The organism is Allomuricauda sp. d1, from assembly GCF_039592695.1.
Taxonomy (GTDB): Bacteria; Bacteroidota; Bacteroidia; order Flavobacteriales; family Flavobacteriaceae; genus Flagellimonas_A.
Genome location: NZ_JBBUTK010000001.1, coordinates 57,672 through 113,928, shown reverse-complemented (window position 1 = coordinate 113,928; position 56,257 = coordinate 57,672). Strand labels below are relative to the sequence as shown.

General features: G+C 42.9%; 64 protein-coding genes (2 of these 64 only partly in view). 14 read left to right on the top strand and 50 right to left on the bottom strand.

What is annotated here, in order from left to right; genetic code table 11:
* Both AAAH86_RS00545 and AAAH86_RS00540 read left to right on the top strand, forming a co-directional pair.
* Positions 1–44, top strand: the 3' portion of a protein-coding gene (locus tag AAAH86_RS00545; RefSeq protein WP_343485538.1) for a LytTR family DNA-binding domain-containing protein. Its footprint begins 688 nt before the window's first position; 44 of the gene's 732 nt are visible here — the last part of the coding sequence; its start codon lies off the left edge, out of view; it ends in the stop codon at positions 42–44.
* 91 nt (positions 45–135) lie between these two features.
* The gene (locus tag AAAH86_RS00540; protein ID WP_343485537.1) at positions 136–1,938 is read left to right on the top strand and encodes a serine hydrolase domain-containing protein; all 1,803 of its coding nucleotides are present in this window, start codon (positions 136–138) and stop codon (positions 1,936–1,938) included.
* A gap of 29 nt (positions 1,939–1,967) precedes the next feature.
* Here AAAH86_RS00540 and AAAH86_RS00535 read toward each other — a convergent pair whose 3' ends face one another.
* From AAAH86_RS00535 to rpsL, 35 genes are all read right to left on the bottom strand, one after another.
* Complete coding sequence (locus tag AAAH86_RS00535) at positions 1,968–2,405, bottom strand: hypothetical protein (RefSeq protein ID WP_343485536.1); 438 nt, start codon at positions 2,403–2,405, stop codon at positions 1,968–1,970.
* A 30-nt stretch (positions 2,406–2,435) separates the two neighbouring features.
* Positions 2,436–3,728, bottom strand: a complete 1,293-nt coding sequence (gene eno, locus AAAH86_RS00530) for a phosphopyruvate hydratase (RefSeq protein WP_343485535.1) — start codon at positions 3,726–3,728, stop codon at positions 2,436–2,438.
* Positions 3,729–3,842: 114 nt separating this feature from the next.
* Complete coding sequence (gene carA, locus AAAH86_RS00525; protein WP_343485534.1) at positions 3,843–4,955, bottom strand: glutamine-hydrolyzing carbamoyl-phosphate synthase small subunit; 1,113 nt, start codon at positions 4,953–4,955, stop codon at positions 3,843–3,845.
* Between the two features lie 87 nt (positions 4,956–5,042).
* A complete protein-coding gene (rplQ, locus tag AAAH86_RS00520; protein ID WP_343485533.1) occupies positions 5,043–5,549 on the bottom strand; it encodes a 50S ribosomal protein L17 in 507 nt (168 codons plus the stop codon).
* 67 nt (positions 5,550–5,616) lie between these two features.
* Entirely contained in the window at positions 5,617–6,609 is a 993-nt protein-coding gene (locus AAAH86_RS00515) for a DNA-directed RNA polymerase subunit alpha (RefSeq protein ID WP_343485532.1), read from the bottom strand.
* An 18-nt stretch (positions 6,610–6,627) separates the two neighbouring features.
* On the bottom strand, positions 6,628–7,233 hold the full coding sequence (gene rpsD, locus AAAH86_RS00510; RefSeq protein ID WP_343485531.1) for a 30S ribosomal protein S4: 606 nt from the start codon (positions 7,231–7,233) through the stop codon (positions 6,628–6,630).
* 116 nt (positions 7,234–7,349) lie between these two features.
* A complete protein-coding gene (rpsK, locus tag AAAH86_RS00505) occupies positions 7,350–7,751 on the bottom strand; it encodes a 30S ribosomal protein S11 (protein WP_343485530.1) in 402 nt (133 codons plus the stop codon).
* 13 nt (positions 7,752–7,764) lie between these two features.
* Complete coding sequence (rpsM, locus tag AAAH86_RS00500; protein WP_343485529.1) at positions 7,765–8,139, bottom strand: 30S ribosomal protein S13; 375 nt, start codon at positions 8,137–8,139, stop codon at positions 7,765–7,767.
* Between the two features lie 2 nt (positions 8,140–8,141).
* Positions 8,142–8,258, bottom strand: coding sequence for a type B 50S ribosomal protein L36 (gene ykgO / locus AAAH86_RS00495; protein ID WP_013621733.1), 117 nt, complete (start codon positions 8,256–8,258; stop codon positions 8,142–8,144).
* Between the two features lie 151 nt (positions 8,259–8,409).
* Positions 8,410–8,625 carry a translation initiation factor IF-1 gene (gene infA, locus AAAH86_RS00490; protein WP_045801177.1) on the bottom strand — a complete coding sequence of 72 codons (216 nt, stop codon included), beginning with the start codon at positions 8,623–8,625 and terminating at the stop codon, positions 8,410–8,412.
* A gap of 92 nt (positions 8,626–8,717) precedes the next feature.
* Positions 8,718–10,061 carry a preprotein translocase subunit SecY gene (gene secY / locus AAAH86_RS00485; protein ID WP_343485528.1) on the bottom strand — a complete coding sequence of 448 codons (1,344 nt, stop codon included), beginning with the start codon at positions 10,059–10,061 and terminating at the stop codon, positions 8,718–8,720.
* Positions 10,062–10,071: 10 nt separating this feature from the next.
* Positions 10,072–10,524, bottom strand: coding sequence for a 50S ribosomal protein L15 (gene rplO / locus AAAH86_RS00480; protein WP_343485527.1), 453 nt, complete (start codon positions 10,522–10,524; stop codon positions 10,072–10,074).
* A gap of 13 nt (positions 10,525–10,537) precedes the next feature.
* Positions 10,538–10,717 carry a 50S ribosomal protein L30 gene (gene rpmD / locus AAAH86_RS00475; RefSeq protein WP_343485526.1) on the bottom strand — a complete coding sequence of 60 codons (180 nt, stop codon included), beginning with the start codon at positions 10,715–10,717 and terminating at the stop codon, positions 10,538–10,540.
* Positions 10,718–10,721: 4 nt separating this feature from the next.
* Entirely contained in the window at positions 10,722–11,246 is a 525-nt protein-coding gene (rpsE, locus tag AAAH86_RS00470; protein ID WP_343485525.1) for a 30S ribosomal protein S5, read from the bottom strand.
* Between the two features lie 6 nt (positions 11,247–11,252).
* Positions 11,253–11,606, bottom strand: a complete 354-nt coding sequence (gene rplR, locus AAAH86_RS00465) for a 50S ribosomal protein L18 (protein ID WP_343485524.1) — start codon at positions 11,604–11,606, stop codon at positions 11,253–11,255.
* A gap of 10 nt (positions 11,607–11,616) precedes the next feature.
* A complete protein-coding gene (gene rplF, locus AAAH86_RS00460) occupies positions 11,617–12,159 on the bottom strand; it encodes a 50S ribosomal protein L6 (protein WP_343485523.1) in 543 nt (180 codons plus the stop codon).
* A 17-nt stretch (positions 12,160–12,176) separates the two neighbouring features.
* The gene (gene rpsH / locus AAAH86_RS00455) at positions 12,177–12,575 is read right to left on the bottom strand and encodes a 30S ribosomal protein S8 (RefSeq protein WP_343485522.1); all 399 of its coding nucleotides are present in this window, start codon (positions 12,573–12,575) and stop codon (positions 12,177–12,179) included.
* A 21-nt stretch (positions 12,576–12,596) separates the two neighbouring features.
* Positions 12,597–12,866, bottom strand: a complete 270-nt coding sequence (gene rpsN, locus AAAH86_RS00450) for a 30S ribosomal protein S14 (protein WP_105000071.1) — start codon at positions 12,864–12,866, stop codon at positions 12,597–12,599.
* A 1-nt stretch (position 12,867) separates the two neighbouring features.
* A complete protein-coding gene (gene rplE / locus AAAH86_RS00445; protein ID WP_343485521.1) occupies positions 12,868–13,419 on the bottom strand; it encodes a 50S ribosomal protein L5 in 552 nt (183 codons plus the stop codon).
* A 2-nt stretch (positions 13,420–13,421) separates the two neighbouring features.
* On the bottom strand, positions 13,422–13,736 hold the full coding sequence (gene rplX / locus AAAH86_RS00440) for a 50S ribosomal protein L24 (protein ID WP_343486806.1): 315 nt from the start codon (positions 13,734–13,736) through the stop codon (positions 13,422–13,424).
* Between the two features lie 10 nt (positions 13,737–13,746).
* Positions 13,747–14,115, bottom strand: a complete 369-nt coding sequence (rplN, locus tag AAAH86_RS00435; RefSeq protein WP_343485520.1) for a 50S ribosomal protein L14 — start codon at positions 14,113–14,115, stop codon at positions 13,747–13,749.
* A 2-nt stretch (positions 14,116–14,117) separates the two neighbouring features.
* Positions 14,118–14,384: a 30S ribosomal protein S17 gene (gene rpsQ / locus AAAH86_RS00430; RefSeq protein ID WP_343485519.1), complete on the bottom strand. Its 267-nt coding sequence runs from the start codon at positions 14,382–14,384 to the stop codon at positions 14,118–14,120.
* 13 nt (positions 14,385–14,397) lie between these two features.
* The gene (gene rpmC, locus AAAH86_RS00425; protein ID WP_343485518.1) at positions 14,398–14,589 is read right to left on the bottom strand and encodes a 50S ribosomal protein L29; all 192 of its coding nucleotides are present in this window, start codon (positions 14,587–14,589) and stop codon (positions 14,398–14,400) included.
* An 11-nt stretch (positions 14,590–14,600) separates the two neighbouring features.
* Entirely contained in the window at positions 14,601–15,020 is a 420-nt protein-coding gene (gene rplP, locus AAAH86_RS00420; RefSeq protein ID WP_343485517.1) for a 50S ribosomal protein L16, read from the bottom strand.
* Positions 15,021–15,039: 19 nt separating this feature from the next.
* Positions 15,040–15,756, bottom strand: coding sequence for a 30S ribosomal protein S3 (gene rpsC, locus AAAH86_RS00415; protein ID WP_343485516.1), 717 nt, complete (start codon positions 15,754–15,756; stop codon positions 15,040–15,042).
* Positions 15,757–15,764: 8 nt separating this feature from the next.
* The gene (rplV, locus tag AAAH86_RS00410) at positions 15,765–16,172 is read right to left on the bottom strand and encodes a 50S ribosomal protein L22 (RefSeq protein WP_343485515.1); all 408 of its coding nucleotides are present in this window, start codon (positions 16,170–16,172) and stop codon (positions 15,765–15,767) included.
* 6 nt (positions 16,173–16,178) lie between these two features.
* Positions 16,179–16,457 (bottom strand): 30S ribosomal protein S19, encoded by a 279-nt coding sequence (gene rpsS / locus AAAH86_RS00405; RefSeq protein ID WP_339143656.1) that lies wholly within the window; start codon positions 16,455–16,457, stop codon positions 16,179–16,181.
* 6 nt (positions 16,458–16,463) lie between these two features.
* Positions 16,464–17,288 carry a 50S ribosomal protein L2 gene (gene rplB, locus AAAH86_RS00400; RefSeq protein ID WP_343485514.1) on the bottom strand — a complete coding sequence of 275 codons (825 nt, stop codon included), beginning with the start codon at positions 17,286–17,288 and terminating at the stop codon, positions 16,464–16,466.
* 9 nt (positions 17,289–17,297) lie between these two features.
* Positions 17,298–17,588 (bottom strand): 50S ribosomal protein L23, encoded by a 291-nt coding sequence (rplW, locus tag AAAH86_RS00395; RefSeq protein WP_343485513.1) that lies wholly within the window; start codon positions 17,586–17,588, stop codon positions 17,298–17,300.
* Between the two features lie 7 nt (positions 17,589–17,595).
* The gene (gene rplD, locus AAAH86_RS00390) at positions 17,596–18,225 is read right to left on the bottom strand and encodes a 50S ribosomal protein L4 (protein WP_343485512.1); all 630 of its coding nucleotides are present in this window, start codon (positions 18,223–18,225) and stop codon (positions 17,596–17,598) included.
* A 4-nt stretch (positions 18,226–18,229) separates the two neighbouring features.
* The gene (rplC, locus tag AAAH86_RS00385; RefSeq protein WP_343485511.1) at positions 18,230–18,847 is read right to left on the bottom strand and encodes a 50S ribosomal protein L3; all 618 of its coding nucleotides are present in this window, start codon (positions 18,845–18,847) and stop codon (positions 18,230–18,232) included.
* Positions 18,848–19,056: 209 nt separating this feature from the next.
* The gene (rpsJ, locus tag AAAH86_RS00380) at positions 19,057–19,362 is read right to left on the bottom strand and encodes a 30S ribosomal protein S10 (protein ID WP_007094989.1); all 306 of its coding nucleotides are present in this window, start codon (positions 19,360–19,362) and stop codon (positions 19,057–19,059) included.
* A 10-nt stretch (positions 19,363–19,372) separates the two neighbouring features.
* On the bottom strand, positions 19,373–21,502 hold the full coding sequence (gene fusA, locus AAAH86_RS00375; RefSeq protein WP_343485510.1) for an elongation factor G: 2,130 nt from the start codon (positions 21,500–21,502) through the stop codon (positions 19,373–19,375).
* A 7-nt stretch (positions 21,503–21,509) separates the two neighbouring features.
* On the bottom strand, positions 21,510–21,986 hold the full coding sequence (rpsG, locus tag AAAH86_RS00370; RefSeq protein ID WP_343485509.1) for a 30S ribosomal protein S7: 477 nt from the start codon (positions 21,984–21,986) through the stop codon (positions 21,510–21,512).
* A gap of 12 nt (positions 21,987–21,998) precedes the next feature.
* The gene (gene rpsL, locus AAAH86_RS00365; RefSeq protein ID WP_045801201.1) at positions 21,999–22,373 is read right to left on the bottom strand and encodes a 30S ribosomal protein S12; all 375 of its coding nucleotides are present in this window, start codon (positions 22,371–22,373) and stop codon (positions 21,999–22,001) included.
* A 514-nt stretch (positions 22,374–22,887) separates the two neighbouring features.
* On the opposite strand from rpsL, the gene AAAH86_RS00360 reads away from it, so the two are divergent.
* From AAAH86_RS00360 to AAAH86_RS00350, 3 genes are read left to right on the top strand one after another with little or no spacing between them, the layout of a single operon-like run.
* On the top strand, positions 22,888–26,160 hold the full coding sequence (locus AAAH86_RS00360) for a SusC/RagA family TonB-linked outer membrane protein (RefSeq protein ID WP_343485508.1): 3,273 nt from the start codon (positions 22,888–22,890) through the stop codon (positions 26,158–26,160).
* A gap of 11 nt (positions 26,161–26,171) precedes the next feature.
* Complete coding sequence (locus tag AAAH86_RS00355; protein ID WP_343485507.1) at positions 26,172–27,881, top strand: SusD/RagB family nutrient-binding outer membrane lipoprotein; 1,710 nt, start codon at positions 26,172–26,174, stop codon at positions 27,879–27,881.
* A 14-nt stretch (positions 27,882–27,895) separates the two neighbouring features.
* A complete protein-coding gene (locus tag AAAH86_RS00350) occupies positions 27,896–28,930 on the top strand; it encodes a hypothetical protein (protein WP_343485506.1) in 1,035 nt (344 codons plus the stop codon).
* A gap of 68 nt (positions 28,931–28,998) precedes the next feature.
* Here the strand turns inward: AAAH86_RS00350 and AAAH86_RS00345 are convergent, their stop codons facing one another.
* Entirely contained in the window at positions 28,999–29,760 is a 762-nt protein-coding gene (locus AAAH86_RS00345) for a hypothetical protein (protein WP_343485505.1), read from the bottom strand.
* A 170-nt stretch (positions 29,761–29,930) separates the two neighbouring features.
* Here AAAH86_RS00345 and rlmB point away from each other — a divergent pair, with 170 nt between their 5' ends.
* On the top strand, positions 29,931–30,674 hold the full coding sequence (gene rlmB / locus AAAH86_RS00340) for a 23S rRNA (guanosine(2251)-2'-O)-methyltransferase RlmB (protein WP_343485504.1): 744 nt from the start codon (positions 29,931–29,933) through the stop codon (positions 30,672–30,674).
* Here rlmB and AAAH86_RS00335 read toward each other — a convergent pair.
* Positions 30,662–31,390 (bottom strand): rhomboid family intramembrane serine protease, encoded by a 729-nt coding sequence (locus AAAH86_RS00335; protein WP_343485503.1) that lies wholly within the window; start codon positions 31,388–31,390, stop codon positions 30,662–30,664. The genes rlmB and AAAH86_RS00335 overlap by 13 nt on opposite strands.
* Before the next feature lie 100 nt (positions 31,391–31,490).
* Between AAAH86_RS00335 and AAAH86_RS00330 the strand changes: the two genes are divergently transcribed.
* Positions 31,491–32,768, top strand: coding sequence for a replication-associated recombination protein A (locus AAAH86_RS00330; RefSeq protein WP_343485502.1), 1,278 nt, complete (start codon positions 31,491–31,493; stop codon positions 32,766–32,768).
* Here the strand turns inward: AAAH86_RS00330 and AAAH86_RS00325 are convergent.
* From AAAH86_RS00325 to radC, 6 genes are all read right to left on the bottom strand, one after another.
* Positions 32,765–33,610, bottom strand: a complete 846-nt coding sequence (locus AAAH86_RS00325) for a hypothetical protein (protein WP_343485501.1) — start codon at positions 33,608–33,610, stop codon at positions 32,765–32,767. The two genes, AAAH86_RS00330 and AAAH86_RS00325, sit on opposite strands and share 4 nt — an antisense overlap.
* A gap of 13 nt (positions 33,611–33,623) precedes the next feature.
* The gene (locus AAAH86_RS00320; RefSeq protein WP_343485500.1) at positions 33,624–35,099 is read right to left on the bottom strand and encodes a DUF5723 family protein; all 1,476 of its coding nucleotides are present in this window, start codon (positions 35,097–35,099) and stop codon (positions 33,624–33,626) included.
* Entirely contained in the window at positions 35,096–35,635 is a 540-nt protein-coding gene (locus AAAH86_RS00315; protein ID WP_343485499.1) for a hypothetical protein, read from the bottom strand. Before AAAH86_RS00315 ends, AAAH86_RS00320 begins: the two co-directional genes overlap by 4 nt.
* Before the next feature lie 53 nt (positions 35,636–35,688).
* Entirely contained in the window at positions 35,689–36,378 is a 690-nt protein-coding gene (locus AAAH86_RS00310; RefSeq protein ID WP_343485498.1) for a YjjG family noncanonical pyrimidine nucleotidase, read from the bottom strand.
* Positions 36,371–37,666: a polysaccharide deacetylase family protein gene (locus tag AAAH86_RS00305; RefSeq protein ID WP_343485497.1), complete on the bottom strand. Its 1,296-nt coding sequence runs from the start codon at positions 37,664–37,666 to the stop codon at positions 36,371–36,373. Before AAAH86_RS00305 ends, AAAH86_RS00310 begins: the two co-directional genes overlap by 8 nt.
* A gap of 76 nt (positions 37,667–37,742) precedes the next feature.
* The gene (gene radC / locus AAAH86_RS00300) at positions 37,743–38,441 is read right to left on the bottom strand and encodes a DNA repair protein RadC (protein ID WP_343485496.1); all 699 of its coding nucleotides are present in this window, start codon (positions 38,439–38,441) and stop codon (positions 37,743–37,745) included.
* Positions 38,442–38,636: 195 nt separating this feature from the next.
* Here radC and AAAH86_RS00295 point away from each other — a divergent pair, with 195 nt between their 5' ends.
* The 4 genes from AAAH86_RS00295 to AAAH86_RS00280 all read left to right on the top strand — a co-directional run bounded on the left by AAAH86_RS00295 (position 38,637) and on the right by AAAH86_RS00280 (position 40,417).
* Positions 38,637–39,080 carry a DUF1569 domain-containing protein gene (locus AAAH86_RS00295; RefSeq protein ID WP_343485495.1) on the top strand — a complete coding sequence of 148 codons (444 nt, stop codon included), beginning with the start codon at positions 38,637–38,639 and terminating at the stop codon, positions 39,078–39,080.
* 69 nt (positions 39,081–39,149) lie between these two features.
* Complete coding sequence (locus tag AAAH86_RS00290) at positions 39,150–39,359, top strand: hypothetical protein (protein WP_343485494.1); 210 nt, start codon at positions 39,150–39,152, stop codon at positions 39,357–39,359.
* A 44-nt stretch (positions 39,360–39,403) separates the two neighbouring features.
* Positions 39,404–39,505 carry a hypothetical protein gene (locus tag AAAH86_RS00285; RefSeq protein ID WP_343486805.1) on the top strand — a complete coding sequence of 34 codons (102 nt, stop codon included), beginning with the start codon at positions 39,404–39,406 and terminating at the stop codon, positions 39,503–39,505.
* A gap of 84 nt (positions 39,506–39,589) precedes the next feature.
* Positions 39,590–40,417 (top strand): methyltransferase domain-containing protein, encoded by an 828-nt coding sequence (locus AAAH86_RS00280; RefSeq protein ID WP_343485493.1) that lies wholly within the window; start codon positions 39,590–39,592, stop codon positions 40,415–40,417.
* A 32-nt stretch (positions 40,418–40,449) separates the two neighbouring features.
* On the opposite strand, the gene AAAH86_RS00275 is transcribed toward AAAH86_RS00280, so the two are convergent.
* Entirely contained in the window at positions 40,450–41,805 is a 1,356-nt protein-coding gene (locus AAAH86_RS00275) for a Mur ligase family protein (protein ID WP_343485492.1), read from the bottom strand.
* A gap of 310 nt (positions 41,806–42,115) precedes the next feature.
* On the opposite strand from AAAH86_RS00275, the gene AAAH86_RS00270 reads away from it, so the two are divergent.
* The 3 genes from AAAH86_RS00270 to AAAH86_RS00260 all read left to right on the top strand — a co-directional run bounded on the left by AAAH86_RS00270 (position 42,116) and on the right by AAAH86_RS00260 (position 49,537).
* Positions 42,116–42,427 carry a cupin domain-containing protein gene (locus tag AAAH86_RS00270; RefSeq protein ID WP_343485491.1) on the top strand — a complete coding sequence of 104 codons (312 nt, stop codon included), beginning with the start codon at positions 42,116–42,118 and terminating at the stop codon, positions 42,425–42,427.
* A gap of 67 nt (positions 42,428–42,494) precedes the next feature.
* Positions 42,495–43,280 (top strand): SDR family oxidoreductase, encoded by a 786-nt coding sequence (locus tag AAAH86_RS00265; RefSeq protein WP_343485490.1) that lies wholly within the window; start codon positions 42,495–42,497, stop codon positions 43,278–43,280.
* A 155-nt stretch (positions 43,281–43,435) separates the two neighbouring features.
* Complete coding sequence (locus AAAH86_RS00260) at positions 43,436–49,537, top strand: MG2 domain-containing protein (RefSeq protein WP_343485489.1); 6,102 nt, start codon at positions 43,436–43,438, stop codon at positions 49,535–49,537.
* Positions 49,538–49,665: 128 nt separating this feature from the next.
* Here the strand turns inward: AAAH86_RS00260 and AAAH86_RS00255 are convergent, their stop codons facing one another.
* The 6 genes from AAAH86_RS00255 to obgE form a co-directional block, all read right to left on the bottom strand.
* Entirely contained in the window at positions 49,666–50,391 is a 726-nt protein-coding gene (locus tag AAAH86_RS00255; protein ID WP_343485488.1) for a LytTR family DNA-binding domain-containing protein, read from the bottom strand.
* Positions 50,388–51,308 carry a histidine kinase gene (locus AAAH86_RS00250; protein ID WP_343485487.1) on the bottom strand — a complete coding sequence of 307 codons (921 nt, stop codon included), beginning with the start codon at positions 51,306–51,308 and terminating at the stop codon, positions 50,388–50,390. The genes AAAH86_RS00255 and AAAH86_RS00250 overlap by 4 nt, the downstream gene beginning before the upstream one ends.
* A 156-nt stretch (positions 51,309–51,464) precedes the next feature.
* Positions 51,465–51,758: a hypothetical protein gene (locus tag AAAH86_RS00245; protein WP_343485486.1), complete on the bottom strand. Its 294-nt coding sequence runs from the start codon at positions 51,756–51,758 to the stop codon at positions 51,465–51,467.
* A 520-nt stretch (positions 51,759–52,278) separates the two neighbouring features.
* Entirely contained in the window at positions 52,279–54,585 is a 2,307-nt protein-coding gene (locus AAAH86_RS00240) for a S9 family peptidase (RefSeq protein ID WP_343485485.1), read from the bottom strand.
* A gap of 138 nt (positions 54,586–54,723) precedes the next feature.
* On the bottom strand, positions 54,724–55,251 hold the full coding sequence (locus AAAH86_RS00235; protein ID WP_343485484.1) for a DUF4136 domain-containing protein: 528 nt from the start codon (positions 55,249–55,251) through the stop codon (positions 54,724–54,726).
* A 129-nt stretch (positions 55,252–55,380) separates the two neighbouring features.
* Positions 55,381–56,257, bottom strand: the 3' portion of a protein-coding gene (gene obgE / locus AAAH86_RS00230) for a GTPase ObgE (protein ID WP_343485483.1). Its footprint extends 125 nt past the window's final position; only the last 877 of its 1,002 coding nucleotides appear in the window; the start codon falls outside the window, past its right edge; its stop codon occupies positions 55,381–55,383.

Below are 56,257 nucleotides of genomic sequence, written 5' to 3'. Positions count from 1 at the left end.
TAAGCCGAAGCTATTTGGAAAACATTAGGAAGCTAATCGTTTAAAGCTTTCAACAAATTCATCAAAAATCAATCAAAAAACGAACGATTATGGGCGATGTAATATGAAAAATGTTACAAAAAACCTGAAAGACAAATGACAAGATTCTTCATCATTGTTATAATAATTACATCACCATTGTCCGTTGTTGCGCAGACCAATGCTGTGATTGATTATCAACTATTAAAGGCGACAGACGAAGAAAGTTTATCCGGTGCTGTTTGGGCGATTGTAAATAACGATACAATACAAACAGGAGCAGTTGGGTTAAAGAATGTCAGTTCTAAAGCGCTTTTGAAAAAAGAAGACAAAGTGCTAGTAGGCTCTATTACAAAAACCCTTATTGCTACGGGTGTTCTTAGGCTAATAAGTCAAGAGAAACTTGATTTGAATTCTCCAATAAATCAATACATACCTGATATAAATATTGACAATCCCTGGGAAGATTCCAGTCCAATTACAATTCTACACCTGTTAAATCACACTTCAGGAATTGAGGATTCCAGATTTTGGCAAGTGTTCAGTACAAAGGCAAAACCAAACACGCCATTAGAATATTTATTTACTCGAAATCCATCTGTTCTTAAAGTGCGGACAAAACCCGGTACTCGTTTTTCGTACTCAAATATGGGGTATTCGCTATTAGGACTTGTAATAGAAAAAGTTACTGGCCAACCGTATGAATCCTATTTAGATGAGCACCTTCTTAAACCATTGGGGATGGTACATAGTACCTTTCAGTTTGTTAGTCAAGAAGGTTTATATAAAGACGAAAGTCTAGCGATGGGGCATTTTGATAATCAAAATACCCAAGCAAACCTACCTATGTTTTTACGTCCAGCAGGTCAATTCGTGACAACAGCGAATGATATGGCTATACTGGCTAAGTTTTTAATGAGCGATGGTGTAATTAGCGGCAACGTTTTTATTGACGAGACTTTGTTAAGACAAATTGGAAAACCCGATTCCACAGAAGCCAACAAAAATGGATTGACGACAGGATATCAATATGGACTTAGTTATCGGGATAGATATGGAGTGGTGGGCTATTTTCATCGTGGTAATACTATTGGTTACAGAGCCACATTTTACCTATTTCCAGAAGAGAAAAAAGCCTTTTTTATATCCTTTAATATGGATAGTGAAAATGCGGATTATGAAAAGTTCAACAGACTCTTTATTGAGCATTTGAAGGTTAATAAACCTCCAAAAAGAGCAGTATTGAATGAACTGCCCCAAAATATCGATGAGTATGAGGGCTATTACAAAATCAACCCGATTCAATTTTCAAAGTTTGGATACCTAGATTTACTCTTCAATTATATCCAAGTACAAATGGAATCAGATAGAGTAAAGGTTAAATCCTTACAAAATGAAACTTTTAGCCTACTGCCAATTACAGGGAATTTATTCAAAAAAGAAGATAGAATTAATCCCTCGCACGTTCTGTACAAAAATGATGAAAACGCTATAATCAGCGATGGACTATTGACCTATGAAAAAGTGAGTCCAATTTATTTGGGATTACTCTGGCTTAGTCTTGTTTTGGGGCTGTTAGGTATATTTTTGATTATCGCTAGGGGTATTTACAAGCTTTTTAAAAAGCAGTTATTCAGTTCAAATCAAGCAATAAAATTCCCATTCCTTTCGATTGTCGCACTCATTATTCCAATTCCGTTTTTACTGTTACAGCCCTTTCTCAAATTAGGTGAGCTAACTTTAGCGAACATTTTACTGGCAGTTTTTACAGGACTTTTGCCGTTAAGTATGGCTGTTGGTCTTATAAAGTCTTTTAGGATCAGAACCTCACAAATCGACCGAATTAGTATCCTTGCGACTTTTCAATGGCTAGCTGTATTGATAGTCCGGGGATTGATTCCATTTAGAATATGGTCTTAAACAGAAGTTTTAAAATTCAGTTTTTTGGCCTAGTAAAAATTAAAAAACCACTCAATAACGTTCCCCATTACAAAACTCAACAAAGCACCCCAAAGGGATATCTTCCCTAAATTAAACGAGTTGGAAAAGGCTATATAAAAGGAGATGATGGCGCACAATCCAAAAATAATCATTCCATAAATCGGAACATTACTTGTCAGGAGACCGCTGATATGAAAGAGTATATCAAGTATTGCCGTAAAACCAAATAGTGCTAAATAGAAATTGGCTTTTTTATTTCCTCGAAACAGATAATACGATGAAATAGCCAGCTCCACAGCTATGGCCAACGCACCTAACTGTCCATAATACGATTGCTTAAAATAACCTTCTATGTTTTTTGGAAGGTTCAGGTTCAGATAAAATATGACACCAAGAGCCAAAGCTATTAGTAAGAAGGAAATGGCTATGGTTTTTCGAGGGTTCATCGGGCGTTTTTCGCCTTTGACTAAAAAAGACTATTTTATTTTAAACGCCCGCTCCTGAGGATAATAAGCCACATCACCCAATTCTTCCTCGATACGGAGCAGTTGGTTGTACTTCGCCATACGGTCACTTCGTGAAGCGGAACCCGTTTTTATCTGGCCCGTGTTCAGCGCGACGGCCAAATCGGCAATGGTATTGTCTTCGGTCTCGCCCGAGCGATGTGACATCACAGAAGTATAGCCTGCATTCTTGGCCATGTTCACAGCGGCGATGGTCTCGGTCAACGTACCGATTTGGTTCACTTTGATAAGGATGGAATTGGCAATCCCGTTTTCAATTCCACGGGAAAGTCGTTCCACATTGGTCACAAACAAATCGTCACCGACCAATTGTACCTTATCCCCTACTTTTTCGGTCAAAAGCTTCCAGCCATCCCAATCGTTTTCATCCATGCCATCTTCAATGGAGATAATGGGATATTTAGAACAAAGGTCAGCCAAATATGCTGCCTGTTCTTCAGAGGTTCTCACTTGTCCCTTATCGCCCTCAAATTTAGTGTAGTCGTATTTTCCATCCACATAGAATTCCGCGGAAGCGCAATCCAAAGCAATCATCACATCGTCTCCCAATTTATAGCCTGCCTTTTCGACCGCCTTTGCAATGGTATCCAAGGCATCTTCGGTACCGCCTTCCAAATTGGGTGCAAATCCGCCTTCATCACCGACTGCTGTGCTCAAGCCCCTGTCGTGCAGTACTTTCTTCAAATTGTGGAATATCTCAGTACCCATCTGCATGGCGTGGCTGAAATCCTTGGCCTTCACGGGCATCACCATAAACTCTTGAAAGGCAATCGGAGCATCTGAATGTGAACCGCCGTTGATAATATTCATCATGGGAACGGGTAGCGTGTTTGCACTGACCCCGCCCACATAGCGATACAATGGCATGTTCAGTTCATTGGCGGCTGCTTTTGCCACTGCCAAGGAAACCCCTAGAATGGCATTCGCCCCCAGTTTCGATTTGTTCGGAGTACCATCCAAAGCAATCATGGCCTCATCAATAGCATTTTGCTCAAAAACGGAAGCTCCCTCAAGTGCCTCGGCAATAGTGGTGTTTACATTTTCAACAGCCTTTGCCACTCCCTTGCCCATAAAGGTGTCGCCCCCATCACGAAGTTCAACCGCTTCATGCTCACCCGTAGATGCTCCAGAAGGTACGGCAGCCCTACCGAGCACTCCATTTTCAGTGATGACATCGACTTCTACAGTGGGATTTCCCCGTGAATCCAGCACCTGTCTTGCATGTATGTTCAATATGAAACTCATGTATTCTTTTTTTGGTTGTACATCAAGTTGCTAAAGATACAAAAGCACCTGCTTTTACATTGAGATATCTCATGTGAAATAACCCAAATTTAAACTACAACGTTATCGCTGCAGTCAGTTTTGGCTGGCTTTGATGGCCTCAAAGAATTGGTCGAAAAGATATTCGGCATCATGCGGCCCGGGGCTTGCTTCAGGATGGTACTGAACGGAGAATACGTTCTTGTACTTCATTTTGATACCAGCCACCGTTTGGTCATTCAGATGGGTGTGGGTAATCTCTAAATCTGGATGCTTTTCAGTCTCTTCACGATTGATGGCAAAACCATGGTTTTGTGAAGTGATTTCACCCTTGCCGGTCATCAAATTCAAGATTGGATGGTTGATGCCCCTGTGCCCGTGGTGCATTTTATAGGTGGAAACGCCATTGGCCAAGGCCAATACCTGATGGCCCAAACAGATACCGAACAAAGGTTTGTTGGTCTTTAGAATCTCTTTGGTGGTGTTGATGGCATCGGTCAAAGGTTCGGGATCACCGGGACCGTTTGAAATAAAGAACCCATCTGGATTGAAATCTTGCATATCTTTCAAAGTGGCGTTGTAGGGATACACTTTGACATAAGCCCCTCTCTTGGCAAGATTTCTAAGGATATTTTTTTTGATGCCAATATCCAATGCTGAAATTTTATAGGCTGCTTTTTCGTCCCCATAGAAATAGGGTTCTTTGGTTGAAACTTTCGAGGCCAATTCCAATCCCTCCATACTGGGCACTTTTTTGAGCTCTTCTTTCAGCTTCTCAATGTTATCAACTTCAGTTGAGATTAGAGCGTTCATTGCACCATTGTCTCTGATATAGCTCACCAAGGCTCGGGTGTCTACATCTGAAATGGCCAAAAGATTATTATCAGCCAAAAAGTCTTCAAGACTTTTGTCCGCTGCTGGGCGGGAATAGTTATAGCTGAAGTTCTTACAGATCAGACCAGCAATTTTTATGGAGTCTGATTCGACTTCATCAGCATTGGTACCGTAGTTGCCGATATGGGCGTTGGTCGTAACCATTAACTGACCATAATAAGAGGGGTCGGTGAAAATTTCTTGATAGCCTGTCATACCGGTGTTGAAACATACTTCACCATAAGCGGTACCTTTTTTTTCTCCAACGGCCTTCCCGTAAAAAATAGTGCCGTCTTCCAATAAAACAAATGCTTTTTTTCTTTCTTGGTATTTCATTTCTGGACAAAAATTTTACAAAAAAACATAAAAAAAGGATACGTTTTTAGCGTATCCTTTTTCAATATTAACAGTGTTATACAACATCTATTCTTCTGAATCATCAGTTTTGGTTGCCGTTTCTGCCGCTGGTGCAACAGCTTCAGCCTTTTTACCACCACCTCTTCGGCTTCTTCTGGTCGATTTTTTCTTCGGTTTACCAGCGTTGTAGACTTCGTTAAAGTCAACCAACTCTATCATTGCCATATCGGCGTTATCACCCAATCGGTTGCCCAATTTGATGATTCTGGTGTACCCCCCAGGTCTGTCACCTACCTTTTCAGCGACCGTACCAAACAATTCAGTAATTGCGTATTTGTTGCGCAACTTGCTGAAAACGATACGGCGGTTGTGCGTGCCTTTTTCAGTGGTCTGATTGTTCTCTGCTTTTGACTTCGTAATCAACGGTTCAACAAACTGCTTCAAAGCCTTTGCTTTGGCAACCGTAGTGTTGATGCGTTTATGTTCAATTAAGGAACAAGCCATATTCGCCAACATTGCCTTGCGATGCGAGGCCGTTCTACCTAAATGATTGAATTTCTTTCCGTGTCTCATCTTTGCTTTATTATCATCTTGCTACCAAATCCTGACGGTGATTGTCGGGAGAGCAAAATATGATTCATTAATCCTTATCCAATTTGTATTTGGTCAAATCCATACCAAACTGAAGGCCTTTGTTGATGACCAACTCTTCCAACTCGGTCAATGATTTTTTACCAAAGTTTCTGAACTTCATCAAATCATTTTTGTTGAACGAGACCAAATCTCCCAAAGTATCCACTTCAGCAGCTTTCAAACAGTTCAAAGCACGTACCGACAAATCCATATCGACCAATTTGGTCTTCAACAACTGGCGCATGTGCAACGACTCTTCATCATAGGTCTCGGTCTGTGCAATTTCATCAGCCTCTAACGTGATGCGCTCGTCAGAGAACAGCATAAAATGGTGGATCAATACCTTGGCTGCTTCAGTCAGGGCATCTTTAGGATGAATTGAACCATCAGTAGCGATTTCAAAAACCAACTTTTCATAATCGGTCTTTTGCTCAACCCTAAAGTTTTCGATGCTGTACTTCACATTTTTCACTGGGGTGAAAACTGAATCAACAGCAATGCTTCCCAATGGGGCATTGCCCTTTTTGTTCTCCTCGGCGGGCACGTAGCCACGGCCTTTCTCAATGATGACCTCTAAATTCAGATTCACCTTCGAATCCATATTACAGATAACCAAATCTGGATTCAATACTTGATAACCTGAAATGAATTTCTGAAAATCACCGGCGGTCAATTGGTCTTTTCCACTTACCGAAACAGAGACTGTTTCACTTTCAACATCATCGATCTGTCTTTTGAAACGAACTTGTTTCAAATTCAAAATCATTTCAGTCACGTCTTCAACAACACCGGGAATGACCGAAAACTCATGCTCAACACCATCAATTCGTACAGAAGTGATCGCAAAACCTTCCAATGAGGAAAGTAGCACACGTCTCAATGCGTTGCCGACGGTTAGACCATAACCAGGTTCCAAGGGGCGAAACTCGAATTTCCCCTCGAAATCGGTGGAGTCTATCATTATAACTTTATCGGGCTTTTGAAAATTAAGTAATGCCATAATTAAATCAGTGTTGTCTTATTTTGAGTATAACTCGACGATTAATTGTTCTTTGATGTTCTCAGGAATCTGAAGACGCTCAGGAACGGTAACAAACGTACCTTCGTTCTTATCTGAATTCCATGTCATCCATTCGTAAACACTGCTATTGTTGCTCAAAGAATCTTGTATAGCCTGAACGGACTTTGACTTTTCCCTGACACCTACGACATCACCTGCCCTAAGCGAGTAGGACGGAATGTTCACCACATCACCGTTAACCGTGATGTGTCGGTGGGAAACCAATTGGCGGGCACCTCTTCTTGAAGGGGCGATGCCCATACGGTACACAACGTTATCCAAACGTGATTCACAAAGCTGTAGCAATACCTCACCGGTAACGCCGTCTTTCCTTTTCGCCTCTGCGAAAAGATTTCTAAACTGGCGCTCAAGAATACCATAGGTATACTTTGCCTTTTGCTTTTCCATCAACTGGATTGCGTACTCTGATTTTTTGCCACGACGACGGTTGTTGCCGTGCATTCCCGGAGGGTAATTCTTTTTTTCAAATGACTTGTCGTCACCGAAAATCGCTTCGCCGAACTTACGGGCGATTTTTGTTTTTGGTCCTTTGTATCTTGCCATCTTCTTAGTTTTAGTGAAAGTGCGATTATGAATTAAGGCTTATCCTTCGATAATCGTTGCAGCACTTTCTGAGATATCCCTCTACACCAAAGGCGCAGAGAAAAGGTTGTTATTGATTAAACTCTTCTTCTTTTGGGTGGTCGGCATCCGTTGTGCGGCATTGGGGTCACATCGATGATCTCGGTCACCTCTATACCAGAATTGTGAATGGTACGAATTGCAGATTCACGACCGTTGCCCGGACCTTTGACATAGACCTTGACTTTTTTCAGACCGGCCTCCATTGCTGTTTTCGCACATTCTTCAGCGGCAACCTGAGCTGCGTAAGGGGTGTTCTTTTTAGAGCCCCTAAAACCCATTTTACCCGCCGATGACCATGAAATCACATCACCGTTCTTGTTGGTCAAAGAGATGATGATGTTGTTGAATGAGGCCACAATATGTGCTTCACCCGTGGCATCGACCACAACTTTGCGCTTTTTGGTCGTCTTTGACGTTTTTGTGTTTGCTTTTGCCATTATGCTCTAGCTATTATTTAGTCGCCTTTTTCTTGTTGGCAACAGTTTTACGCTTACCTTTTCTTGTTCTCGAGTTGTTCTTGGTACGTTGACCTCTCAAAGGCAATCCTGAACGGTGGCGTATACCGCGGTAACAACCGATGTCCATCAATCGCTTGATGTTCAATTGTGTTTCTGAGCGTAGCTCTCCCTCAATGGTGTAATCACCCACTGCATCACGTATCTTACCGATTTGGTCATCGTTCCAATCTGAAACTTTAATGCCCTCATCGACACCAGCCTTATCCAAAATCTCTTTGGCCCTGCTCTTGCCGATACCGTAGATATAGGTCAATGAAATTACGCCGCGCTTTTGTTTGGGGATGTCTACCCCTGCGATTCTTGCCATAATTACCCTTGTCTTTGTTTAAATCTAGGATTCTTCTTGTTGATCACGTACAATCTGCCCTTTCTGCGGACAATCTTGCACTCTGCACTTCTTTTCTTTATGGATGCTCTAACTTTCATGTGTTTAAAATTTTTAACTTGCTGTAAAAGCTATTTAAAAATTTAAGAACCCTTGCAACCACTTGTTGCACTCGTTCTCTCATGAATTTATTTTAATCACTGCACTACGTGCAACTTTTGATTAAAAAAATTCATTTTCGTTTCATCTTACTTAGTATCTATATGTAATTCTTGCTTTGGTCAAATCATACGGACTCATCTCAAGCTTCACTTTGTCACCGGGAAGCAATTTGATGTAATGCATGCGCATTTTACCCGAAATATGGGCCGTAACGATGTGACCGTTTTCCAATTCTACACGAAACATGGCATTTGACAATGCCTCTATAATTGTTCCGTCTTGTTCTATTGGTGGCTGTTTTGCCATATTTTAGTTATTTGTTATTAGTTAATTGTTAATAGTGATGATCAATCCAAATTTGCAACCATTAACTATTAACCATTCACTTTTAACTTAGCTTACGCTACTTTTCTATTTTTTCCGGTCTTCATAAGACCATCGTAATGTCTGTTCAATAAATACGAGTTCACTTGTTGAACCGTATCAATGGCCACCCCTACCATGATGAGCAGTGAGGTACCGCCGTAAAATAGGGCCCATCCTGCCTGTACATCCATCAACTTGACAACAACCGCGGGCAATACTGCCAACGCTGCCAAGAAAATGGAACCTGGAAAGGTGATCAACGACATGATCTTATCCAAATAGTCACCTGTCTCCTTGCCTGGTCGAATACCGGGAATGAATCCACCGCTTCGTTTCAAATCATCTGCCATCTTGTTCGTGGGAACGGTAATGGCGGTATAGAAATAGGTGAAAATGATAATCAAAATTCCAAACAATATATTGTACCACAATCCGAAGATATCAGCAAAATTTACCTCCATCCACTGACCTACAGCAGTATTATTAAAGGTTCTACCGATCAAGCTAGGTGCAAACATGATGGCCTGGGCAAAGATGATGGGCATTACCCCAGAAGCATTCAGCTTTAAGGGAATGTACTGTCGTGAGCCCATAATGTTCTTTTCATAGCCGCCGGAAGCACTTCTTCTGGCATACTGCACAGGAATCTGACGTACGGCCATGACCAAAAGTACACTGGCCAAAATCACCAAGAACCATACAATCAACTCAATCAAGATGAACATGAGTCCACCCGTATTGTTGGTCGTTCTTGCAATAAATTCTTGAACGAACGACTGTGGCATTGTGGCGATGATCCCAATCATAATCAAAAGGGAAATACCGTTACCGATACCTTTATCGGTAATCTTTTCACCCAACCACATCGCAAAAACGCAGCCTGTGACCAAAATAATCACTGCCGGAATGATAAAATCCAACCCTTTACCAAGGATAAATGCGCTATTGGGAACCCCCAAGGCTTCCAATCCATAGAGGTAAGCAGGAGCCTGAACGATACAGATACCGATGGTCAGCCAACGTGTGATCTGGTTTTTGGTCTTTCGCCCACTTTCTCCTTCTTTATCCAGCTTTTGCAAATACGGAATCGCAATGCTCATCAACTGCACCACAATCGATGCAGAGATGTAGGGCATGATTCCCAATGCAAAAACCGAAGCATTTGCAAATGCGCCGCCGGTGAATGCATTCAAAAGCCCCAAAATACCTTGTTCGGTATTTGAGGTCAGTTCAGCCAATTGAGTGGTATCAATACCTGGAAGCACTACCTGGGCACCAAAACGGTACACCAACAGCAAGCCCAAAGTCACCAGAATACGTCTTCTGAGCTCTTCGATTTTCCAAATATTTGATATGGTCTCAATAAATTTCTTCATGCTAGCTTTGTTATAGCGTTATCGCCTCACCACCTGCTTTTTCAATAGCCTCTTTTGCAGAAGCACTAAATTTGTGGGCAGAAACCTTCAGCTTTGCCTTCAACTCACCACCACCCAAAATCTTTACCAAATCGTTCTTGCGGGCCATACGGTTCTCAATCAAGGTTTCAAAGGTCACTTCACCTTTCACGCCTTTTTCATCAACCAAGTACTGTAACTTATCTAAGTTGACACCTAGATATTCAGTACGATTTCTGTTGTTGAAACCGAATTTTGGCACACGGCGCTGCAATGGCATTTGACCGCCCTCGAAACCAATCTTTTTCGAATAGCCAGAACGCGACTTGGCACCTTTGTGTCCACGGGTAGAAGTTCCTCCTTTACCGGAACCTTCGCCCCTACCGACACGCTTGCCTGGTCTATTTCTTGAACCTTCTGCTGGTTTTAAACTACCTAAATCCATTCTATTTGGTCATTTAAGCTTCCTCTGTGGAAACCAAGTGTTTTACTTTATTTATCATTCCAAGGATGTTGGGGGTATCATCGTGTTCAACGACTTTTCCAATTTTTCCCAAACCCAATGCTACCAATGTTCTCTTTTGGTCTTGTGGCCTTTTGATAGCACTTCTTACTTGCTTTACCTTGATTTTCCCCATCAGACTATCCTTTAAAAACTTTTTCTAAACTGACACCTCGTTGCTTGGCCACCATGCCTGCATCACGCAATTGCAATAATGCGTCAAAAGTTGCCTTCACCACGTTGTGCGGATTTGAGGAGCCCTGTGACTTTGAAAGTACATCGTGTACCCCAACAGCTTCCAACACGGCGCGTACCGCACCACCGGCGATGACCCCAGTACCCTGTGAAGCAGGTTGAATATAAACACGTGCTCCCCCGTATTTTCCTTTTTGTTCGTGCGGTAACGTACCCTTGCTCAAAGGGATGCGCACCAAATTCTTTTTGGCGTCTTCAATGGCTTTTGCAATTGCAGTGGCCACTTCTTTTGATTTGCCCAGTCCGTGACCCACAACACCGTTTTCATCACCAACGACAACGATGGCCGAAAACCCAAAGGCACGACCACCTTTGGTCACTTTGGTCACACGTTGCACACCAACAAGACGGTCTTTCAATTCTAAACCACCTGGTTTTACCAATTCTACATTTTTGTATTTCCCGTACATATCGATTTAGAATTTAAGTCCTGCTTCTCTGGCACCTTCTGCCAATGATTTTATACGACCGTGATATAAATTTCCACCGCGGTCAAAAGCAACGGCTTCTATACCAGCCTTTTTGGCTTTCGCTGCTATGGCCTTGCCCACTGCATTGGCCACTTCTGTCTTGGTGCCTTTTGCATCAAGATCTTTGTCTCTGGAAGAAGCTGCCGCCAAAGTCACCCCATTGACATCGTCAATCAATTGGGCATAAATTTCTTTACTGCTACGAAAGACGGCCAAACGTGGTCTGGCCTCAGTGCCCTCAGACACCTTTCTGATTCTTCTTCTTATACGTAGTTTTCTTTCACTTTTAGATAATGCCATTTCTTACGTATTAAGCTGATTTACCTGCTTTTCTTCTAATTTGTTCACCGACAAACTTGATTCCTTTTCCTTTATAGGGTTCCGGCTTGCGGAAGGAACGGATTTTTGCCGCCACTTGACCTACCAATTGCTTGTCATGTGAGGTCAACTTCACAATAGGATTTTTACCTTTCTCAGATACCGTTTCAATTTTGACCTCGGGAGCGATATTCATCACGATATTGTGTGAAAATCCGAGGGCAAGATCCAACTTTTGGCCTTGGTTTGATGCACGGTAACCGACACCTACCAACTCCAACTCTTTGGTCCATCCTTTGGAAACACCCTCTACCATATTGGCAATCAATGCCCTGTATAGACCGTGCTTTGATTTATGGTCTTTAGATTCTGATGGTCTTGAAACCACTACATTGCCTTCTTCCAATTTCACGTCAACATCGGTAATCTCTTGGGTCAATTCGCCCAACTTACCTTTCACGGTGACCACATTGTCATTGATTTCGACGGTCACCCCTTCTGGAACTGAAACTGGATTGTTACCTATTCTAGACATTTTTTACACTTTTCTTTTTAGTATACGTAGCACAATACTTCGCCACCTACATTTTCTTGCTTGGCCCGCTTGCTTGTCATGACACCATGCGATGTTGAGACAATTGCAATGCCCAAACCGTTCAATACGCGGGGTACTTTGCCTGCGCCTGTATATTTTCTCAGACCGGGTTTACTGACACGCTGCAGCTTTTTGATGACCGGTTCTTTGGTGATCTTGTCATACTTCAAGGCGATTTTGATATTGCCTTGAGCAGTCTCATCTTCAAACTTATAGCTCAATATGTAGCCTTGGTCGAACAAAATCTTGGTCATCTCTTTCTTCAAGTTGGAAGCAGGAATATCTACCACCCGATGACCTGCCCTGCTGGCATTTCGAATTCTGGTCAAATAATCTGAAATTGGATCTGTTAACATCTCTTCAATTCTTTAATTCGGTTACCAACTTGCTTTTTTCACCCCTGGAATCAATCCCTGATTGGCCATTTCACGAAAAGTTACCCTTGAGATACCAAAATTTCTCATGTATCCCCTTGGTCTTCCCGTCAACTTGCATCGATTGCGCATACGCACTGGCGATGCATTTTTAGGCAACTTTTGCAAAGCCTCATAATCACCGGCTTCTTTCAAAGCTTTACGCTTTTCAGCATACTTGGCTACCATTTTTGCCCTTTTTCGTTCACGGGCTTTCATTGATTCTTTGGCCATCTTAATTCTTTTTGAAGGGTAATCCCAATTCGCTTAACAATGATTTTGCTTCTTTATCGGTTTCAGCAGATGTCACAAAGGTGATATCCATACCGTTGATTCTGTTTATCTTATCAATATTGATTTCAGGAAAGATAATTTGCTCGGTGATACCGAGATTATAGTTTCCTCGACCATCAAACCCAGTGGCACGAACCCCTTGAAAGTCACGTACCCTTGGCAAGGCTGTTGTAATCAATCGATCTAAAAACTCGTACATGCGCTCACCTCTAAGGGTCACTTTGGCCCCAATGGGCATCCCTTTACGCAATTTAAAGGATGCAACATCCTTCTTTGAAAGGGTGGCGATAGCCTTTTGACCTGTAATATTGGTCAACTCATCCACGGCGTGGTCAATCAACTTTTTATCGGCAACTGCGGCACCGACACCTCGGCTCACCACAATCTTTTGAAGCTTGGGCACCTGCATGATGTTCTTGTAACCGAACTCATCTGTAAGTGCTTTTGTCACACGCTCTTGATATTCTTTCTTTAATCTTGGAATGTAGCTCATAACTATAGTAATTCTCCAGATTTTTTGGCAACTCGTACTTTTTTGCCATCCTTGATTTCGAAACCGACCCTTGTTGCATCACCCGATTTGGGGTCGATCAACGAAAGGTTTGAAACATGAATGGGCGCTTCTTTCTCTACTATGCCACCTTGAGGATTCTGTGCACTTGGCTTCTCATGCTTCTTTACCACATTCGAGCCCTCAACAATAGCTTTGTTTTTCTCGCGGTCGATACGTAGAATCTTGCCCTCGGCACCTTTATGGTCACCTGCAATCACCCTTACGGTATCTCCTGTCTTTATCTTCAATTTTGTCATCATCATTCAATTAAAGCACTTCAGGTGCCAATGAGACTATCTTCATAAACTGTTTGTCACGCAACTCTCTTGCCACAGGGCCAAAAACACGGGTTCCACGCATTTCGCCAGTGGGGTTCAACAGCACACAGGCATTATCATCAAATCGGATGTAAGAACCGTCAGGTCTTCTCACCTCTTTCTTGGTTCTGACCACCACAGCGGTTGAGACGGCCCCTTTTTTGATGGTACCATTCGGTGTAGCCTCTTTTACGGTGACCACAATCTTGTCACCAATGGATGCATACCTTCTTTTTGTTCCCCCGAGTACGCGAATGGTCAGTACCTCTTTGGCACCTGTATTATCCGCAACTTTTAATCTTGACTCTTGCTGTAACATGATTATTTAGCTCTTTCTAGGATTTCGACCAATCGCCAGCACTTTGTCTTGCTCATAGGTCGGGTTTCCATAATTTTTACGGTATCACCTTCGTTGCAGTCGTTTTTCTCATCGTGGGCAACGTACTTTTTGGTCTTCAAAACGAATTTACCGTACATGGGATGCTTCACACGCTTCACCTCAGAAACGACGATGGATTTTTCCATCTTGCTGCTGGTCACAACCCCGATTCTTTCTTTTCTTAAATTTCTTGTGATGTTTTCTTCCATAAGGCAGAATCCGTTATTCTTGTTCCCTTTTAGTTAACTCTGTTGCCAATCTTGCGACTGTTCTTCTTGTGCTTCTGATCTGCATTGGGTTTTCCAATGGTGTGACCGCGTGGGCCATTTTCAAATCAGCATATTCTTTTTTCAACTCAGCCAATTTTTGCTGAAGCTCTTCAACCGATAGTTCTTTTATCTCTGCTTGTTTCATCTCGTATCAGTTTATGCCTCGTAATCTCTAGCGACTACAAATTTTGTTTTTACCGGCAGTTTTTGGGCTGCCAATCGCAATGCTTCTTTGGCAATATCGTAAGGTACACCTGCCACCTCGAACATGATTCTGCCGGGTTTTACCACGGCAACGAAATATTCGGGAGCACCTTTACCCTTACCCATACGCACCTCTAGAGGCTTTTTTGTGATGGGCTTGTCTGGGAAAATCTTTATCCATAACTGCCCTTGCCTTTTCATATATCGTGTAGCGGCGATACGCGCAGCTTCAATCTGACGTGATGTGATGAAGTGTGAATCCAAAGACTTGATACCGAACATACCATTTGATAGTTGGTGCCCTCTTTGTGAGTTACCCTTCATGCGCCCTTTCTGGGCTTTACGAAATTTTGTTCTTTTCGGCTGTAACATCTTGTTCTACCTTTTCAAATTACTTTCTGCGACGTTGTCTTTTGCCACCGTCTTGTTTTCCACCTTTGGAACCGCCTTTTGAAAGACCGACCAATGGAGAAAGCTCACGCTTGCCATAGACCTCGCCCTTCATGATCCATACTTTCACACCCAATCTTCCATAGGTAGTGTGGGCTTCGGTCATCGCATAGTCAACATCAGCCCTGAAGGTCGAAAGTGGAATTCTTCCTTCTTTATACGATTCTGAACGTGCCATCTCAGCACCGTTCAAACGGCCTGAAATCTGAATTTTGATACCCTCGGCATTCATTCGCATGGCGGCAGCGATTGCCATTTTGATGGCGCGGCGATATGAGATTCTGCTCTCAATCTGTCGTGCGACACTGGCCGCGACCAGATTGGCATCCAATTCTGGTCTTTTAATTTCGTGGATGTTGATTTGAACCTCCTTATTGGTGATTTTCTTCAACTCTTCTTTCAGCTTGTCAACTTCTTGGCCTCCCTTACCGATAATAATACCGGGGCGAGCCGTAGTTATCGTGATGGTGATGAGTTTGAGCGTTCGCTCAATGATGACTCGTGAGACACTGGCTTTTGCCAAACGGGCGTGGATGTACTTTCTGATCTTATCATCCTCTGCCAACTTATCTCCGTAATCGTCACCGCCATACCAGTTGGACTCCCATCCCCTGATGATTCCTAAACGATTACCTATCGGATTGGTTTTTTGTCCCATATTCCTTTTTAGCTTTCTACGTTATTGTTGGCACCCAACACCAAGGTCACATGGTTTGAGCGCTTTCTGATTCTATGTGCACGGCCCTGTGGTGCAGGTCGCAATCTTTTTAGCATGGTGCCGCCATCTACTCGGATTTCCTTTATAAAAAGATCGGCATCCTCAATGTTGGCATCTTCGTTCTTTGCTTCCCAATTGGCAATGGCAGAAAGCAATAGCTTTTCCAATCTTCTGGAAGCTTCCTTTTGGTTAAAGCGAAGAATGGCCAGTGCCATTTCAATTTGCTTGCCACGAATCAAGTCGGCCACCAAACGCATTTTTCGCGGTGATGTCGGGCAGTTGTTCAGTTTGGCAAAAGCCATCTCTTTCTTCTCTGCCTTGATTCTTTCAGCCATTTGTCTTTTTCGAACTCCCATAGCTTACTACTTTTTGCCTTTGTTTTTAGCACCAGCGTGCCCACGGAAGGAACGCGTTGGTGAAAATTCGCCCAATTTGTGGCCTACCATATTTTCGGTGACGTATACAGGAACAAATTGCCTGCCGTTATGTACCGCAATGGTCTGCCCCACAAAATCAGGGGTTATCATTGAAGCCCTTGACCATGTCTTGATGACGGATTTCTTTCCGCTTTCAACATTCTGCTGGACTTTTTTCTCTAAACTGTGATGAACGTAAGGTCCTTTTTTTAATGAACGTGCCATGTACTGTTATTTCTTTTTACGTTCTACGATATATTTATTACTGTCTTTGGTACGAGAACGGGTTCTGAATCCTTTGGCAGGAATACCGTTCTTAGACCTTGGGTGACCTCCGGAAGCTCTACCCTCACCACCACCCATGGGGTGATCGACAGGGTTCATCGCCACAGGTCTGGTTCTTGGCCTTCTGCCCAACCATCTGCTTCGACCCGCTTTACCGGACACCAACAACTGGTGGTCAGAGTTGGAAACTGCACCGATAGTGGCCATACAGTTGGCCAAAACCATTCGCGTTTCACCCGAAGGCAACTTAATCGTGACGAACTTGCCATCTTTTGCCATCAACTGTGCAAAAGTACCCGCACTACGTGCCATGACGGCACCTTGACCAGGACGCAACTCAATACATGAGATGATAGTACCCAAAGGAATCTGGCTCAAAGGCATTGCGTTACCAATTTCTGGGGCCGCCTTTTCACCTGCAATTACCTTTTGGCCTACCTGCAATCCATTTTGGGCGATGATGTATCGTTTTTCACCATCTTTATATTCTACCAAAGCGATAAATGCGCTTCGGTTCGGATCGTACTGGATTGATTTCACCTCGGCAGCAACATCTTGCTTATCTCTTTTGAAATCAATGATACGGTACCTTCTTTTGTGACCACCACCTCTATGGCGCATGGTCATTTTTCCTTGACTGTTTCTACCACCGGTCTTTTTTAACGGAGCAAGCAAGCTTTTCTCCGGCTTGTCAGCAGTCAATGCGTCAAATCCATTGACTACTCTAAAACGCTGTCCCGGGGTTATCGGTTTTAATTTTCTAACTGACATTATTTGTCTTTATAGATTACTGTAAAAATCGATTACATCGCCTTCGGCCACATCTACTATCGCCTTTTTCAAGGCGTTGGTCTTGCCGTGCTGTATACCTGTCTTGGTATAGCGCGTTCTACGGCTTGGGCCATAGTTCATTGTTCGCACTTTCTCAACAGTCACACCATAAGTTGCCTCGACCGCATCTTTGATTTGCAATTTGTTGGCCTTTGGGTCAACATAAAAACCATAGCGATTGAAAAGCTCGCTATCAGCGGTCATTTTTTCAGTAATGATTGGTTTGATCAACACACCCATTTTGAAACTATTTACTTAGGTTCGACTGAATTTCTTCTACCGCGCCCTCAAACAAGACTACACTTTTAGCGTTTAAAATCTTGTAAGTGTTTAATTCTGAATTGGTTATAACCTCATAACCTTTCAAATTACGCGACGACAAATATACATTATTGCTAGTGTCTCCCAACACGAACAATGACTTTTTATTTTCGAGTCCCAATGACTTGAGAACATTGACAAAATCTTTTGTCTTTGGAGCATCAAAATTGAAGTCTTCAACAACCATCAATTCCTTTTCCTTTGACTTTAAACTCAATGCTGATTTTCTTGCCAAACGCTTGACGTTTTTGTTCAACTTTTGAGTGTAGTCTTTGGGTCTTGGACCAAAAATTCGTCCTCCACCTTTAAAAATTGGAGACTTGATACTACCGGCACGTGCTGTACCTGTACCTTTCTGCTTTTTAATCTTTCGCGTGCTTCCAACAATTTCAGCACGTTCTTTAGACTTGTGCGTACCCTGTCTCTGGTGTGCCAAATATTGTTTGACATCCAAATAGATGGCGTGCTCGTTGGGCTCTATAGCGAAAACATCGTCAGAAAGATCGACCTTTCTGCCTGTTTCTTTTCCTTTACTATCTAATACAGCTAATTTCATCCCCCTACTTTTCTACGGTTACGTAAGCGTTTTTGTGACCAGGAACAGCTCCCTTTACAACCAAGATGTTTTTCTCAGGAACCACCTTCAACACGCGAAGGTTCTGAACGGTAACGCGTTCGTTGCCCATTCTACCCGCCATTTTCATTCCCTTGAAAACTCTTGAAGGCGTTGAAGCCGCACCGATGGAACCTGGGGCACGAAGTCTGTTGTGCTGCCCATGCGTTGCTTGGCCAACCCCACCAAAGCCATGGCGTTTTACCACACCTTGAAAGCCTTTACCTTTTGATGTACCTACGACATCAACAAATTCTCCTTCAACAAAAAGGTCAACACCAACAGTGTCGCCCAATTTGTATTCTCCTTCAAAATCTCGGAACTCAACGACTTTCTTCTTTGGCGCGACACCGGCTTTTTTGAAATGGCCCATCTCGGCCTTGCCAGTACGTTTTTCTGCCTTGTCATCGAAACCGAGCTGAAGGGCACTGTACCCGTCTACCTCTTCGGTTCTGACTTGGGTAACCACGCATGGCCCTGCCTCGATGACGGTACATGGAATGTTCTTTCCATTCTCATCAAAGATGCTGGTCATGCCGATTTTTTTTCCTATTAACCCAGACATTTTCTTAGATTTAAGACGTCAGACGGTAGATTTTAGACTATCGCCGTTCGTCTACATTAACTTTTTTTTCTTTATTTCAACCGCCAATTTCTTGGCAAAAAAATTGGGTCAAAGAAAATATTCTGTGACCCAGATAGTTTTCTTTTTCCCGTTTTTCCTTCGCTCGCAGCTCAGGACATGTTAGCCCCTTCTCGTAAGGGCGTGCAAATTTACACTTTTATTTCGACTTCTACACCACTCGGAAGCTCTAATTTCATCAAAGCATCAATGGTTTTTGAAGAAGAACTGTAAATATCGAGCAAACGCTTGTATGAACTCAGCTGAAATTGCTCTCTAGATTTCTTGTTCACGTGTGGTGAACGTAAAACCGTAAATATCTTTTTGTGCGTCGGCAAAGGGATTGGACCTGTTACCACGGCACCTGTTGTCTTGACTGTCTTTACGATTTTCTCAGCAGACTTGTCCACCAAATTATGGTCGTAAGACTTTAACTTTATCCTAATTTTTTGACTCATCTCTCTGAAATTAAACCGTTACTCCTTTAGCTGCCTTGATGACCTCTTCGGCAATGTTCGATGGTGTTTCTGCATAGTGCGAGAATTCCATCGTTGATGTTGCACGACCTGAGCTCAATGTACGCAATGATGTTACATAACCGAACATCTCAGAAAGTGGCACATCGGCCTTGATAACTTTTGAACCTGCACGGTCGTCCATATTGTTGACCTGGCCTCTTCTTCTGTTCAAGTCACCAACGATATCACCCATGTTTTCTTCTGGGGTCAGAACTTCCAACTTCATGATAGGCTCCATCAAGACGGCACGGGCAGCTTTTGCAGCTTCTTTATACCCCAATTTAGCCGCCAATTCGAACGAAAGCGAATCAGAATCCACGGGGTGGAATGAACCATCCTTAAGGGTGATTTTCATCGAATCCATCTCGAATCCAGCCAAAGGCCCATTTTTCATGGCCTCTTTAAATCCTTTTTCTACGGATGGTATATATTCTTTGGGAATGTTACCTCCCTTGATTTCGTTGACAAATTCCAGACCTTGCTTTTCGGCATCTTCAACAGGCTCCATAACAAATACGATATCAGCAAATTTACCACGACCACCGGTCTGCTTCTTGTAGACCTCTCTATGGTTTGCAGTGGCTGTCAATGCCTCTTTGTACTCAACTTGAGGTTGCCCTTGGTTTACTTCTACCTTGAATTCACGTCTCAAACGGTCAACGATGATATCTAAATGAAGCTCGCCCATACCCGAAATAATGGTCTGGCCTGAAGCCTCATCAGTTTTCACTTGGAAGGTTGGATCTTCTTCGGCCAATTTGGCCAAAGCCATGCCCAATTTATCAACGTCTGCCTTGGTTTTAGGCTCCACGGCAATACCGATTACTGGATCTGGAAAGACCATACTTTCCAGAACAATCGGATGCTTCTCGTCTGAGAGTGTGTCACCCGTTTTGATGTCTTTAAATCCTACCGCAGCACCAATATCACCCGCAGCAATGCTTTCAATGGCATTTTGCTTGTTCGAGTGCATCTGATAGATTCTTGAAATACGTTCTTTGTTGCCTGAACGGTTGTTCAATACATACGAACCGGCATCCAATTTGCCCGAATAGGCCCTAAAGAAAGCCAAACGGCCCACAAAAGGGTCCGTAGCAATCTTGAATGCCAGGGCTGCAAATGGTTCTTTGGGATCTGGCTTACGGGCAATTTCTTCACCTGTGTTTGGGTTTTCACCAACAATGGCATCCTTATCCAATGGAGAAGGAAGATATCGACATACAGCATCCAATAAGAATTGAACCCCTTTATTTTTAAAGGCAGAACCGCAAATCATTGGAATGATGCTCATATCCATCACCGCAGCACGGAGCGCAGCATGGATTTCCTCTTCGGTGATGGAGTTTTCATCCTCAAAGAATTTCTCCATCAAATTTTCATCGTATTCCGCCACTGCCTCAATCAAAGCGGCACGATACTCTTTAACCTCAGCTTCCATCTCTGCCGGAATATCAACAACGTCAAATGTAGAACCAAAGTTATCTTCATGCCATACAATGGCGCGGTTCTTCACCAAGTCTACAATACCTTTAAAATCGGCCTCATCACCAATGGGCAATACGATTGGTACGGCATTCGACTTCAACATATCTTTCACCTGCTGGCAAACGGCCAAAAAGTTAGAGCCCTGACGGTCCATCTTGTTGACAAAACCCATTCGTGGTACCTTATAGTTATCGGCCAACCTCCAGTTGGTCTCTGACTGGGGCTCAACGCCATCAACGGCGCTGAACAAAAACACCAATCCGTCCAAAACACGAAGAGAACGGTTCACCTCAACGGTAAAGTCAACGTGCCCGGGAGTGTCAATAATATTAAAGTGGTAATCTTTTGATTCTGGGAGGGGCTTTGCGTTTTCCATGGGGAATGTCCAGCTACAGGTTGTAGCGGCAGAAGTAATGGTGATACCGCGCTCTTGCTCTTGTTCCATCCAATCCATGGTAGCGGCACCATCATGTACCTCACCAATCTTGTGGCTCACCCCGGTATAAAAAAGGATGCGCTCTGTAGTGGTGGTCTTACCGGCATCGATATGCGCAGCAATCCCTATATTTCTTGTGTATTTTAAATCTCTTGCCATTTGTCAATTAAAATCTAAAGTGGGAGAATGCTTTGTTGGCCTCTGCCATTTTGTGGGTATCGACACGTTTCTTTACCGCAGCACCCTCTTCTTTTGCAGCGGCCAAAATCTCAGCGGCCAATTTTTGGGCCATTGATTTTTCGTTACGCTTTCTAGAGAAAGAAATCAACCATTTCATAGCGGTTGAAATTTTACGGTCAGGACGAATCTGCATTGGAATCTGGAAAGTCGCCCCACCTACACGTCGGCTACGTACCTCTACGTGCGGCATGACATTTGAGAGGGCATCCTTCCAAAGCTCGACCCCAGTTTTTTCATCGTCAGTCTTTTTCTCTTCCACGATATCAATGGCATCGTAGAAAATTTTGAAGGCGACGGATTTCTTTCCGTCCCACATCATCATATTGACAAACCTTGTCACCAACTGGTCGTTGAACCTTGGGTCTGGCAACAACGGTCTTTTCTTTGCCTGTTTTTTTCTCATCGAACTCTACTTTTACTTTTTGGGTTGTTTTGCACCGTATTTTGACCTACGTTGTGTACGGCCTGCGACACCGGCAGTGTCGAGTGCGCCGCGAACAATGTGGTAACGAACACCTGGCAAATCTTTCACCCTTCCGCCTCTAACCAATACTATCGAGTGCTCTTGGAGGTTGTGGCCCTCACCGGGAATGTACGCATTCACCTCTTTGCCGTTGGTCAACCTTACCCTTGCGACTTTTCGCATCGCAGAGTTTGGTTTCTTCGGCGTAGTGGTGTATACACGGGTACACACTCCCCGACGTTGGGGGCACGAATCCAAAGCAGCCGATTTACTCTTCTTGGTAATTGTGGCCCTTCCTTTTCGTACTAATTGTGAAATTGTTGGCATTAAAAACCTTTTAAAAATTAAAAAAGCCCCTTTTTTGGGGCTGCAAATGTAGTGATATTTCAATATAATTCAAATAGTGCGAGGATTATTTTCGTGGCCGTTTACAATCCATGAAATTATGCCTGTGAAAATACCCCTTTTAAACTTCCATGGAAAGAGAGTTGCCAAATTCAATACCACATAACAGGACAGGAGATTTCTTCTTTTCACAAGACTCGCAAAACGCATCTATTATGTTCATACCTTAAATATATGTTCATGGCGTTATTGCAATTTATGTCTTCAAACGAACAAGATTTGGCGAGTGCAGATACAGTAATTTTCGAAAACCCATATTTTTCAAATGAGGTTAGTGAAAAAATAGTGTGGTTTTTTTATGCTCTTGATAGTTTATGTGCCACTATTGTAAGTCTTTCCAATTATGTTATCAAAATGTGAAATTTTATAGAAATTATTTTGGATTATTAACATGAAATTGTGATTTTAGCCGCTAGCTAATTCAAATAATTCGAAAATGAGAACAAAACTTAATGGATTGTTAACAATCCTTTTTGCTTTTATTGTTCACCTGTCTTTTGCACAAAGCAAGACAATTACGGGTACGGTTACTGACCAAGGTGGTCTGCCGCTACCAGGAGTGAACATACTAGTTGAAGGAACGACAAATGGAACCCAGACTGATTTTGATGGTAACTATTCCATCTCTGCCAGTACAGGCCAGACGCTTCTTTTCACCTACATTGGTTTGAAAGAAGAGCGCAGAGCTGTTGGTTCAGAAAACGTCATCAACGTCCAAATGCAAGAAGATGCGCAGGCATTGGAAGAAGTAATCGTCACTGCACAAGGTATCAAACGTGAGAAGCAAGCCTTGGGTTATGCTGTATCTGAAGTAGGCAGTGAACAATTGGAACAAAGGTCGGAAGGTGATGTTGGCAGGGTCTTGACAGGTAAGGCATCTGGTTTGAACATCACGCAACAGAGCGGTCTTTCAGGTTCGGGCACAAACATCATCATTCGTGGCTTCAGCTCGTTCAGTGGAAGTAACCAACCACTGTTCATCGTTGATGGTGTACCTTTTTCTAGTGATACCAATAGTGTGGGGGGCACTGATGGTGATGCAACCGATGATTTTATCGACGGTAACTCAGGTTCCAGTAGGTTCTTGGACCTCGACCCCAATAATATTGAGAGTGTCAATGTATTAAAAGGTTTGGCCGCAGCTACACTGTATGGAACACTCGGTAGAAATGGGGTGATTCTTATAACAACCAAGAATGGTTCTTCAAGTGGTGCGGCAAAAAAGAGTGAGATTACCGTGACTTCCTCAATATTTTTCAATGAGATTGCATCGCTGCCAGATTATCAAAATCAATTCGGAAATGGTTTTGACCAAGCTTTCGGGTGGTTCTTCAGTAACTGGGGGCCAAGCTTTGAAAGAGATGGTGTCGCAGGATGGGGCAATGGTATTGATTCAAGACCAGATGTAGGCTTTGATGAAAATGGTACTTTGGCCCACCCATATTCCACAGCGGCAAGTGCAACAGGTATTCCTGCTGCCTTCCCTGAATTTCAAGGGGCTCGCTATGAATGGAGACCCTACAATAGCGTTGGAAGATTTTTTAAGACTGGCGCTGTAACCTCAAATTCAGTTAACGTAAGAGGTGCATCCGAGGATGGCAGATACTCTTACAATGCAAACTTTGGGCACTTAAATGACGAAGGGTTTACGCCTGGCAATAATTTAAGAAGGTATACTTTGGGCCTTGGTGGTAGGGCAATACTTTCGAACAAGTTCACCATTGCAGGTACTTTTAACTTTTCAAATACCGATTTTAAAAGTCCGCCCGTGGCAGCAAGTGTTGGTAATGGTGCTCTGAATGAGGCCACTGGTTCATCTATTTTTGGGGAACTCTTTTTTACTCCCCGTAGTGTAGATTTAATTGGTCTTCCTTTCCAAAATCCAATCGATGGCTCAAGTGTGTACTATCGCCAAAACAATAGTATTCAACATCCACTTTGGACAGCCAACAATGCACAGGTAAGGCAAACAACCAATAGGGTTTTTGGTAACTCATCCATTACTTATAATTTCAACGATAACCTGAACCTTTTGTATAGATTTGGTTTGGATGTTTTCAGTGAGAACAATGTCAACCAACAGAATGCAGGAGGTAGAGGCCAGCCAAACGCTGAGCTGATCAGCGGGTTCTATCAGACTTGGAACAACACCAATACCATTTTGAACCATGATTTGATTCTGAATGGTGACTATGATTTGTCTGAAAAAGTGGGCATGACCTTTAACGTGGGTATCACTTCACGAAGAGAAGTGCTAGATAGAAATGGTGTTGCCAGTAGTGGCCAACAAGTATTTGATGTCTTCAGACACGTTAATTTTGCCAATCAAAATGAAATACAGTTCTTTCAGGAAAGAAATATTGCCGGTGCATTTTTACAGGCAGATTTTGATTATGATAGATGGATATTCTTGACGCTGGCCGGCAGAAATGACTGGGTATCAAACCTAGACATTGAAAACAGGTCTATTTTCTACCCAAGTGCCAGTCTATCGTTCATTCCAACCACTGTAATAGATGGTCTTAAATCAGAAAAAGGTCTTAATTATTTAAAGCTTAGGGCTGGTTTCGGAACTTCAGCAAACTTCCCTGTTGGATATCCTGTAGCGACCAATCTGAACATCAACACACAATTCTTTCAAGATGAAGGTAGCGATATTGTAACCAACTCTGTTGGAAATCGATTGGGTAATCCCGACCTTAAACCAGAGTTGTTGACAGAATTTGAAGTTGGTATTGAATCAAGATTCTTTAACAACAGAGTTTCCTTGGAAGCATCTTATTATAGCAGAACTACCGAGGATTTGATTGTTGATAGGCCTTTAGACCCTTCCACAGGATTTACCAGACAACAAACCAATGTGGGTAAAATTGAAGGTGATGGATTAGAAATTGACCTTGGAGTAGATTTATTCCGCAGTCAAGATGAAGGCGGTTTCAATTGGTCCATCAATGGAAACTTCACAACCAACAATGCTGATGTAGTTGACTTGGGTGCCGATACAGACATTATTGTCTACTCAGGTTTTGCCGATTTAGGTAATGCTGCAATAGAAGGCGAGCAATTAGGCGTCATCGTAGGTACACGAATCGCACGAAACGAAGCAGGAGAATTCCTCGTGGACAGCGCTGGTGATTATGTTGAAGAGCAAGGCCAATTTGTTATCGGAGACCCAAATCCAGATTGGATTCTAAATGTGAACAATAACCTATCTTTCAAGAATTTCAATTTCTCTTTCTTATTGAATTACACGCAAGGGGGAGATATTTATTCTAGAACTGTTTCGACACTTCTAGGAAGAGGGTTAACCACAGACACAGTTGATCGGATCAACACCTTTATTTTACCAGGTGTTCAAGAGTCTGATGGTAGCCCGAACACAAAACAGATAAACAACTCTACATTCTATTTTAACAATGTATTGTTTGGTCCCGATGAGCTCGGTGTCTATGATGGCACGGTGATTCGTCTACAAGAAGTCTCTTTGGGATATTCATTGCCCAAGAAGTTTTTGGATAAGACGCCTTTTGGCTCTTTGAGTGTGACTTTATCTGGTCTGAACTTGTTCTACAAGGCATTGAACGTTCCAGAAGGAACCAACTTTGACCCGAACCAAGCTGGATTAGGTGTTGGTAATGGTAGAGGTTTTGATTTCTTGGCAGGTCCAAGTTCAAGAAGATATGGTCTTAGTGTAAAAGCTTCATTTTAAAAAAAATACAGATGAAAAGAATATTTAAAAAATTCAGTTCTTTACTACTTCTTACAGCAGCTCTTTTGAGCTCTTGTGAGACTACTGAACTAGATTTAACACAGAATCCAAACCAATTGGGTTTGGACCAATCAAGTCCTGATCTCCTTTTGAATTCCATTCAAATAGACTTTGCAACATTTGTTGAGCTTATGGGTCAAAATGGCGCAGACTTGGTAAGAATCGGATATTTGAATGGTAGAAACTATCAGAACATTGCAAACCTATCTCCCGCAGAATTAAACTTGGAGTGGAATATCGCCTATCAAGGTGATAATGCTGAGAGCCTAGATACTGGCTTGGAAGTAAACGGTATTCTTGCCGATATTAGAGCTATGGAACCTGCAGCCGTCGAGAATGAATTGTTCAGACATACCGCGATAGCACAATTCATTGAGGCATACACAATAGTTACCCTGGTAGATTTCTTCGGGGACGTTCCTTACTCAGAAGCTATTCAAGCTGCTTCAGAAACACCCATTTTGAATCCCAATGTAGATTCAGGAGCCAGTATTTATGATGCGGCCCTTGGTTTATTGGATTCGGCGATTGCCAATTTTGAAAGGGATGTGGCCACCGAACCTGCAAACGATTTCTACTATAATGGAAATTGGGGCAATTGGGTTAAGGCCGTTAACACATTGAAAATGAAGATTTATCTTCAAAGAAGGTTGGTAGATGCGAATGCAATAGCCGATTTCAATGCTGTAGTAGCAACTGGTGATTTCATCGACGAAACTTCTGAAGATCTACAATTTCAATGGGGTACAAATTCAATTTTGCCTGACGCAAGACATCCAAGGTATGCAGACAACTACACCCCTTCTGGTGGTGCAGACTATTTGCCAAACTGGTTGATGAATTTGATGAGTACTACTGAGGACCCCAGAATCAGATATTACTTCTACCGCCAGACTAATGCTGTGCCAGGCGAAGAAATTCCACCAAACGAGGAAACTTTGGCCTGTTCTTTAGAACCAGTACCGCAGCATTACACAGATGGTGGTTTCACATTCTGTACATTACCAAATGGGTATTGGGGTCGTGACCACGGTCAAAACGCGGGTATTCCGCCAGATGGTTTCTTTGTAACTATCTATGGGGTATATCCTGTGGGCGGTCTTTTTGATGACAGTACTTTTGATGGCTTATCTGTTGGAGATGGTGCCGGTGGTGCCGGGGTAACCCCTATTTTATTGGCCTCATGGGTTGATTTCATGCAAGCTGAAGTGGCTATGCTGACTAATCCAAGCAGTGCGGAACCATTTATTCTGGCAGGATTGGCAAAATCGGTTGCAAAAGTACAATCGTTCGGTAGTCGTGATTCTTCTGCAAACTTGGCACTGGCTCCCACTGATGGTGATATCACTAACCATAGTAATGATGTTAGTACGGCATTTACAGCTGCTGATGATAACGGAAAATGGAACGTTTTAGCCGAACAATATCTGATTGCACTTTTTGGGAATGGTATCGATGGATATAATTTTTATAGAAGAACAGGTTTTCCAACAACGTTTCAACCAAATCTTGAACCAGAACCTGGTGCTTTCATAAGATCATTGAACTATCCAGCAGATTTTGTAAACAACAATTCATCTGTTGACCCCAAGCCGGATCAAACCGTTCAAGTTTTTTGGGATACGAACCCTGGTTCTCCAACATTCCCAGTAGCTAACTAAAAGAATTAGAAACAATGAAAAGATATTATAGTAAAATTGCAATTGTAGGTTTAGCGCTCATTGCCTTTTTCGCCTGTGAAACCGATGACAAAGTAGTTGACGGTATTTTAGAGGAAGTTGGCACTGGAGCGGTCATCAGAACCATTGACGAGGATAATGACCTAGTGTTTAATGATGAGACTGATTCTTTTGATCCAGGTTCTGCGTACACACTTGTGCTTGAAGAGCAAGACGAAGAAGGCGGTGCACTTCTAGAGAGTGTGGAAATTTACGTGAATTTTGATGATAATTCAGAAGGTGGCACCGACATTTCTACCTCAGAAGTTTTATTGCAGACCCTTCAAGCAAGCGACTTCAGTGCTGGAGATAGAGGCTTGCCACAAGTAACGGTCAGCTACACTTCAGATGAATTGGTTTCTGCAACTGGCATAGATGAATCACTGGTTATTGGAAAAGACAGATTTGAATTTCGTTTGGTCTTGACACTGACCAACGGCGAAGTTTATACCAATAGCGATGTGGGAGGTCCTGTAAGTGGTGGAGCATATTTTTCAGCTCCATTTGAGTACTTTCCTGTTATAGCATGTTCTATCACGGAAAGCCTTGCAGGCACACACACTTATGCGACCACCGATGTGATATCTGCTCCTGGTGCAGGAGGAAACTGCTCAGGGCTTCCACTTGCAGGCACTGTGACATGGACAGAGGTTGAACCTGGTGAATATTCATCTAGTGACATGAGTTTTGGCCAATATGAAGACTGCTACCCCGGGGTTCGAGGACCAGCTGCCGGTGAGGATATCACAATCGTTTGGGATTGTACAGATTTGAACCCCGATGGTGAAGTTTATCTGAATGAAGATGGTGAAGTCGTAGCTACTGATGACGATGCTGAAGAAGAGTTCACCTATTCTTATACGATAACTGACGTAACAGGTCCAGTTATGACTATTGAATTTTCAAGTTCTTCAGGGGATAGGGGAACAGTTGCATTAACAAGAGAAGGCGGTGAGGACTGGCCTGTAATCTTTACTGCAAACAATAATTAATCAATCCTACACATTAAAAAAAAGGCCACCTTTTGAAGGTGGCCTTTTTATTTTTCAAAATCTTTAGACTATAACGTGTTGTAATAAGAAAACAATTCAAAAATATCTTTGTCCCGTTTTAAGTTCAATCCTTTTTCAGAAATAAACTTTTTGATACTCGGATACTTTTCAGACTGGCTAAAGGTTTTAAGGACCTCCTTTTTGGACTGTTTTAAAAAAATAATCGCTTCACCATCATTCTGCTTTTTTCCAACATAGTATTCTTTAGATTCCACAAATCTGTTCGGTACATTCAACTCTAAAGAAGTGCGTGCTTTTTTTCCCTCTTTGAAATACTTTATTTTTCGTTCATATAATTGTAAATCGCCCGCATCGACTCTTCTAAAAAGATAACCTTCGGTTCTTGTTCCACTTTTAGTTTCGTATGTTTTTAACATAACGGGGGTGCCATCAACAACACAATAAATATCCTTTCTTTTAAGAAGTGACTGTATTTTTTCATCGTGTTCATATTTCTTTAATTGAACCTCATCACTGAAGCCATCATAGCGCACATAGGCGTACCCTTCCAAACCATCCTTGCTGTAAATACCTGCCTTTTTGAAGTTCTCATTAAAAAAAGGAGAGCCCTCGTATTTGAACTTTTCAGGTTCATATTTTTTATTCCTGAACTGTTGAAAAACAAAGTCAAGGCCAGGATTTCCACCTTGAGCATCCAAGTCTAAATTTGAACCACTAAAATTGGAATTAGGAAGGTCTTGTGAATGTAGATTCGAATAAGTCAACATCATTGCTGTAAAAGCAATTATTAAATAGGTGTTTCTTCTCATTTTATATTGAATTAGCCAAGGTTACCACTATTTTTAAATTTACAAAAAACATTGCTTTATACATTGACGGGTAATCAAATACCATAATCCTATTCAAATAGATGAGATAAAAATAAATTTCCTCGAAAGTTGTTTCAAAGACAATTTGCTTTTCACCTACCTTTGTTTACATGAGTTCGACAAATCAAGTCTATGGCCTACGAGCAATAATAGAGGCACTTCACGCCAAAAAGTCCATCCATAAAATATATCTGCAAAGGGGGTTGCAGGGTGACCTGTACAACGAACTGAAACAACTGGCGGCATCCGAAGGCATTGGTGTTTCAACTGTGCCCAAAGAAAAGTTGAACCGTTTGACCAAAGGCAATCACCAAGGTGCTATTGCCCAAATATCACCGATTGCTTTCAAAGACTTTTCTGAATTTATGGACGAGCTACAACAAATCGATAATCCATTTTTGTTGATGCTGGATGGCATTTCTGATGTGCGCAATTTCGGCGCCATTATTAGAACAGCTGAATGTACCGGTGCAAACGGAATCATTATCCCCAAAAACGGTGCCGCCCCCATAAACGATATCACGGTGAAGACCTCGGCTGGTGCTGCATTCAACGTCCCCATTGTAAAAGTAGATCATCTAAAAGATGCCATTTATTTTTTGCAATCAATGGGGATCAAAACCATAGCCGCCACCGAAAAGACCTCGACATTGATATACAAAACAGATTTTTCAACGCCTTGCGCCATTATCATGGGTTCAGAGGATAAGGGTGTGACCCCCTCCATCTTAAAAATCGTTGACGAACAAGTCAAACTCCCCATGAGAGGGAAAATCGAATCGTTGAACGTTTCCGTGGCCTGTGGTGCCGTTTTATATGAGGCTTTGCGGCAGCGGTTGGGTCAATCAGGGTGACCCTCATCTCTTTTATAGTTGTATCGAATCTTGATTTGTTCCTCTGAAGCCTCAGGATTCTCTATGAAATTGCCCTCTTCATCAAAATGTTTGAGAAATTCATCCTCCTCTTCCTGATAATCTTCCCTTTCCCACGAATACTTTGGTTCTGCGGGCAGGGGTGTTTTGACAAGCACGGCCAACAGCAATCCCGTAATAAATCCTGAAAGGTGTCCCTCCCAAGAAATACCGTCTTTGATGGGCAGAATATACCACAGCAATCCACCATAAATAAAAACTACGGTCAACGACAGTGCCACCAAACGATAGTGCTTGGTGAAAATCCCTTTAAAGAAAATAAAACTGGCCAGCACATAAATGATACCACTGGCGCCAATATGGTACGAAGGCCTGCTGATGACCCAGGTAAGCAATCCAGATAGGAAAAAACCGATCAAAAAAACCCTCAGGGCCACATTGCGATAAAAGTAAAACAACGAAGCAAGAAGCACTGCCAACGGAATGGTGTTATTGTACAGGTGTTCAACAGAGCCGTGGATAAACGGACTGAACAGTACTCCTTTGAGACCTGAAAACTTGCGTGGATATACCCCTAAATCATTCAGGTTCACCCCAAGTTTGAGTTCGAGCCAATAGACCGTCCAAATGGATAGCATAGCCAGCAAAGGAGCCAGTAACACAGTATTTGAAAACTTGAATTGTTGTGATTTGGCCATAATTTCTTGTTCGCAATTTACCTTCCAAAAACCAAATTTGTACAAATTGTCATAAAATGTCTAATTTTCGCTTGAACGAAAAAAAATCTAAATCAGTTCAATGAACGAACCCCTGGCAGAGCGCATCAGACCGAAAACCCTTAAGGAATACATCAGTCAGCAGCATCTGATTGGCAAAGGTGGAGCATTGACCGAGCAGATAAAAAAGGGCATCGTGCCCTCGCTCATTTTTTGGGGTCCGCCCGGTACCGGAAAGACCACATTGGCCAATATCATCGCCAACGAAAGTGGTAGGCCTTTTTACACGCTGAGTGCCATCAGCAGTGGTGTGAAAGATGTTCGTGAGGTCATCGAGAGAGCGAAAAAGAGCGATGGACTGTTTACTTCAAAAAATCCCATTCTTTTTATTGACGAGATACACCGCTTCAGCAAATCACAGCAAGATTCTTTGTTGGGTGCCGTTGAAAAAGGCTGGGTCACTTTGATAGGCGCTACGACCGAAAATCCTAGTTTTGAGGTCATCCCCGCATTGTTGTCAAGATGTCAGGTCTATGTTTTGAATGCCTTTGGAAAAAAGGATTTGGAAGCCCTACTCAACCGTGCCCTTGAACAAGATGCCTTTTTAAAGTCAAAAAAGATAGAACTTAAGGAAACCGAGGCTTTGCTCAGACTTTCTGGAGGCGACGGTAGGAAGCTTCTCAATATTTTTGAGCTCCTTGTCAATTCAGAGAATAGTGAGCCCATTACCATAACCGATGAATTGGTAAAGACCAAAGTTCAAAAAAATACGGTACTGTACGACAAAACAGGCGAGCAGCACTACGATATCATCTCTGCTTTTATAAAATCGGTAAGGGGCAGCGATCCCAATGCCGCCGTGTATTGGCTCGCCCGGATGATCGAGGGTGGCGAAGATGTGAAGTTCATCGCACGTCGCATGGTCATTTTGGCCTCGGAGGATATCGGCAACGCTAACCCAACTGCTTTGGTGATGGCCAACGCAACCTTTCAGGCAGTCAATACCATTGGGTATCCTGAGGCGCGAATCATTTTGAGCCAATGTGCCATCTACTTGGCAAGCTCGCCAAAGAGCAATGCCAGTTATCTTGCCATTGGCAAGGCGCAACAGAAAATCAAGGAAACCGGTGACCTGTCCGTGCCGCTGCACATTCGTAATTCCCCAACCAAATTGATGAAAGATTTAGGCTACGGAAAGGGCTATGCCTATGCCCACGACCATCAAGATAATTTTATGGAACAGGAATTTTTACCTGATGAAATCGCTGGAACTACCTTTTACAATCCTGGAAACAATGCACGTGAAAATGCATTAAGGGATTTCTTAAAAAAACGCTGGAAGGATAAATACGGGTATTAAAACTTGATCCTGATCTCTTTTTTGATTTGGGTGCCGTCAGTTTTGGTGCCCTCTAACAACCATTTGCCCTCTTTTTTGAACATCAGTCCATTTGAAAGCTCATCACCCTCGACCAAATAGACCCCATCAGCGGAAGTATTGAGGATTCGGTACTTGATTTTTGGTGTCGAATCTACCAATTGGTAGCCATTTTCGATGGGTTGGGCATACAGCAAATCAATTTTGGCCTTCGTTGTAGTTTCCGAGGATGCCTTTTTGATGTTTGATTCTACAGGTTCCATGCTCTTGAAGCTCTGATCCTCTGGGGTCGCTTTCTGCTCTACCGCTACATTTTTAGGGGTTTCATCCAACGACTTGACATCGTTTTTAAAATTGAGTGTCACGGTCTCTTCTGATGTTTCTTCCTCTTCTTCTTTGGGCTCATAACTATAGTTGACAATGTCAAATGAAGAGAATGCCCTTCGGATGGCCTCATCATAAGACTTTTTATATTCCTTAAGCTTGCTGCCCCCCTCAATGGTCGTGAAAACAGTCTGCAACTCACAGTTTTGTAAAAACAGGGTGGTTTTTGTGCGAAACAATGAAGAATCGTCTTTTAGGCGCACTTTCAGCGCCAGGCAAGGGTCTTTCTTTAAATCCTCTGGGTAATCACCCTCATACACCGCATTGAATCCTTTTTTGACAAACAGGTGCTTTATCAATGTGCTTGTTTGGTACTGGTTCTCTTTTTTAAAGGCGTCGAACCTCTTCGGCACAATGATGTACTTGTACTCATTAAATTGTGCCTGAACACCCATGGATGAGACCAAAAAAACCAATAAAAAGAAGCAAATAGATTTCATGTGGAAACGACAATCAATTATCGTTCCAAGATATGATATTAAATCCGATTTGAAAAGATGCATAGTGACTGTCGGCGATGTTGCGGTACCCCAACAAATTGTCTGCCAACATATAAAAATTGACCGGGCCAGCCTGTAGGTTCAGCCCCAATCCCAAATTTGCAAATGAATATTTGTCGACTGTGTATGTGGTCTTCAACGCCAATATATTGCCAAACCTTCTTTGATAAAAAGCAGTCAAAGCAGCTTGTGGGCCTCTGGCCCTGTTCATCATGAACAAATGGCCACCGACGGCATTCTTATAATCGAAAAAATCGTTCCGTTGCCCGCTTTTGCCCGGGGTACAGTCGCAATGGTCAAAACTTCCACGGGAAGAACGTACGGGGTTTTTATTGTTCCCAAAATTATGGCGTATCGATGCATTCAGCTTAATCGGTCGCAATGAGATATAGGCATCTTGATTGGTATCGTAGGGTACAAGTTCTTCAATATCGTCTACCAATTCTTGCCACAGATCATTGTTGCCCTGAAACAAGTCTTCTGGAAGAAAAATTTCGATGCCCTCATTGGTCACGGCACCGTCAAGCGTGTAGTTTTCCAACCCGTTGGAGTGATAGATAAAACCTACATCCAAAAGGCTTCCGGTGATAAAGGTGCTTTCGTTGAGTTTGTAGGTAAAGCCGAAATCGGCCCCTAACCCCAGATTTCCTCCAAAAAAGGAACGTTCCAACAACCATCTGGGCAAGGCTTCACTTTGGGCAATGGTATCATCCTCCAAAATATCCAACAATTCACGAATACCGGAAGTTTTCAATTCGAGGTCAGCAACGATGGTATTTGCCAATAGGTTGTTCTGACCCTCGGTGGTCACAAAATAACCTGAATTCCGTATGGACCTGAAATCGAACACGCTTGAATACAACTTTCCGCGTATGCCAACATTCCACTGGTCGTTCAATTTTCTGTTGATGCCAAAATGAAATACGTTGACCGCCTCGCCCTGTGTCGCCAAATCGCCCAAATCAAAACGTCTGTTCAGATTATTCGCATTGCCCTCAAAACCCAAAATCGCCAAATCTTGAGGCCAGAAAAAAGAGATGAATCCTTCACCGTACATTCCGAAGGAATAGTAGTCATCGGGCCTGTTTTTGCCACGAAAACCGCCACTGAACACTTCAATTTGACCACTTCCGCCAAATTCGTCGCGTCTACTGAGCCCGTTGATGGCACGGTCTCTGACCTTGGTGGTGAAATCGATGCCGTCATTGGCAAACAGGTCGTTTACCGTGATACCACTGGTACCCGCCTGGGAACTTATACCTGACAGCAAGGGAATACCAGCATGCCATTTGTAGGGGGTCTTGACACCCGGATTTACCATCAACGATTGCGGAATCTCGTAAAAATCATACAGCAGCTGTCTGTTCTGTGACCATACCGATGCCATGCACAGCATAGCCATACCAAAGAATGCCAGAATACTTTTCATTGTAGTCTCAACCTAAATGCAGCACTGGATTTTAAAATAATCTTTGGATTTGGTTGTGTAGAGGTGCTGGTATCATCGCCCAAGTTTTGGCCCCCTACCCGTATTTCAGTGGTATTTCTAAGGATGTCAAGGCTTCTGCCACCATTGCCATAGGCGATTTCCCGCACCAAAAACGGTGCTGGGTCAGGTTGTATGACAAATGCTTCCGTATCGAGAACATTGCCTCCATCATCCAAAAAATCTATCGAAATGGCAATTTCCTTGCTTGTGGTATTTTCGACTTGGTAGGTAATGGTTCCATCCAAAATCCTCTCGGAGACAAAGGCCTCGTTGAACGCCTCAAAAGTGAACACTTCTGAATAAAAGTTGCCGCTGCCCGCCAAGTTGATGATATCCTCACCAGATTCAAGATATAAAATGCTCGATGCGAGTGTGGGGGTCACCGATAAATCATCAAACTGCCCAAAATCCTGCTCCTCAGAGCAAGAAAAAAGCGCAAAAATGCAGATGAACAAGGCTGTCAGACCTTTTTGCATGGCATGATCTTTTTAGGTAAACAGTCTATCGACTTGCCTACCCTACTATAACTCTATAAAATGTTTTTTATTTCGATAAGATCGGTGATAATTGGGCAAACATCATGGTCGGGTTCTCGGTGCGCATTAAAATGCAATGCGTTCATGCCCATCGCCTGTGCCCCCAAAATATCAGCTTCTAGATTGTCGCCGACCATCAATGTCTTTTCGGGTGATACACCAGCTCTGTCAAGTGCCACTTCAAATATTTTTGGATGCGGCTTTTTTACCCCTGCAGTTTCAGAATCGATGATTTGATCAAAATAATGGTGAATATCGGCGTTCTTCAGTTTTTTGTATTGAATTTCTGTAAACCCATTGGTGATGATGTGCAATCTATATTTCGGAAGCAGATAGTCAAGGGCCTCTCTGGTATTCGGAAAAATATGCCTGAACGAAGATAAATGGGCTATGTAGTCGTTGGCCAACACATCAATAAGCGTATCTTCAATACGTATCTGCAAAGCATCAAACGTCTTTTTTAGCCGTTGATAGCGCAATTCGGCCTTGGTGACACGCTCTTCACGGTACAGTTTCCAGTATTCTTGGTTGAGAGGCACATAGATTTCCAAAAAATGGGGTAAATGCACTTCTATTTGATGCTGCAGCAGGATTTTCTCAAACGTCAGGGCAGAATTTTTCTCGAAATCCCACAAGGTATGGTCCAAATCAAAAAAAATATCGGTGATGCCGTTTCTAAACATAATAGCGCTTTAGAAAAGCCTCGTAAAGCTCCAGCCAATTGATGCGATGTTTGCTGCCGAGCAGTTCGTTGGAAAAAACGGTTGTAAAATGGCCATTGACCCTTTTCACGGTTCGATAAATGGGGTCGATTTCATCAAAAATCTGGTCTTTCTTCTTAAAATCGTGCAATGCATAATCGTATACCACAAACGGATGCATCCTCAACGGCTGCCGTACCTCTAGCGTGATGTCATAAAAATAAAAAGGGGTGCAGGTACCTGCCCTGAAGCCGATTTCAGAAGAATAGCCCATGGTATAATCATCGGTAAATTCGGCGTCAATCACATTTCTGTAGGTCACGGGAATGTTCACCCGATTATACCGCAGGCGGGAATAGTTGACGGGCCTATTGATAAGCTCGGAAAGGCTTTTTTTCTCTTCGACCAACTTTTGGTGCTCCAAACTGGCCTCATGTGAAGCGCTCAAGGAAACAATACTGTAATCAGCGACCGATTTTATCAAATACCTGAATTTGTTGTTCAGGGGCGATACATTTTTATTATGAACTGAATACTTTGCGAACTGAAAGAAAAATAAGGTCTTTGCGCGAAATTTTTTGTGTATTTCGACCAGCTCCATAAAATTGTCATAAGGGTCTTTTCTAAACCCAAAAAGTACGCCCAAGCGACGGAATAGTGCACGCAAACGAAAAGAGACCAAATCTAACAACAGCCCGCCCAACGTTCTTGCAACGCCCCGGTGGGCGTAATTGTGCGAGGTGGTCACATTGATGATAGAAGTGAAAGAATAGCTTCTTTTAGGGGGATTGATTTCAGGAAAACGCTCTGACAGCAAATGACCAAATTTGTAGGCCCATAAATCGACCACGGGCAGCTTTAAGAATCCGTTTTGATGGGCAATGCTCTCTTTTGCCGGAAAACGGCCAAGTTCATCCTTGACATGCGGAAGGTATTCTTCGTACCGGCTCAACAAATAAAAACTTGCCGCGAAGATGTCAAAGGGCACATTGCTACGGTCACCCGCCCTAAAAAAACAGGGCACATCATCCCATTCATCCACATGAATTGCAATATCATTGATGCCCTGCTCGAACAACAAGTCGTTGCTACGGATAAAAAATTCGTTCTGTAGGGGTTGCTTGGTATACGTGATCTTAGGGCCTTTGTGTTTGATGAAATCTTCGACCTTGGTAGTAAAGTCAATGTCAAGCCCGAGTATGTTGCCACATACCTGCCGCATGGTAAAAGAGAAGCGCGGGGTTATTTTATGGGTGTAGATGAGCAACATAGTCGGTCAAAAGTACGAAGGTAGAAATTAGAAGTACGAAATGCGAATTATGAATTGTTGTTCGGTGCTTGGAATTTTATAAAATTCCCTGATCGGCAAAGCTGAGATATTCCTTTTCGGTGATGATCAAATGGTCGAGCACTTTCATATCGAGTGCTTTGGCTGCCTGTTGTAGTTTTTGGGTGATTTCTTTGTCCGCTTGGCTGGGCTTCAATGTGCCCGAGGGGTGGTTGTGAGCCAATAAAAGTCCGACCGCGCCATGCTCCAATGCCTGCTTCAATACCAAACGCACATCGACCAAGGTGCCCGTAATGCCCCCTTTGCTCAACTGTTCTTTGTGCAATACTTTGTTTGAATTGTTTAGGTAGACGATCCAAAACTCTTCATGGGGCAGTTCGCCCATAATGGGATGCAACACTTCAAAAGCATCGTGGCTACTGGTGATTTTTGAAATGGTCTGGGCAGCCTCACCCCGTCGCCTACGACCAATTTCCAAAGCAGCGGCGATACTCACAGCCTTGGCCTCACCAATGCCCTTAAACTGCATCAACTGTTTCACAGACAGCCTGCCCAATTCATTGAGGTTGTTGCCCGCAGCGGCCAAAATACGTTTTGAAAGCTCGACCGCACTTTCTTCGCGACTGCCAGAACCGATGAGAATCGCAATCAACTCGGCATCAGAGAGTATCGAACGCCCCTTTTGCAAGAGTTTTTCACGGGGTTTGTCATCATCGGCCCAGTGTTTTATTGAAAAAGAGGTCGGTTTTTCTTGCATCTGCTAAATATAGTTTTTTTTGGTTGTTGAAGGATGGATGTTGGAAGACAGATGACGGGTGTTAGAAGACGGATGATGCACATAAAGTTCTGATTTTGCACTATTATTGGATACGAATGGCACGAATTTCCACAAATTGAGTTTAGACTTGAACTTGAACTTGATTTTGTAATTTGTTGCCAAAACACAAACCCCATGAAATCACTGTTTGAAAAGGAAGCTTATGACGAGCTTTTAGAAAGATTGGAAAAAATCACGCCTGATTCTGAACGATTGTGGGGTAAGATGAGCCCCGCACAGATGGCTTGGCACTGTCAGTTTCCGTTAAAAATAGCAGTGGAGAACAAAGACCGTGGCGTCAGTGGCAACCCGTTGGTACGATTGCTTTTCAAAAAAACGCTCTACAACGATAAACTGTGGCGTAAAAATCTGCCCACCGCACCAGGGCTCAAAGCCACTGAAGAAAAAGACTTTGACGAAGAAATGCCGAAACTGAAGCAACTGGTCACAGCCTGTTACGAAGCACGAGAGCGTGACCAATGGCACCCACACCCTTTGTTTGGTAAGTTGACCCCAGAACAGTGGGGCAAAATGGAGTACAAACATCTGGACCATCATTTGAGGCAATTTGGGGTGTAATGATTATCCGATAAGGAAAATCTAAACGTTTCCGCCAGAGGCGTTTTCGTTCTTGACCAAGACCGTGCTGTGGACTTTTATACGAACAAGTTGGGATTTGAAGTTAGAACAGATGCATCAATGGACAAATTCAGTTGGCTCACGGTTGGACACGAAGACCAGCCGGAAATGGAGCTTATTCTGATGCCTATCTTAGAACAAATGCACGGAGGTAAAAAATCTGCGGACCAACTACACAATTTAGTCAAGAGGGGAGCTATGGGGCAGACCAGTATTTGAATGAAGATATTTATGCAACTTATAAAGAACTCAAAAGTAAGAGAGTGGAATTCACTAAAAAACCGACCAAGGAATTTTATAAAACTGAAGCCGTATTCAAAGATGATTCTGGGAATTGGTTTTCATTAGGAGAAAGAGAGAAATAAAAGCAGTTGCCAACACGTTATCCTCTGAAAAGCCCTAATCGAATGTCCCGAAGATAGAGTATTAATCAACCTATACATTGGTTAATGAAAAATCTAAACCAAAATATCGAGAAACATTATCTAAAAGAAAGGTTGTTTGAAGACATTATTACCCGTTTAAAAGAAATGGAGGTTGATTTAGACTCCGTTACCCGAAGTGATATTGCAGGTGTTGATGAATTTCATGTACGGGGAGCTGAAGTCTCGAAAGAGCTTGCCAAAGAAGCTGACCTGAACGGGCTTGAGGTACTTGATATAGGCTGTGGCCTTGGGGGGCCATGTCGCATGCTGGCAGATGACTACAATTGCAACGTCACGGGCATCGACCTTTCACATGAGTATATTAGAACTGCTAGAGCACTGTCTAAATTGGTAAAACTTGACCATAAGACCAAATTTTTGGTCGGGGACGCTGCAAACCTTCCGTTTGATGATGGTTCATTTGATGCAGTTTGGACCCAACATGCCCAAATGAACATCCCCGAAAAGAAAAAATTCTATTCAGAGATTAAAAGGGTTTTGAGACATCGTGGTCTTTTCCTGTACTACGATATATTCAAAAACAATGATGACATCGTAGAATATCCGATGCCTTGGGCCTCTTCAGCAGCGCACAGTTTTCTGTTCAAGACCAACCAAATGAACGAAATCTTGAATGAGCTTGGGTTCAAGCAGTTGTCGACAAAAAATCAAACCAAAGCCGGAACAGCATTTTTTGAGGCACTTGTTATAAGATTGAAAGAGTTTGGGCCACCCAAAATGGGGCTGAATGTTCTTATGGGCCAAAGCACCAAACCCAAATTGTTAAACCTTCTTGGTCATTTAAAAAGCGGTGCGTTAATGCTCGAAAGTGGCATTTATAAAATAGAATAACTGTTGCGAAGAGGGTCAATGTGCCTACAGCATTAGTCAAACTTCTTCTTTACAACCTCAAAATCCAATCCCCCGTAATTACCGGAACTCATCAACAGTAAGGTGGTGTTCTCAAAATTTTGGCCAAACAGAAAATCCTGAAAATCCTTTGGGTCGGTAAAAATCTTCAAATCTTCGCGTTGAAAGGCTTCGGCTATTTGGGTTTCGGTGACCGCATCCAATTTTTTTATTTTGACCGCTTCGGGCGAATAAAAGACCACGGCTTCATCGGCTGGATTCAATGCTCCCTGATATTCTTTTAAAAATTCTGCATTCAAACTGCTGTAGGTGTGCAGCTCTAAACAGGCCAATACCCTACGGTTGGGATACTGCGCAGCTACCGCCGCTGTGGTTGCCGCCACCTTGCTTGGTGAGTGGGCAAAATCTTTAAAGGCGACAGAAGTTCTGTTCTCGGCAATTTTTTCTAAACGTTTTGAGGCGCCCTTAAATGAGGCAATGGCTTCATAAAAATCGGCTTCGTCAACGCCCATTTGTTGACAGATCCATTTGGCACCAGCGAGATTGTTGAGATTGTGCTTACCGAATATCTCAATGGGCATGGGTCCTTCAGGAGTTTCCAAAAAGGTGGTGCCATCTTCAACCGTATGGTCAGGCGTTCGGTACGGAAACTTACGGATGGTATTTTCTGAAGCTTCCACCACTTTTTTAAGCTCCGCATCCTCTTCGTTATAGGTGATGCTTCCACCCTTGACAATGCCATCGACAAAAATCTGGAACTGCTGTACATAGTTTTCCCAAGTGGGGAAGACATTGATATGGTCCCATGCGATACCGCTCAATAGGGCTATGTTGGCATGGTACAGGTGAAATTTTGGCCTTCGGTCAATGGGTGATGAGAGGTATTCATCCCCTTCCAGCACGATAAAATCATTTTCTTCGGTCAAGTGTACCATACGGTCAAAGCCCTCTAACTGTGCCCCGACCATATAATCTACCTTTACATCCCAGTAGTTCAACACATGTAGAATCATCGAAGTGATGGTCGTTTTACCATGGCTGCCTCCAATAACGACACGCGTTTTGTCTTTGGATTGTTCGTATAAAAACTCAGGATAGGAAAAGATTTGAAGTCCCAGTTCTTGTGCCTTGAACAACTCAGGATTGTCGGGTTTGGCATGCATGCCCAAAATGACCGCATCCAAATCCGTGGAAATTTTTTCGGGAAACCAGCCAAACTCCTCTGGAAGCAATCCTTTTTCGTTCAACCGACTTTTTGAAGGCTCATAGATGATGTCGTCACTGCCCGTGACTTGGTATCCTTTATGTGCAAGGGCCAAGGCCAAATTGTGCATGGCACTGCCACCAATGGCGATAAAATGGATTTTCATAAACTATTTTTTTCTTTCTCCAAGAATAGATGGAGAAAGCTTCGAATGGTACTCGTCCCGCCGTGGTGGGATGGCGAAGTTTCGACATCAGTTTTATCCGCATTAGGCGGATAAAAATTCCTATGGAGAAAGTGTCCTTTCTTTGGTTCGTTTCTTACTGCTTCCGACGAGTTTACGAGAGGAAAGCACCACAAAGAAATGAACAAAAAACAAGAAAACACCCCTAAAGTCCCCTCAAGGGGACAATTCTTTGAATAAATCAACCTGTATACTTGAGAGATATTTCTATCTTGAAAGCTAAAATAGCTATATGAACTTATCCGAAATTAAATCAAAGGAAATCATGCCCGGATATCATGGCAAACTGGTACATGCCGAGACCATGAGCTGGGTCTTTTGGGATGTGGAAAAAGAAGCCGAAGTGCCCGAACACCACCATCATCATGAACAGATCATGCACGTGGTGGAGGGTCGGTTTGAATTTACACTGGATGGAAAAACAAATGTTTATACACCAGGCGATGTGGTCATCATTCCGTCGAACACCCCACATAGCGGAAAAGCTTTGACACCCTGTACGTTGATGGATATTTTTTGTCCGGTTAGGGATGAATATAAATAAGTTAATGGTTAAATGTTAATAGTCTCCCCCCTAATAACCATTAACCGTTAACCATTAACCTTTACACATGAACATATCACTAAAAGGAAAAAAAGCATTGGTCGGTGGCAGTAGCCGTGGTATCGGCAAGGCCATTGCCAAGCAATTGGCCAAGAGCGGAGCAAGCGTAACTTTAATGGCAAGAAGTGCTGATACGATGAAAACAATCATCGAAGGTTTACCCACGGTTGATGGCCAAAAACACCAATTTTTAAGTGTTGACTTTTCTGATTTTGAAGGGTATAAAAAAATCATTTCAACTTATTTCGAAACAAATAGCGTTGATATTTTGGTCAACAACACCCAAGGACCAGCGGGTGGCGGGGCACTTGAAAAGTCGGTCACAGATTATCAAAATGCGTTTGATGTTTTATTCAAATCTGTGGTGTTCACAACAGAACTCGCCCTTAAGCACATGCAGAAATCGCAGTGGGGGCGTATCATCAATGTGGCCTCCATATCGGTCAAAGAGCCGTTGAACTATTTAGCACTTTCAAATTCGATACGGGCTGCAGTGGCCACTTGGGCAAAAAGTCTCTCGCTCGATGTGGCAAAAGAGGGCATAACCGTTAACAACGTGCTCACGGGCTATTTTGATACGGAGCGTATTGCGAACCTCAATGCCCAAAAAGCTGAAAAAATGGGTGTCAGTCAAGCTGAAGTCCGCTCAACCATGGAAGACCAAGTACCTGTCAAAAGAATCGGTAAGCCTGAGGAATATGGCTATCTGGTCGCTTTCTTGGCTTCAGATAAGGCAGCCTATATCAACGGAACGAATATTCCTATCGATGGAGGGTTGTTGAAATCATTGTAGCCTCCCCCAACCCCCCTCCTAAAGAAGGGGCTTTTTATTGAATCATCGCTTACAAACTATAAAAAGTGGTCTTTAGCTAATCGAACCTACTACTTCCCTAATTGTTCATTGTCTTTGGCATCGCTTTTCTACATCTTTGTTATGTAAATTTATGGATGATGAAAGCATTGACCGTTTTTTTGACTTTATTCTTATTCTCATACATGACACAGGCACAAGACCAAAACAATTCATATTCAGAGCTTTGGAAACAGGTTGAAAAACTTGAAAACGAGGCGTTGACCAAATCTGCGCTTAAGGTAGTTGAGACCGTCTTTGTTGAGGCCAAAAAAGAGGATAACTCACCGCAAATTGTCAAAGCCTTGCTCTATACCTCAAAATATGCCTTGACATTGCAAGAGGATGCCCAACTCAAAATTGTCAACGATTTTAAGGCGGAGATTGAAAAAGCGGATTTCCCGACCAAAAATGTATTGGAAAGCTATCTGGCCAACCTGTACTGGCAATATTTTCAACAGAATCGCTATCAATTTTATAATCGCACGGAAACCGAAACAAAGGTAAATTCCATTGATTTCAGAACGTGGGACCTGACCACGCTCTTCGAAGAAATAGACATCCATTTTAAAGCCTCGTTGGCAGATGCCGGGGAATTGCAAAAAATCGAGGTAGGCGAATTCGACCCCATTCTCAACGAACAAAAGCATTCTGAAATCTACCGCCCTACCCTGTTTGACCTCTTGGCACACACCGCGCTGCAATTCTATAAAACGGATGAAAACAGTATTACAAGGCCTGCGGATAAATTTGAAATCGACGACCCCAATATTCTTTGCGAGGCCAATGCCTTTGCCCAACTGAAGATTGATGCCCGCGACGATACCTCATTGCAGGCCACAGCCATACATTGTTACCAAGATTTGGTCAAATTTCACCTTTCCGATACCGACCCGAAGGCATTGGCCGATGTGGATATTGAACGTTTGAACTATATACATCAAAAAGCGGTCTTTTCGAACAAAGACCGACATTATCTTGAAGTCCTTCAGAATTCCGCAGAAAACTTCAAACAAAGCGAGGTCGCTGCACTGTACCGTTACGAAATCGCAAAACTGCACCATGAACAGGGCAGTACGTATCAGCCACTGGGGAATGGTGAACACCGTTGGAAACAAAAAGAGGCCCTCGAAATCTGTGAAGCGGTCATTGCTGAATTTCCCAAAAGTCGGGGCGCTGAAAAGTGCAGGGCATTAAAGGCTGACATCCTTTCCAAAAATATACAGATGACCCTTGAAAGGCATATCCCCATCAACAAACCTTCACGCATTCTGGTCAATTATAAAAATCTGGATGGATTATCACTGACCGCCTACAAAGCCTCAAAAAATGACATTGAGAAATTGAACAGGCTCTACCCTGAATCCAAGCAATTGGCGTTCATTAAAAAGTTGCCTACAGAAAAAACTTGGGAGGCTTCCCTAAAAAAAGAAAATGATTACAAACAGCACAGTATCGAAATACTGTTGCCCGAACTCAAAAACGGACAATACATCCTACTTGCCCAACCAAAGGACGGCGGTAATGGCACCTTCGCTTATGCTCCTGTTCAGGTAACCGATTTGGCCGTGGTAGAGACCCAAATGCAGGGCGAGCACCGTTTTCAGGTCATTGACCGAAACAATGGTCAGCCGAAAGAAGGGGCAAAATTACAACTGACCTATCAAGAAAATTACGATCGGGGTTTACTGAACAAAACTTTTACCACAGATAAAAATGGGGTTGTAACCATTCCGTCACCCTCAAAGACATGGACATCTGTGCAAATCAAAACTACCCACAGCGGCGATACGGCGCATTTTGGGGAGTACTACATCCAACAGAAATATAATTCGAGGATTCTGCACAACGTCAGCTACAATGCTTTTCTGTTTACCGATAGGAGTATTTATCGCCCAGGCCAAACAGTTTATTTTAAGGGGATTATGACCGTGAAGACTACCAATGATGCTACTTCGGTACAACCGAACACGCAGGTCACCGTAATGCTACGTGATGTGAATTATCAAGAGGTTGCCCAACAAGAATTCTTGACCAATGAATTTGGATCGTTTTCTGGGGAGTTTGTGTTGCCAAGTAGCGGATTGACTGGAAATTTCTCGATTCAGGTCACCTCAAAAGCCGTAAATCTCAGCGCAAATACCAATTTCTCGGTCGAAGAATACAAAAGGCCCAAGTTTAAGACTTCCTTTGAGCCTGTGACCGAAACCTATCGGGTCAACGACAGCATCACGGTCAAAGGCACCGCCACTGCCTATGCTGGAAGCAACATTACCGATGCCAAGGTCGGTTATCGGGTCAAACGGGTAGTCTATTTTCCACGATGGTATTATTGGAGCCGGCCGTATTATAACACCAATGAACAAGAAATTGCGCATGGGGAAACCACTTCCGACGCTTCGGGTCATTATGAGATCGATTTTAAGGCGATTCCAGACAACTCTGTTCCCAAAGAAAACCAACCGACGTTCTCGTATGAAATCACTGCCGATGTGACGGACATCAACGGAGAGACCCGTTCTGCCACAACAGTGGTACAGGTGGGATACCATGCCATGAGTGTCAACATAGGGCTTCAACAGCGTTTGCAAAAAGGTGAAAAAGATACGTTGTCCATTTTCACCACCAACCTCAACGGCCAACCCGTGGATGCCAAGGGTACTTTAAAGCTCTACAAGTTACAGGCCCCGGAATATGTGTTGCGTGACCGCCCTTGGAATGCCCCGGACTATAAAAACTGGACAAAGGAAGAATTCAAAAAACGCTTTCCCCATGAAGCATACCGCAATGAAAGTGACCCAAAAAACTGGAAAAAAAGGGCTTTGGTTTGGGAAGGCGATTTCGATACGGGCAAAACAAATGGGGTAGCCTTGAAAGCTGAAAAGAAATGGGATTCAGGAAAGTACCTGCTCGAATTGGAAACAACGGACAAGTTTGGGCAACAAGTCACCGAAAAGGCCATGACGACCGTCGTAGACGAAGATGAAACCAAACTGCCCGATAACCAGTTGTTCGACATCCAACTTGACCAATCAACATACAAAATAGGGGAGAAAGTAAAAGTTACGGTAGCCTCCACAGCCAAAAACCTAGTCGTCACCGTAACAATCGAAAAAGACCGTAAGGTTATGGAAACCAGAACCATATCGTTGAGCGATGGTTCAAAAAGCTTTTCTGTGCCCGTGACCGAGGCTGATTTGGGCGGTTTTGCCATCAACTACAGCTTTTCGGCCTTCAACGGATTCAAATCAGGTTCAATGACCGTACCAGTGCCCTACCCTGTCACAGACCTTGAAATCGAGACCGTTACGTTTCGAGACAAACTGAACCCCAGTGCTGAAGAAACGTGGTCGTTCAAGATCAAGGGGCCCAAAGGCGATAAAGTGACCGCCGAACTCTTGGCCAGTATGTACGATGCTTCCTTGGATGCTTTTCGGGGGCATTACTGGAACGCGAGTTTCAACTATCGCCCAACCTACTACTCCAACAGCTACCATAACGCCTACCATAGTTTTGGTACGGAAGGATTTCGGGTGTACAACAACTTTTCCAACGAGTATAGCTACACACCCCAATACTATGATTCGTTTGATTGGTTTGGGCTCCATTTTGGATATCGCTACGGTGCATTATCCAAAAGAAGCCGAATGATGAGGGCAGAAGGTGCTCCACTCGGCATAGTAGCCAATGAAATGGAAGAAGATGTGGCTTTGGATGAAGTAGTGTTGGGCGATGCCGCAGCAGCTCCCATGTCAAAAGCCGATAAGGAAGCCAACAGACCACAGCAACAATCGATAAGAGACGAACAAAAAGAAGCACAAGAAACAAGTTTTGGTGAAGTCGCCATCCGTAAAAATCTACAGGAAACCGCTTTTTTCTTTCCGCAATTACAAACCGATACCGAGGGCAACGTTTCGTTCAGTTTTACCACGCCTGAGGCCTTGACCCAATGGAAACTTCAGCTATTGGCCCATACCAAAACGGCACAAAGCGCATACACCGAAATGACCACCGTAACCCAAAAAGAATTGATGGTGATACCCAATGCGCCCAGATTTTTAAGGGAAGGCGATGAGATTACCATTAGTACCAAAATTTCCAATCTGACCGATAAAAAACTTTCAGGACGAGCGAAGTTACAACTGGTCGATGCCGTATCAGGTCAGGATATTTCAACACAGTTGCTCGTTTCTCCCCCTGTGGGGGAGTCAGAGGGGGCTCCTTTCTCTGTAGATTCCCTAGGCAACGCCCAAGTCTCATGGCGTCTCAAGATTCCGAAAGGGCTGCAAGCAGTGCAATACACCGTATTGGCAAAAGCAGGGGATTTTAGCGATGGGGAGCAAAACGTATTGCCCGTATTGACCAACCGTATGTTGGTCACCGAGACCTTACCGATGTGGGTACGCAGCAATCAGACCAAGACTTTTGAACTTGAAAAGTTAAGGGAGCATACATCAACAACTTTGAGCCATCATAAACTGACACTGGAAGTCACTTCGAATCCCGCATGGTATGCGGTACAGGCCCTGCCCTATTTAATGGAGTATCCCTACGAGTGCAACGAGCAGACCTTTGCCAAATATTATGCGAATACACTGGCAAGCCATATTGCGAATAGCAATCCACGTATCAAGGAAGTTTTTGACCAGTGGCGGAATTCTGATGCGCTGTTGAGTAACCTTGAAAAAAAACAAGAACTAAAATCATTGTTGATCCAAGAAACCCCTTGGCTGCGAGATGCCCAATCGGAGACAGAGCAGAAAAAGCGCATCGCGCTATTGTTCGACCTGAACAAAATGAAAAATGAACAAACCAATGCCTTGAACAAACTACAGCAGAACCAGATGTCATCTGGTGCCTGGCCCTGGTTTAAGGGTGGAAGGGCCAATCGCTATATCACCCAACATATTGTCACGGGATTGGGCCATTTAAAACACTTAAATGTCACGCTGAGCGCAGTCGAAGCGCAAGAAAATAACATGCTCCAAAAAGCCATTGCCTATCTCGATGCGGAATTTGTCAAGGAATATGAACAGATGAAAAAATATGCTGCCAATCTGAACGATGACCATTTGAGTCCTATGCAGATTCAGTATCTCTACATGCGGAGTTTCTTCAAAGAGGTCAAGACTTCCAAAAAAGTGACTGATATCATGGGCTACTACAAAGGTCAGGCCCAGAAATATTGGCCCAACAGAAGATTGTATTTAAAAGGGATGTTGGTCTTGGTCTTGCACCGTATGGATGATTCTGCCACGGCGAACAAAATATTGCGTTCCCTCAAAGAAAATAGCATTACCAATGAAGAACTGGGCATGTACTGGAAGGAAAATACCGCCTCGTGGTACTGGTACCAAGCCCCCATTGAAACACAGGCTTTGATGATAGAAGCGTTTGGTGAGATAGAAAATGATGTGGAAACTATTGATAACCTGAAGGTCTGGTTGCTCAAAAACAAACAGACGAATCAATGGAAAACCACCAAGGCCACGACCGAGGCGGTCTATGCCTTATTGCTACAAGGCAGTGATTGGCTCTCGGTCACCGAAGCGGTTGACGTTTTGGTTGGGGATAAAAAAATAAATCTTTCGGAATTGGAAGATGTCAAAGTGGAAGCAGGCACTGGTTATTTCAAAACCTCTTGGGATGGAAGCGAAGTCGAACCTAAAATGGCCGAAGTACAATTGACCAAAAAAGGTGAGGGAATTGCATGGGGAGCACTCTACTGGCAGTATTTTGAGGATTTGGACAAAATCACTTCCGCAGAGACTCCCCTGAAATTGAAGAAAAAGTTGTTTCTCAAGAAAAATACAGATACAGGGGAGCAGATTTCGGAAATCACTCCAGAAACTGATTTAAAAGTGGGCGACCTTGTTCGTGTTCGCATTGAATTGCGTGCTAACCGCGACATGGAGTTCATTCACATGAAAGATATGCGCGCTGCAGGATTTGAGCCTGTCAATGTCATATCAAGATACAAATGGCAAGACGGACTCGGTTATTACGAAAGCACCAAAGATGCGAGCACCAATTTCTTTTTTGACTATTTACCGAAAGGGGTATATGTTTTTGAGTATGATTTAAGGGTCAACAATGCAGGGGATTTCAGCAATGGTATTACCACCATTCAAAGCATATATGCGCCTGAGTTCAGTAGTCATTCTGAGGGGGTCAGGGTTTCGGTCAGAAGTAAACAGTGATTAGTGAACAGTTTGTAAGTGAAAAGTGCATAATTGCCGCGTATAGCGTATAGCGTATAGCGTATAGCGTATAGCGTATAGCGTATAGCAAAAAACTGAACTTGAATTTGAAACTTGAGCTTGAACTTTTAAAGACTCATCTTATCCTTAAAGATATAGGACTGCCGCCGAGATACTTCGACCTCATCGCCATTTTGCATTTTGAGTTTGAGCTTGCCTTTGAACCATGGAATGACTTCCATAACAAAATTGGTATTTACGATTTGCTGCCGATTGGCCCTAAAAAAAGAGGTTTCGGGCAGTTTTTCCTCCACTTGGTTCAACGATTTGTAGAGCATGGGCTTTTCACCCTGAAAAAATACCCGAGTGTAATTGCCGACAATCTCAAAGTGTGAAATGTCACCAATTTTGACCAACCAACACTTTTCACCTTCTTTGATGAAAATTTGACTGGTTTCGGAAAGTTTTTGTCCATCAGAAGCTGTTTCTTGGTTTCCTTCTAACTTGGCTTTTACCTTGTCCATGGCCACGGCAAAACGTTTGGCGTTGATGGGTTTGAGCAGATAATCAAGGGCATTGTATTCAAAAGACTTGATGGCATACTCATCAAAGGCCGTGGTAAAAACGGTAATGGGTACCTCATCGAGCATTTCCAACAGTTCAAATCCGTCTTTTTCGGGCATGTTGATATCCAAAAACAACAAATCGGGTTGGGTGTTTTGAATCAATTCAACTCCCTTGTCCACATTCTCAGCCTCACCAACCACCTCAATCTCTGCATGCCCCTTAATCAATTCTTTGAGTTCGTTTCTGGCCAAACGGGAATCCTCGACGATGACAGTCTTGATAGTCATGACAAAGGAATTTTAATATCGGCCACCACCTCACCATTCTCTTCAGTCAGTGCAAAAATGCCTGCCTCACCATACAACAGCTTCAACCGCTGTTTGATGTTTTTGATGCCCAATTGGGTAGAATCCTTGTCTATTTTGAGTGTTCCTGTATTGCGGACCTGAATTTCCAGATTTTTCTCATTTCTATGGATATCCAAAGAAATTGCCCCCCCTTTTTTTAAATTGGAAATACCGTGTTTTGTAGCATTTTCTACCAACAATTGAATAATCATGGGTGGAATCTGAACTTGCATAGCTTCACTGTCCACATCCTTTTTAAAATCCAGACGGTCTTCAAACTGAATTTTTGAAAGGGCAATATAGTTATCGACCATTTCCAGCTCTTCCTCAACGGCAATAGCATTCGTATTATTTTTGGTCAATGAATAGCGCAACATTTCGGAAAGTTTAGTTAACATTTCACGTGATTTCTCCACATCCTCCAACATCAATCCACGTATATTGTTCAGGCTGTTGAACATAAAATGTGGATTGATTTGCCCTTTTAAAGTGTTCAATTGCGCTTGTTTGAGGTTGGTATTGAGCTCCAGTCTGTCAATTCGATCACGATTGAGCTTGAGCAACAACTTGATGACGAGATAGGTGACCAGCCATGCCCCGACCATGAACAATGAATTGATGGCCTGTATCCAAAAGCCGTCGTACATTTTGAACATTTCAATATGTTCTTCTGAAAGACTCGGCCCGTACTTGGCATAGATATAGCCAAAAAGGTAGTTTGAAAAACCAAAAATAGCGGAGGCTACCAGAAAAGAGACTCCTATTTTGACAAAATCAACAACTCTGAAGGCTTCAAAATCAACATTGCGCTTGACATACCACCGAAGCAAGGAAGTAGACCCGATACCTATCAGCATACCGAAAAGTATGGAGTAAGCAACGAATTCGAAACCTACCTTTTTTAAGACAAACAGTGAAAGACAATTGACAAAACCCCATCCTGCAAACTGCAAGATCCAAAAAATACGATTGCGTTTCTTATCCGATAAATTCATCAAAGGTTACTAAAGGAGTTACATCTGTTGTGACCAAAGATAGATAAGTTTCCCAACGGAAAAACCCAAGCCAAAAAACACGAGCACGACCATAAGCGTGATTCCAACGACTTTGTGATTTGATGGTCTTTTTTTTAGGCAAGCGCTTAACTTTCCGTTGTCTTTTCTATAGCCAATGACCAACAGACCAATTGCAATGACCACCATGATGGTCGAAACTATAAGATTGGAGTTTTCAAACTTTCCTAAAGCCAAGATTGCGGAAGCGACCAATATTGCACCTGCAATAAGTATTGTGTCTTTAATTTTCATTCTGACCTGAATTTAGATTACAATCTGTATTCTTTTTGTTTCTTATTCTCCATGCGTAGATGAACATCAAAATTCCTGAAATACTTAATAAGGCTACAGAAACCGGTTCATCAGCTCGAAAGAACATTAGAAGAGCCGAGAAGCCGAATAGTATTCCTGCCAATATGCTTACAAATACATTATTATTCATATCTCACTTATTAAACTTTTGCTTCTTTGTGTTGTCAATCTGCTCCAAACTTGTAGTTGTCCTTACCATAATTGATTAAAAAATGATGCTGACCAAAATGCTGATGATCAATTTTACAACTGCTATCATGACTGTTCGTTTTTTAGTTTATGAAATGATTACAACACAAATGTATTTATAGAGAACCCTTCAGTAAACAGAATTATGGCCAGCGGTAATTTTGATTTACTGAACGGTAAAGGACAGTTGAAGAATTATATACTATTCTTTCTCAGAAAGAAAAATGGGGGCTTTTGGCCCCCATTTTCATATTGGTCAGTATAATTGAATTTACCCCTTTATAGGTTTCTGTACTTCTTGTTCGTTTAAATGTTTGGCAAAAAAGCCCATCATCGCTTTATAGAGCTCAATCGAATTCTCTTCCTTGCCGAAACCATGGCCTTCATCATATTTGACCATATAGGGTACATCTTGACCTTTGGCGCGCAGTGCTTCCACAATTTGGTCAGATTCATTGATGTTGACCCTTGGGTCATTTGCTCCTTGTACCACAAATAGGGGTTTTTTGATTTTTTCAATTTGGTAAACTGGGGAAACTTCTTCCATAATCTTTTTCTCTTCGGGGATGGTTTCATCATACCAAATTTCCCTGACAATCTCTAAATAAGGCTTCCAATACTCTGGGAAAGAATCCATAAAGGTGAAAAGGTTTGAAACACCCACATAATCAACTCCGCAGGCATACAGATCGGGAGTCTTCGTCAGGCCACGCAATACGGCATATCCACCATGGCTACCGCCGTAAATAGCTGCTTTATCCTTATCTACCCAACCTTGCTCGACCACATATTTTAGGCCATCCTCGACATCATCCATGGCTTTACGGCCAATCTGTTTAAAGCCAGATTCTAAAAATTCACGCCCGTAGCCGCCAGAAATCCTGAAATTTACTTGAAGTGTGGCATATCCCCTACTCGCGAACAACTGCGCTTCAGGATTGAAACCCCAAGAATCACGAATGCCCTGTGGCCCACCATGCGGATTCACAATTACAGGTACTTTTTCACCGTTCAATGCAGCTTTCGGCAATGTGATATAACCATGTATGGTTTTACCATCCCTACTTTGAAAAGTGATAGGTCGCATTTCGGCCATGTCTTCCTTTTTCAGTTGGGGCATCAAATTGTACAGAAATGTAAATTCATCTTTGGCAACATCATACGAGTGGTACTCGCCATACAATTTATCGCTCTGCAAAAACACCAAAAGTTTATCTTCAGCGTCGGTTGCATCTACAATCGAATATTGATACTCAGGAAATTCATCTGTAATGCGCTCGTGAAGCCTTTTGTATGATTCGCTGATAGGCACCACCACATTCTTCTCACCTTCATAACCCACATAGTCCAACTCGTAACCTCGTTTTTTGGATAGATACATATCAGAAACATCGTAATTCTCATTTGCGAATACCTCCCCTAAGACTTTATCTTCTTTCAAATCATATCGAATGATTTTCGCTTTATCACTCTCTAAATTGGACAGTACATAAGCATCATGTTCATTTTCAGTAGCGTAGTCAAAACTGAGAACAGAAAAGTTATCCTTCCAGCTAAGGCTTTTTAAAATGGAATATCCCCCATTGCCATCTTGGTAATAGAAATCTTGTTCAACCCCGTTCTTCAATCGGGTAAAACCTTTGAGGTTTCCATCCTTATCAAAATTATAGCCCATTATCGGGTTGGCCACATCACTGTTTTCGTACAATTGGGTCAACTCACCCGTATCGACATTAACTTTATAGGGTTCAAATATCTGCGGATTGTTTTTGTTGAGATTGACAATGATATGATGTTTGTCTTCTTCCAATAAATTTGAGAATTGGGCCTGTACACCATCAAAAGGCGTTAAATCCTTAAGATTGCCACCATCTAGATCAGCAGCAAAGACATGATAGTTTTCGTCGCCGCCCTTATCGGAAATATAGGCCAAACGATTGTTGTTCAACCAAGCATACCCACGCACCAATTCTTCTTTTTCTTCTATGGCGCGGGTCACATTGCCCGTAGCAATTTCCTTTACGTAAATATGGCGCTTGCCATTCTCATCTTTTTCTCGGTAAGAAATGTACTTTCCATCTGGTGAAAATCGGAAAGTTGATGCCTTTGGCTTGGCAAAATAATCCTCAACCGCATATTTATGGTCACCTTTATCCAAGCTCATCAATTCTTGAAGTGCACCGTCACTGCTGACCAATTCTGGATTGCCCGGAATGGTTTTTTCAGTCTTTTCAAGGACCAATGGAAGCTCCATACCGCCTTGATAGAAGGTTCCTGAAATTTTATCCGATTGTAATTCCCCGACATATTTTATTCCAGCCTGTTTGAATACGATGGTCAATGTATTATCGATAAAGGTTGTCTCATCCATAGGAATGTCGGTTGCCCCTTGCGAGGGGCTGTCCATAGTGGCGCTGATTTCTCCACTTTCTTCGGAGACATTAAAAATCAAGGGCATTTTTGTACCCTGAACGTCTAGGTTTCCTTTCCAAGAGCCGTTTATTTCTTGAGCAAATCCTGTCAAGCCGACAAAAAGGAATAGCAGCCCTGTCAAGGCTTGACTTTTACTAATTTTCATGACTTATTTTTTAATTGTTTATTGATATGTAGTGGCATCAAACAATTTGTTACCAACTGTGGCTCAAATATATAAGGTTTAAGAGGATTTGCTCAAGAAATATGGCTAGCGGTAAAATGACAGGTGCGAACGGAAAAGCTATTTTGTTTCAGGAGGAAACTTTGAAAATACCTTCGCCACGACCTTTTGCAATTGGGCTTCCCGAACACTTGGGGAAGCATTGTCACTAAAACTACTTTCACTGATAGCCTGCCAAAACAGGGCATCTTTCTCTGCGTCAACGAAGTCAAACTGAATGCTGCGGGCCAAACCAGAGCCCCCTACGGGAATTCCGACAGAAACGCCCCCACCGACATTTCTTCCTGTACCGCCAACACCTACGCCAACGGAATTGTTCGGTCCACGACGAAATGATGAACTAAGAATATTGATCAAAAAGTCAGGTTCCTCGGCCAAGAGATAGCCTTTTGACTGCAAGGCAGAGTCGAGGGCTCGTAGCAGACGCTTTTCATCGAGTCCGCTCAGGCCGATATCCATATCGGAAAAATAATTATATGTGGAATAGTTGGAAAAGTCCGTGGTTTTATCATAATCGTAGTTCACGCGGACTGCGTTGCAGGACGCCATAACAAGTACGACCAAAAAAATTTTAAGTTGTTTCATCATCAAAAAAAATCTTTGAAAAACCCACCCCAATTTTTTCTTTGAAAAAGGCACCCCTCCCTTCCTTCGACTGCGCTCAGGATGACAGGGAGGGGGAATTGTTTTATCTTTTTTAAAATTACAAAAAGAATGTTATTCGTTCAACAGTGCCCAAAGCCTATCTTTCAACTCGGTAATACCCTGTTGGGCCACTGAAGAAATAAAGAGATACTCCATATCTGAAAAATCTTCTTTCAGGGCTTCATCCATCTCGGCCATCAACTCTTCATCGAGCATATCATTTTTTGAAATGGCGACAAGGCGTTGTTTGTCCAACAATTCTGGATTGTACCTTCGGAGTTCATCCAACAAGATTTCATATTCTTTTGAAATATCCTTGCTATCTGCGGGAATCAAAAACAAGAGCGTTGCATTCCGCTCAATATGCCGTAAGAAATAATGACCCAAACCTTTGCCTTCGGCAGCGCCTTCAATGATTCCGGGAATATCGGCCATCACAAAGCTCTGAAAATCGCGATACTCGACAATACCCAAATTGGGTTTTAAGGTCGTGAACTCATAATCGGCAATTTTGGGCTTGGCAGAGGTCATCACAGAAAGCAATGTCGATTTGCCCGCATTGGGGAAACCCACCAAACCCACATCGGCCAATACCTTTAATTCAAGGGTCAGTTGTCTTTCTTGACCTTCAATACCAGGTTGGGCATACCGTGGGGTTTGATTGGTGGCGGATTTAAAATGCCAGTTGCCGCGACCACCCAATCCTCCTTCTGCAACTATTTTTTCTTCCCCGTCTTCGGTAATCTCGAACAAAATTTCATTCGACGCCGTATCACGAACAACAGTGCCCAAAGGCACTTCTAAGTACACATCGGCCCCGTCGGCACCCGTACTGCGTTGTTTGCTGCCATGTTCGCCGTGGCCTGCCTTAAAGTGTTTCTGGAATTTGTAATGAACGAGCGTCCATAAATTTTTGTTGCCCCGTACTATTGCGTGACCGCCACGGCCG

What these genes read in the sequence shown, in the direction of transcription:
- AAAH86_RS00280 (WP_343485493.1), top strand. Translation starts at nt 39,590, where the DNA reads ATGAAAAATCTAAACCAAAATATCGAGAAACATTATCTAAAAGAAAGG.
- rpmC (WP_343485518.1), bottom strand. Translation starts at nt 14,589, where the DNA reads ATGAAACAAGCAGAGATAAAAGAACTATCGGTTGAAGAGCTTCAGCAA.
- AAAH86_RS00250 (WP_343485487.1), bottom strand. Translation starts at nt 51,308, where the DNA reads ATGCTGATAGGTATCGGGTCTACTTCCTTGCTTCGGTGGTATGTCAAG.
- AAAH86_RS00515 (WP_343485532.1), bottom strand. Translation starts at nt 6,609, where the DNA reads ATGGCATTACTTAATTTTCAAAAGCCCGATAAAGTTATAATGATAGAC.
- rplO (WP_343485527.1), bottom strand. Translation starts at nt 10,524, where the DNA reads ATGGATTTAGGTAGTTTAAAACCAGCAGAAGGTTCAAGAAATAGACCA.
- AAAH86_RS00245 (WP_343485486.1), bottom strand. Translation starts at nt 51,758, where the DNA reads ATGAAAATTAAAGACACAATACTTATTGCAGGTGCAATATTGGTCGCT.
- rpsD (WP_343485531.1), bottom strand. Translation starts at nt 7,233, where the DNA reads ATGGCAAGATACAAAGGACCAAAAACAAAAATCGCCCGTAAGTTCGGC.
- AAAH86_RS00305 (WP_343485497.1), bottom strand. Translation starts at nt 37,666, where the DNA reads ATGTTGCTCATCTACACCCATAAAATAACCCCGCGCTTCTCTTTTACC.
- AAAH86_RS00360 (WP_343485508.1), top strand. Translation starts at nt 22,888, where the DNA reads ATGAGAACAAAACTTAATGGATTGTTAACAATCCTTTTTGCTTTTATT.
- eno (WP_343485535.1), bottom strand. Translation starts at nt 3,728, where the DNA reads ATGAGTTTCATATTGAACATACATGCAAGACAGGTGCTGGATTCACGG.
- rpsK (WP_343485530.1), bottom strand. Translation starts at nt 7,751, where the DNA reads ATGGCAAAAGCAAACACAAAAACGTCAAAGACGACCAAAAAGCGCAAA.
- AAAH86_RS00535 (WP_343485536.1), bottom strand. Translation starts at nt 2,405, where the DNA reads ATGAACCCTCGAAAAACCATAGCCATTTCCTTCTTACTAATAGCTTTG.
- rpmD (WP_343485526.1), bottom strand. Translation starts at nt 10,717, where the DNA reads ATGGGGAAAATCAAGGTAAAGCAAGTAAGAAGTGCTATCAAAAGGCCA.
- AAAH86_RS00235 (WP_343485484.1), bottom strand. Translation starts at nt 55,251, where the DNA reads ATGATGAAACAACTTAAAATTTTTTTGGTCGTACTTGTTATGGCGTCC.
- rpsE (WP_343485525.1), bottom strand. Translation starts at nt 11,246, where the DNA reads ATGTACGGGAAATACAAAAATGTAGAATTGGTAAAACCAGGTGGTTTA.
- rlmB (WP_343485504.1), top strand. Translation starts at nt 29,931, where the DNA reads ATGAGTTCGACAAATCAAGTCTATGGCCTACGAGCAATAATAGAGGCA.
- rplR (WP_343485524.1), bottom strand. Translation starts at nt 11,606, where the DNA reads ATGGCATTATCTAAAAGTGAAAGAAAACTACGTATAAGAAGAAGAATC.
- rplE (WP_343485521.1), bottom strand. Translation starts at nt 13,419, where the DNA reads ATGAGCTACATTCCAAGATTAAAGAAAGAATATCAAGAGCGTGTGACA.
- rplP (WP_343485517.1), bottom strand. Translation starts at nt 15,020, where the DNA reads ATGTTACAGCCGAAAAGAACAAAATTTCGTAAAGCCCAGAAAGGGCGC.
- AAAH86_RS00270 (WP_343485491.1), top strand. Translation starts at nt 42,116, where the DNA reads ATGAACTTATCCGAAATTAAATCAAAGGAAATCATGCCCGGATATCAT.
- rpsJ (WP_007094989.1), bottom strand. Translation starts at nt 19,362, where the DNA reads ATGAGTCAAAAAATTAGGATAAAGTTAAAGTCTTACGACCATAATTTG.
- rpsS (WP_339143656.1), bottom strand. Translation starts at nt 16,457, where the DNA reads ATGGCACGTTCATTAAAAAAAGGACCTTACGTTCATCACAGTTTAGAG.
- AAAH86_RS00345 (WP_343485505.1), bottom strand. Translation starts at nt 29,760, where the DNA reads ATGAGAAGAAACACCTATTTAATAATTGCTTTTACAGCAATGATGTTG.
- rplW (WP_343485513.1), bottom strand. Translation starts at nt 17,588, where the DNA reads ATGGGTGTGTTGATCAAACCAATCATTACTGAAAAAATGACCGCTGAT.
- rpsH (WP_343485522.1), bottom strand. Translation starts at nt 12,575, where the DNA reads ATGTTAACAGATCCAATTTCAGATTATTTGACCAGAATTCGAAATGCC.
- rplD (WP_343485512.1), bottom strand. Translation starts at nt 18,225, where the DNA reads ATGAAATTAGCTGTATTAGATAGTAAAGGAAAAGAAACAGGCAGAAAG.
- AAAH86_RS00330 (WP_343485502.1), top strand. Translation starts at nt 31,491, where the DNA reads ATGAACGAACCCCTGGCAGAGCGCATCAGACCGAAAACCCTTAAGGAA.
- rpsG (WP_343485509.1), bottom strand. Translation starts at nt 21,986, where the DNA reads ATGAGAAAAAAACAGGCAAAGAAAAGACCGTTGTTGCCAGACCCAAGG.
- AAAH86_RS00255 (WP_343485488.1), bottom strand. Translation starts at nt 50,391, where the DNA reads ATGACTATCAAGACTGTCATCGTCGAGGATTCCCGTTTGGCCAGAAAC.
- secY (WP_343485528.1), bottom strand. Translation starts at nt 10,061, where the DNA reads ATGAAGAAATTTATTGAGACCATATCAAATATTTGGAAAATCGAAGAG.
- AAAH86_RS00260 (WP_343485489.1), top strand. Translation starts at nt 43,436, where the DNA reads ATGATGAAAGCATTGACCGTTTTTTTGACTTTATTCTTATTCTCATAC.
- AAAH86_RS00275 (WP_343485492.1), bottom strand. Translation starts at nt 41,805, where the DNA reads ATGAAAATCCATTTTATCGCCATTGGTGGCAGTGCCATGCACAATTTG.
- AAAH86_RS00265 (WP_343485490.1), top strand. Translation starts at nt 42,495, where the DNA reads ATGAACATATCACTAAAAGGAAAAAAAGCATTGGTCGGTGGCAGTAGC.
- AAAH86_RS00335 (WP_343485503.1), bottom strand. Translation starts at nt 31,390, where the DNA reads ATGGCCAAATCACAACAATTCAAGTTTTCAAATACTGTGTTACTGGCT.
- AAAH86_RS00325 (WP_343485501.1), bottom strand. Translation starts at nt 33,610, where the DNA reads ATGAAATCTATTTGCTTCTTTTTATTGGTTTTTTTGGTCTCATCCATG.
- rplX (WP_343486806.1), bottom strand. Translation starts at nt 13,736, where the DNA reads ATGACAAAATTGAAGATAAAGACAGGAGATACCGTAAGGGTGATTGCA.
- AAAH86_RS00355 (WP_343485507.1), top strand. Translation starts at nt 26,172, where the DNA reads ATGAAAAGAATATTTAAAAAATTCAGTTCTTTACTACTTCTTACAGCA.
- AAAH86_RS00240 (WP_343485485.1), bottom strand. Translation starts at nt 54,585, where the DNA reads ATGAAAATTAGTAAAAGTCAAGCCTTGACAGGGCTGCTATTCCTTTTT.
- rpsL (WP_045801201.1), bottom strand. Translation starts at nt 22,373, where the DNA reads ATGCCAACAATTTCACAATTAGTACGAAAAGGAAGGGCCACAATTACC.
- radC (WP_343485496.1), bottom strand. Translation starts at nt 38,441, where the DNA reads ATGCAAGAAAAACCGACCTCTTTTTCAATAAAACACTGGGCCGATGAT.
- rplB (WP_343485514.1), bottom strand. Translation starts at nt 17,288, where the DNA reads ATGTCAGTTAGAAAATTAAAACCGATAACCCCGGGACAGCGTTTTAGA.
- AAAH86_RS00295 (WP_343485495.1), top strand. Translation starts at nt 38,637, where the DNA reads ATGAAATCACTGTTTGAAAAGGAAGCTTATGACGAGCTTTTAGAAAGA.
- AAAH86_RS00350 (WP_343485506.1), top strand. Translation starts at nt 27,896, where the DNA reads ATGAAAAGATATTATAGTAAAATTGCAATTGTAGGTTTAGCGCTCATT.
- rplQ (WP_343485533.1), bottom strand. Translation starts at nt 5,549, where the DNA reads ATGAGACACGGAAAGAAATTCAATCATTTAGGTAGAACGGCCTCGCAT.
- rplC (WP_343485511.1), bottom strand. Translation starts at nt 18,847, where the DNA reads ATGTCTGGGTTAATAGGAAAAAAAATCGGCATGACCAGCATCTTTGAT.
- rplF (WP_343485523.1), bottom strand. Translation starts at nt 12,159, where the DNA reads ATGTCTAGAATAGGTAACAATCCAGTTTCAGTTCCAGAAGGGGTGACC.
- rpsQ (WP_343485519.1), bottom strand. Translation starts at nt 14,384, where the DNA reads ATGGAAGAAAACATCACAAGAAATTTAAGAAAAGAAAGAATCGGGGTT.
- fusA (WP_343485510.1), bottom strand. Translation starts at nt 21,502, where the DNA reads ATGGCAAGAGATTTAAAATACACAAGAAATATAGGGATTGCTGCGCAT.
- infA (WP_045801177.1), bottom strand. Translation starts at nt 8,625, where the DNA reads ATGGCAAAACAGCCACCAATAGAACAAGACGGAACAATTATAGAGGCA.
- rplV (WP_343485515.1), bottom strand. Translation starts at nt 16,172, where the DNA reads ATGGGAGTTCGAAAAAGACAAATGGCTGAAAGAATCAAGGCAGAGAAG.
- AAAH86_RS00540 (WP_343485537.1), top strand. Translation starts at nt 136, where the DNA reads ATGACAAGATTCTTCATCATTGTTATAATAATTACATCACCATTGTCC.
- AAAH86_RS00320 (WP_343485500.1), bottom strand. Translation starts at nt 35,099, where the DNA reads ATGAAAAGTATTCTGGCATTCTTTGGTATGGCTATGCTGTGCATGGCA.
- rpsM (WP_343485529.1), bottom strand. Translation starts at nt 8,139, where the DNA reads ATGGCAAGAATCGCAGGGGTAGACATCCCCAAACAAAAGCGCGGCGTA.
- ykgO (WP_013621733.1), bottom strand. Translation starts at nt 8,258, where the DNA reads ATGAAAGTTAGAGCATCCATAAAGAAAAGAAGTGCAGAGTGCAAGATT.
- rplN (WP_343485520.1), bottom strand. Translation starts at nt 14,115, where the DNA reads ATGTTACAGCAAGAGTCAAGATTAAAAGTTGCGGATAATACAGGTGCC.
- rpsN (WP_105000071.1), bottom strand. Translation starts at nt 12,866, where the DNA reads ATGGCCAAAGAATCAATGAAAGCCCGTGAACGAAAAAGGGCAAAAATG.
- AAAH86_RS00315 (WP_343485499.1), bottom strand. Translation starts at nt 35,635, where the DNA reads ATGCAAAAAGGTCTGACAGCCTTGTTCATCTGCATTTTTGCGCTTTTT.
- carA (WP_343485534.1), bottom strand. Translation starts at nt 4,955, where the DNA reads ATGAAATACCAAGAAAGAAAAAAAGCATTTGTTTTATTGGAAGACGGC.
- rpsC (WP_343485516.1), bottom strand. Translation starts at nt 15,756, where the DNA reads ATGGGACAAAAAACCAATCCGATAGGTAATCGTTTAGGAATCATCAGG.
- AAAH86_RS00310 (WP_343485498.1), bottom strand. Translation starts at nt 36,378, where the DNA reads ATGTTTAGAAACGGCATCACCGATATTTTTTTTGATTTGGACCATACC.